The organism is Pandoraea sp. NPDC090278 (assembly GCF_044772185.1).
Classification (GTDB): domain Bacteria; phylum Pseudomonadota; class Gammaproteobacteria; order Burkholderiales; family Burkholderiaceae; genus Pandoraea.
The window spans coordinates 1,498,366-1,556,036 of the sequence record NZ_JBIVYJ010000001.1 but is presented as its reverse complement, the minus strand read 5'-3'; the positions used below and the strand labels follow the sequence as shown (position 1 = coordinate 1,556,036).

Below are 57,671 nucleotides of genomic sequence, written 5' to 3'. Positions count from 1 at the left end.
CGTGCGTAGCGGGCGATGTCTTCACCGTCCAGTGGCACGTTGCGCCGCTCGAAAGCCAACGGTGGCATCGGCTGCGCGCGCGCTGGTTTGCGCGAGGTCATCAGTGCGCGCAAGTACAGATGCAGGGGCGACGGCAGATACGTGACCTGCTTCAGCTGTGTGGCGACGGCAATGTTCGGACTGTCAGATGGATCACGCGGTCGGTCGTTCGGCATCGTCATGCTCCCAGCAGGCTCTGGCCGCACACGCGCACGACTTGTCCCGTCAGCGCGCCCGAGGCGGGATGCGCAAGCCACGCGATGGCTTCGGCCACGTCGACGGGCTGGCCGCCCTGTCCGAGGGAGTTCATGCGGCGTCCGGCTTCGCGAATGGCGAACGGGACCGCAGCGGTCATCTGCGTCTCGATGAAGCCGGGGGCGACGGCATTGATGCTGATATGGCGCCCAGCGAGCAAGGGCGACCACGCCTCAACCATCCCGATGACGGCCGCCTTCGATGCGGCGTAGTTCGTCTGCCCGCGATTGCCCGCAATGCCACTGATGGAAGCGACACCGACGATACGGCTGTTCGCGCGCAGCACACCGGCATCGAGCAACGCGGCATTGAGGCGCTGCGGTGCGCCGACATTGATGTCGAGCACGCTTTGCCACTGCGCATCGGTCATGCGAACAATCGTCTTGTCGCGCGTGATGCCAGCGTTATGTACGAGGATGTCCAGACCGTTCGGTGCATGCGTCGCGAGATGCGCCATCAGTGTGGCGGCGGCCTCCGGCGACGCGATATCGCATGTGAGGGCGCTGCCGCCGAGGCGCGTGGCGACGGTGGTCAGCGCGTCTTGCGCGGAAGGGATGTCGACGCACACGACATGCGCACCGTCGCGCGCCAGGACGGTCGCGATGGACTCGCCGATGCCGCGTGCCGCACCCGTCACCACGGCGACCTGTCCGGCCAGCGGGCGGGTGTCGCGCATGGGCGGCGTTTCGAAGACGGGCGCTTGAAGCGTGATCGCCTGACCGCTCACATACGCGGCGCGAGGTGAGAGGAAGAACCGCAACGTGGAGTGCAACGACTCGCGGGCATCGGGGGCGACGTAGAGCAATTGCGCCGTTGCACCACGCTTGAGCTCCTTGGCCAGCGAGCGCACGAAGCCTTCCAGTGCGCGCTGCGCGATGCTCGCCTGAGGCGTGGCGGCCATCGACGGCGGCAGGCCCAGCACCAGCACGCGAGCGCATCGATCGAGCGTTGCCAGCGTGTCGTGGAAGAACGCGTAAAGCGATTCGAGTCCTGAGGTGTCGGCAATGCCGCTCGCGTCGAACAGCAGCGCTTTGGGACGCACGCCTTCGTTTGCGTTGAACCGTCCGCTCATCGTGCCTGCCTTGTTGGTGTAGGAGATCCAGTCGAGCCGCTGCGCGTGGGCAAGGCTCGGGATGCCGAGCCAATGCAGTTCGCGGGCGAGACCGGGCAACAGTGGCGCGTCGCCCGCGCCGCCGACGACGGCCAGCGGTGGCGCAACGAGACGCGCTTCGGCGACATCGTCGCCATCGTCCGGCATGCGCTCCAGCGGTACCGGGCGAGGCAGGCCCAGCGCGTTGGCCAGGCGGCTGCCCACGGCGGAGTTGGCAAAGGCAAGGTATCGGTCGGACGTCGTCACGGCGCGGAAATCCTCAGAGTGTTCTGGCGAAAAATCGATAACGGTTGGCAGGGCTGGACGACGGACTCACGACGTGAGTGCTTCGTCCGCCGGGGTCTGCTGCCGGGCCTGTTGCATATCGCTGGCACGCCCGAAATCGGCAGGGAAATCGTCGACCGCCACGGCCTTCGCCGCGTAATCGGCGTACTGCGCCAGCAGGCGGCGCTCGTCGTCGCTCACCAGTTGCAGCGTCGCCGCGTGGTCCACCCAGGCCGTGAACTCGGGCAGGCTCTGCGGCATGGCCGCCAGACGCCCCTCCTTGATCGCAGTGCGCAGACGTTGTTCGATCACGGTGACTTGCGGCGTCATCTGGAAGACGATTTCGCCGTAAGCCAGATCGTCGACGTCAGGGCTCGGCGAGTAGCTGCCAGCGATGAGGCGCTCGCGGGCATCGCCCGGTGTCTGCATCACCTCGGCCACGCGCGCAGCCAGCGCATCCGACGGCTTGGCGTACGGCAGGCCGAGCGGCATCAGCTTCCAGTGCATCCACCATGCAACGCCCCGCGACGGATAGTTCGCCAGCACGCCCTCGAAGGCTTCGCGCGCTTGCCAGAGGGCATCCTGCGCAGCCCAATGCACCAGCGGCAGGTCGGCTTCGGGGCGGCCTTCGTCCTCGAAGCGTTTGAGCGTCGCCGTCAGAAGGAAGAGTTGAGAGAGGATGTCGCCGAGACGTCCCGTGATGCTCTCGCGGCGCTTGAGCGAGCCGCCGAGGACCGCCATCGAAATGTCGGCCGCGATGGCGAGCAGTGTCGACATGCGGTTAGCGGCGCGGTAGTAGACGTGCAGTTCGGGCGCGGCCTTCGACGGCACGGCAGAGAAGCGCGCGTGCGTGATGCTTTGCAGCGCGCCGCGCACGATGTTGCTCGTGACGAACGTCAGGTGGCCGAAGAGCGCGTCGTCGAAGGCGCGCACGGCGGCGGTGTGGTCGGCCGTTTGCGCGGCGGCCAGCTCTTTGAGCACGTACGGATGGCAGCGGATTGCGCCCTGACCGAAGATCATCAGGCAGCGCGTCATGATGTTGGCGCCTTCCACGGTGATCGATACGGGAATCTGCTGGTAGGCGCGGGCAAGGAAGTTGTTCGGGCCCATGCAGATGCCCTTGCCAGCGACGACGTCCATGCCGTCGTTCACCACCTTGCGGGCGCGCTCGGTCACGTGGTACTTCGCGATGGCCGAGATCACCGAGGGCTTTTCGCCGAGGTCGACGGCCAATGCCGCCATACGACGCGCAGCGTCCATCGCATAGAGGTTGCCCGCCATGCGTGCGAGCGCTTCCTGAACCCCTTCGAATTTGCCGATCGGCGTGCGGAACTGGCGACGCACGGCCGCATACGCGCCGGTCGCACGCACGGCGATCTTCGAGTAACCGACGTTCGACGACGGCAGCGAAATCGCGCGGCCTGCGGCCAGACATTCCATCAGCATCCGCCAACCCTTGCCGACTTGCGCTTGTCCGCCGATCACCCAGTCGAGCGGGATGAAGACGTCCTTGCCTGAGTTCGGACCGTTCTGGAAGACGGCGTTCAGCGGCCAGTGACGACGGCCGATCACCACGCCCGGATGCTTCGTCGGAATCAATGCGCAGGTAATGCCGGGTTCGGCGTCGTCACCCAGCAGATGGTCGGGGTCGAGGGCGCGGAACGCCAGGCCGAGCACCGTGGCGATGGGACCTAGCGTGATGTAGCGCTTGTTCCAGGTGACGCGAAAGCCGAGCGTTTCGCGGCCCTCATGCATGCCGCGGCAGACGATGCCGATGTCGGGGATGGCGGCGGCGTCCGACCCCGCGTAGGGGCTCGTCAGCGCAAAGCAGGGGATTTCCTCGCCCTTGGCGAGGCGGGGGAGGTAGTAGTCCTTCTGCGCCTCAGTGCCGTAGTGCAACAACAGTTCGGCCGGGCCGAGCGAGTTCGGCACCATCACTGAAACAGCCGCGGCAGAGCAGCGCGACGCCAGCTTCATCACCACTTGCGAGTGCGCGTAGGCGGAGAATTCGAGGCCGCCGTATCGCTTCGGAATGATCATGCCGAGGAAGCCCGCATCCTTTGCGTATTGCCAGGCCTTGGGCGGCAGATCTTGCCAGACCTGCGTGCTTTCCCAGTCGTTCGACAGATCGCAAAGATGCTCGACCTGATTGTCCATGAACGCCTGCTCGTCGGCCGACAGGGCGGGGGCGGGCATGGCGCTGAATTTGTCCCAGTCGGGGCGGCCGGAGAACAGGTCGGCATCCCACCAGACGGTACCGGCTTCAATGGCGTCTTTTTCGGTGTCCGACATTTCCGGCATGATCGAACGGAACTTGGCGAGCATCGGTGCAGTGACCCACGCACGGCGCAGCGGGCCGATGCTGAGAATCAACGCGGGGAGGATCAGCACGACGGCGAGAATCGCGGTCGCGACCGTTCCTGTCAGTCCGAGCGAGATGCCTGCACCCACCCACAGGACGGTGGCGATCAACCATTGCCAGGCGTGCGCACGATAGAAAAGCAGGGCGGTGACGCCCACGACAAACGCGAGAATCCATAAGGCCATCATTTTCTCCTCCCTTCGGGTTCAGCTCCCCGGCCGGTGCCAGATGGCCCGCCTTCGCGCTGACCGTGCGCCCCGAGGGGCGAACGCAGCGTCGGGGCTGTCGTCCACGTGCCGTCTGTCGATCTTCGCTGGCGTTGTGCGCAGTGGGATTCGGTGACGGCGTTGTTGTTGGATCGTTCGGCGACGCAATGGTGCGCCGTGAATTCGAGTAAGGCGTCGAAACCCGAAACCATCACGCGATGGAAAGCCGACGGCCGTCCAGAGCGCGTTACGGGTTACTCAATTGATACGGCAAGCGCGAGGCGCGATGGCCTGCTGGGCCCCTTGTCCGGTCACGCAGTTGCCGAATACGTTCTACGTCAGACGCTCGCAAGCGAACGGTCGCTGGCGTTCGAATCAGGGCCGTCGTCGTGTGTTTGAGATCCCGTGTGTCCTGACGCCTGTCCGGCTTCGCGTGGCGGGGTGACGTCGGCATCTTTCGCCAGTGCGAAAACGGCAGCGAAGCTCGCCAGTTGCTCGTCGCCCGGCATCGGGGCCTTGAGCGCGGCGACCATGAGTGCCGTCAGGCGTGCCACGACTTGCAGGTCGCCCATCGGCTGTCCCTGCGCGAACGTGTCGATCAGACGGGAGGTGTCGCTGCTGGCGAGCACGCCGGAGAGCGCCTGCAACGCGAAGTGCAGACGCCAGCCCAGTTCCTGGCGCGGCAACTCCGGCAACGCGCGCGCGAAGGCTTCGAAGAAACGCTCGAAGACCGGCGCGTAATGCTGTTGCAGATAGTCGCGGATGAAGGGCGAGGGGTCGGCGTAGACGCGTCCGAGCAGCCGCAGGAATGCGGGGCCGCCGATGTCGCGATGATGGGAAATAGCAAGGGCCGGGATGAACATCGCGCCCAACACGTGCTCGCATGTCAGCTTCGGGGCTGGCCATGTGGCCTCGGCGCGCGTAAGCAAGGCGAGGCGTTCGTCGTTTAGCCGGTCCAGCCGGCGCGAAAGCATCGCCTGGAGCAGGGTTTCCTTACTGCCGAAGTGATAGTTGACGGCCGCCAGATTGACTTCGGCACGCGAGGTGATCTGGCGCAGGGACATGGCTTCATAGCCGAATTCGATGAACAGGTCTTCTGCCGCATCGAGAATGCGCAGTTTGGTGTCGCCAGCTTGACGGCCGGCCGAGACGCGTGGACTCACGACGAACCTCCTGTGTGTTCCAGGGACGGACCCAGAGACGGACGGCACAACGTCGCACCATCGTCAGGAACCGATGTTTCATTCAAACGTTCGATTGAATCCTAGGCGGTAAGTGGACGTCCCCCAAGCGCTTTTTGTGGGTGCCGTCCTCTAATCTGGGTTTTGGGCAGAGGGCTGCCGGGGAGGGCGTTTTTCGGGACGGAGAACTTCGGGAAAGGTAGAAAGGTCTGATTTCGGTGCTTTCCAGCCGGAAAGTCTGGAGGCGGGACAATAGTTTGCTAAAATGTTCCGCTTTGTGTGCAAGACCGTTTTGGCGCTAACCCGATTTGTCGGGTGCGGAGGGAAGCCGGCGACGCATCGTCGGTTCCGGCCCAAGGTTGATTAACTGACAGGGTCCGCTTGCGGCATTCCCTCGCCGCAACACAGAACGACCCTCTGGATGGACGAATATCCTCATGACTATCGCTGTTGAAAACCTCGGCAAGCTCGAGCGTCGCTTTACCATCACCCTGCTCAAGCAGGACGTCGAAAAAGAAGTCGCGACGCGCATTCAGCGACTGTCGAAGACGGTTCGCATGCCGGGCTTCCGTCCGGGCAAGGTGCCCCTGAAGATGGTCACCCAGCAGTACGGTGGTCAGGTCGAAGCCGAAGTCGTCAGCGACAAGGTTGGCCAGCAATTCTTCGAAGTCAGCAAGGACCAGGACCTGCGTGTGGCCGGTCAGCCGCGTTTCGCGCCGAAGGCCGACGCCGCTGAGACCGAATACGCTTTCGACGCCACGTTCGAAATCTATCCGGAAGTGAAGATCGGCGATCTGGCCACGGCTGAAGTCAGCCGCACCACGACCGACGTCTCGGAAGCCGAGATCGATCGCACCATCGACATCCTGCGCAAGCAGCGCGTGCACTACCACGTGCGCGGCGAAGCCGGTGCCCACGGCGACGGCGGCTCGGTCGAAGCCAAGGACGGCGACCGCGTGACGGTCGACTTCGTCGGCAAGATCGACGGTGAAGTGTTCGCAGGCGGCAGCGCCGAAGACTTCGTGTTCGTGCTGGGCGAAGGCCGCATGCTCCCGGAATTCGAAAAGGCAACGCTGGGCCTGAAGGTCGGCGAAGCGAAGGAATTCGAACTCAAGTTCCCGGACGAGTACCACGGCAAGGAAGTGGCCGGTAAGACCGCCACGTTCACCGTCACGCTCAAGAAGGTCGAGTGGGCACACCTGCCGGAAGTCGACGGCGAATTCGCCAAGTCGCTCGGCATCGCCGACGGCAGCATCGAAAAGATGCGCGCCGACATCAAGGAAAACCTGTCGCGCGAAGTGAAGCGTCGCACGCAGGCACTCCTCAAGGATCAGGTCATGAACGCCCTGATCTCGGTGTCGGAACTCGACGTGCCGAACGCACTGATCGAACAGGATCAGGAACGCCTCGTGGCGATGGCCCGTCAGGACCTCGCACAGCGTGGCGTGCCGAACGCCGGCAACGTGCCGATCCCGGCTGAAATGTTCAAGGAACAAGCCGAGCGTCGCGTGAAGCTGGGTCTGATCCTGGCTGAGCTGGTCAAGCAAAACGACCTGCAAGCCAAGCCGGACCAGATCAAGGCCGAAGTCGAAGAGTTCGCGAAGAGCTACGAAGACCCGCAAGAAGTCGTCCGCTGGTACTATGGCGATCAGCAGCGCATGGCGGAAATGGAAGGTTTCGTCGTCGAGAACAACGTGGTCGAGTTCGTCCTGGGTAAGGCCAAGGTGACCGACAAGCAAGTTAGCTTCGAAGAGCTGGCTGGCAACACGCAAGCGTAATCGGCGCAACACGACCGACTGAACCGCCGCGGCCGCAAGGCCGTGGCGGTTCTTTTCCAAATGGCCTTCGGGCTTCCTCCTTGCGGCGCGCAAAACCATCTCGATAGAAGGGTCGAACCGATATGATTACCCGTTCCGAATTGCTCGCCCAACTCGCCTCCCAGACGCACAACTCCGCTCTCGACACGCAAGGCCTTGGCCTCGTGCCGATGGTCGTCGAGCAAAGTGGTCGTGGTGAGCGCGCTTACGATATTTATTCGCGACTCCTCAAAGAGCGCATCATTTTCATGGTTGGCGAGGTCAACGACCAGAGCGCCAACCTCGTCGTCGCCCAATTGCTGTTCCTCGAGAGCGAAAATCCGGACAAGGAAATCTCGATGTACATCAACTCGCCGGGCGGTTCCGTCTCGGCAGGTCTGGCGATTTACGACACGATGCAGTTCGTCAAGCCGGCGGTCTCGACGCTGTGCCTCGGCATGGCTGCGAGCATGGGCGCTTTCCTGCTGGCTGCTGGTGAAAAGGGCAAGCGTTTTGCTCTGCCGAACGCACGCATCATGATTCACCAGCCGCTGGGCGGTGCGCGTGGTCAGGCATCGGACATCGAGATTCACGCCAAGGAAATCCTGCTGCTCAAGGACCGGTTGAATCGTCTGCTGGCGGAGAACACCGGGCAGTCGCTCGAAGTGATCGCACGCGACACCGACCGCGACAACTTCAAGTCCGCTGCCGATGCCGTCGAGTACGGTTTGATCGATCGCGTGCTCGAAAAGCGTCCCTGATTCGGACCCGGAGACGGGGCGCCTGACGGCAAAATCGTTGGCGCGACACCGGGTATTTTCGATTCGGGAAGCCGGGTGATCGCGCCAAGTCTTTGTCGTTAAAGGGAATTTATGGCTGTCGCGAGTGGGCCACACGCTCGTACAGCATGGCGTTACAATGGGATTCACGTATGCCGCGTTTGCCGCCCCCGGCGGGGGACGACCGGGGCGCAAATTGCTAGCAGGCTGACACAGATATGGTGGATAAAAAAAGCACTTCCAACGGCGAAAAGCTGCTCTACTGCTCCTTCTGCGGAAAGAGCCAGCACGAGGTCAAGAAGCTCATCGCAGGTCCGTCCGTGTTCATTTGCGACGAGTGCATTGATCTGTGCAACGAGATTATTCGCGACGAGGCCGCAGCGGCCGAAGACGAGAGCGGCAGCGGCGCCAAGTCCGATCTGCCGTCCCCGCAGGAAATTCGCGAGAGTCTCGATCAATACGTGATCGGTCAGGACCGGGCCAAAAAGATTCTGGCCGTTGCGGTCTACAACCATTACAAGCGATTGAAGCACCTCGGCGACAAGCGCGACGAGGTCGAACTTTCCAAGAGCAACATCCTGCTGATCGGGCCGACCGGCTCGGGCAAGACGCTGCTCGCGCAGACGCTCGCGCGTTTGCTCAACGTGCCTTTCGTGATTGCCGACGCCACCACGCTGACCGAAGCCGGTTATGTGGGTGAGGACGTCGAAAACATCATCCAGAAGCTCCTGCAGAACTGTAATTACGAGATCGAGCAGGCGCAGAAGGGCATTGTCTACATCGACGAAATCGACAAGATCAGCCGTAAGTCGGACAACCCGTCGATTACGCGCGACGTGTCGGGCGAAGGCGTGCAGCAGGCGCTGCTCAAGCTGGTCGAAGGCACGATGGCGTCGGTGCCGCCGCAGGGCGGTCGCAAGCACCCGAACCAGGATTTCATCCAGGTCGATACGACGAACATCCTCTTCATTTGCGGCGGCGCGTTCGATGGTCTCGAAAAGATCATCATGAACCGTACCGAAAAGACGGGGATCGGCTTCGGCGCAACGGTCAAGACGGGCGAAGAGCGCGACGCGGGCGAATTGCTGCGCGAGGTCGAGCCCGAGGATCTGATCAAGTTCGGTCTGATCCCGGAATTGATCGGTCGTCTGCCGGTGGTTGCCACGTTGGGTAAGCTTGACGAAGACGCGCTGGTCACGATCCTGATTGAGCCGAAGAACGCGCTGGTCAAGCAGTATCAGCGTCTGTTCTTGATGGAGGGCGTCGAGCTGGAGATTCGCCCGGCCGCCATGCACGCCGTGGCGCGCAAGGCGATCAAGCGCAAGACGGGCGCGCGTGGCCTGCGTTCGATCATCGAACAGGCCTTGCTGGAAGTCATGTACGAGTTGCCGTCGCTTAAGGGCGTGACCAAGGTCATCCTTGATGAAAACGCGATCAGCGGCGACGGAAAACCGCTCTTGATCTATCAGGAGTCGCCCAAGGTTGCCGGCTCCAATTGAACGGTCAACTTAGCGCTACCCCAAGCCGTTCATGGAAACATGGACGGCTTTTTTTCCTTCATACTAGTGCCACGGGCAATGAAACCCCGAGTGGTGCAACTTGTTGGCGAAAGAGCTTTCCCAGCCTCTTGTAATTCTCGCCGGCGGCCTCAATTAGCTGGAACACAACGGTATCGTTAAATATGGGGAACGAGATGTCAGGCACCCAAATCCTCCCGCCCGAAGCGATTCAACTGCCCCTGTTGCCTCTGCGCGACGTGGTCGTGTTTCCGCACATGGTGATTCCCCTTTTCGTGGGGCGTCCGAAATCGATTAAAGCGCTTGAAACCGCGATGGAAGGCGGCAAGCACATCATGCTGGTCGCGCAGAAAGCCGCGGCCAAGGATGAGCCCACGTCCAAGGATCTCTATGAGATCGGCTGCGTGGCGAACATCCTGCAAATGCTCAAACTGCCCGATGGCACCGTCAAGGTGCTCGTCGAGGGTATCCAGCGCGCCCGCACCCTGAGTGTGGACGAAGAAGAAACCCAGTTCACGTCGGAAGTCATGCCGCTTGAGCCGGACGACGGCAATTCGCCGGAATCCGAGGCTCTGCGTCGTGCGATCGTGGCGCAGTTCGATCAGTACGTGAAGCTCAACAAGAAGATTCCGCCGGAGATCCTGACGTCGCTGTCGGGCATCGACGAAGCGGGTCGTCTGGCTGACACCATCGCTGCACACCTGCCGCTCAAGCTGGAGCAGAAGCAGAAGATTCTGGAGATGTTCCCGGTCATCGAGCGCCTTGAGCATTTGCTCGCGCAGCTCGAGAGCGAGATCGACATTCTCCAGGTGGAAAAGCGCATCCGTGGCCGCGTAAAGCGCCAGATGGAAAAGAGCCAGCGCGAGTACTACCTGAACGAACAGGTCAAGGCGATCCAGAAGGAACTGGGCGAAGGCGAAGAGGGTGCGGATCTCGAAGAACTCGAGAAGCGCATCAAGGCCGCGCATCTGCCCAAGGAAGCCAAGAAGAAGGCCGACGCCGAACTCAAGAAGCTCAAGCTGATGTCGCCGATGTCGGCAGAAGCGACCGTCGTGCGTAACTACATCGACACGCTGGTCGGTCTGCCGTGGCGCAAGAAGAGCAAGGTGAACAATGACCTGACGAACGCCGAGAAGGTGCTCGACGAAGACCACTTCGGTCTCGAGAAGGTCAAGGAACGCATCCTTGAGTATCTTGCTGTGCAACAGCGCGTGGACAAGGTCAAGGCGCCGATCCTGTGCCTGGTCGGGCCCCCCGGTGTGGGTAAGACCTCGCTCGGTCAGTCGATCGCGCGTGCCACGAACCGCAAGTTCGTGCGTATGGCGCTGGGCGGCGTGCGCGACGAGGCTGAGATTCGCGGCCACCGTCGCACGTACATCGGTTCGATGCCCGGCAAGATTCTGCAGAGCCTGTCGAAGGTCGCTGTGCGCAACCCGCTGTTCCTGCTCGACGAAGTGGATAAGATGGGCATGGACTTCCGTGGCGACCCGAGCTCGGCGTTGCTCGAAGTGCTCGATCCGGAACAGAACCACACGTTCTCGGACCACTACGTCGAAGTCGACTTCGATCTGTCGGATGTGATGTTCGTGGCGACGTCGAACTCGCTGAACATTCCGGCACCGCTGCTCGACCGTATGGAAGTGATCCGTCTGTCGGGTTATACGGAAGACGAGAAGGTCAACATCGCCCAGCGTTATCTGCTGCCGAAGCAGAAGAAGAACAACGGGTTGAAGGAAGGCGAAATCGATCTGACGGAAGCCGCGATTCGCGACATCATTCGTTACTACACGCGTGAAGCGGGCGTACGTTCGCTTGAGCGTGAAATCTCGAAGATCTGCCGCAAGGTCGTGAAGATGTTGCTGCTCAAGAAGGTCGATGGTTCGTCGATCAAGGTCGACGCTGGCAATCTCGACAACTTCCTCGGCGTGCGCAAGTTCGACTTCGGTCTGGCCATGAAGGAAAACCAGATCGGTCAGGTCACGGGTCTGGCGTGGACGGAAGTCGGTGGCGATCTGCTGACGATCGAAGCCGCACTGATGCCTGGCAAGGGCAACATCATCCGCACGGGTTCGCTCGGCGACGTGATGAAAGAGTCGGTCGAAGCGGCGCGCTCGGTGGTGCGTTCGCGTGCACGTCGTCTCGGCGTGTCCGACGAGCAGTTCGAGAAGAAGGACATCCACATCCACGTGCCCGAAGGCGCGACGCCTAAGGACGGTCCGTCCGCTGGTATCGCGATGACGACGGCGCTCGTGTCGGTGCTCACCGGGATTCCGGTGCGTGCGGATGTGGCGATGACCGGTGAGATCACGCTGCGCGGCGAAGTGTTGCCGATCGGTGGTCTCAAGGAGAAGCTGCTTGCAGCACATCGCGGTGGCATCAAGCTCGTGTTGATTCCGGAAGAGAACGTGAAGGATCTCGCCGAGATTCCCGATACGGTCAAGAACGCGCTGGAGATCGTGCCGGTGCGCTGGATCGACAAGGTACTTGAACTCGCACTGGAGCATGCACCGGTGCCGCTGCCCGAAGAAGAATCCAAGGCAGCGCCTGTGACGCCGAACGCAGACGCAAGCGGCAAGCAGGACGTCATCAAGCACTAAGCGGGTTTCGTTGGGCGACTGATCGCAGTGCGGTCGTCGCTCGATAGAAAAACGTTCAAAAAGCTCGGGGTTTTCCCCGGGCTTTTTTTATTCACACAAAGTGCTCGAAAATAACGTCCGGCAAGCACTGATTCAGGAGTGCTTCCGATGCAGTCAGAACGCCGCAAAACGGCTTGACATCAGGGTTTGCGGCTTGTCTAATGGCAAAGCCAGCGGACCTCTCAGATCAATGTCAAGGCGCGCAAAGAGCGCCTCCGCGGCTCAATCGCCTACTATCCTTGCAAGGGGGTTACAGTGAATAAGACGGAACTGATCGAGCACATCTCTGAACAGGCAGATATTTCGAAAGCTGCCGCAGGTCGATCGCTTGACGCATTGGTGGGTGCAGTAAAGAAAGCGTTGAAGAAGGGTGACGATGTGACGCTGGTCGGCTTTGGCACGTTCCATCTCGCCAAGCGCGCCGCTCGTACGGGACGCAATCCGCGCACGGGAGAACCCATCAAGATCAAGGCGGCGAAGGTTCCGAAATTTCGCCCTGGCAAAGATCTCAAAGATGCAGTAAACTAACCAGCTTTCCTGCTTCGGCAGGAGGCAGAAAGAACAAGACTAAAATCAGGAACGGGTGCTTAGCTCAGTTGGTAGAGCGGCGCCCTTACAAGGCGTAGGTCGGGGGTTCGAGCCCCTCAGCACCCACCAGTTCCAGATCTTGGGGAGCGGTAGTTCAGTTGGTTAGAATACCGGCCTGTCACGCCGGGGGTCGCGGGTTCGAGCCCCGTCCGCTCCGCCAAATTGTGAAAAGGCGAACTTCGGTTCGCCTTTTTTGCCATATAGCGTCATAAAACGCATCCAGACGACTCTTCCGATTTCGTATGTTCGACTTCATTCGCCGTCACCAACGCTTAGTTCTCATCTTCCTGACGGTGCTGATCGTCCCGTCGTTCGTGGTGTTTGGCGTTCATGGCTGGCAGGAATACGCCTCGGATGCCGGTACGATCGCCAAGGTCGGCGATCAGACCGTGACGCGCCAGGAGTACGACAGCGTGCTGCGCGCACAAACGGAGCGCATGCAGCAGATGTTCGGCGGCGCCGTTGACGCGAGCCAGATCAACACCCCGGAAATGCGCAGTGCTGTGCTGGATAATCTGATCCAGCAAAAGCTGCTGCAACAGGAAACCCTCAAGAAGAATCTGTCGGTGCCCGACACGCAAGTGCGCGAGGCGCTGCTCGCCATTCCGGCCATTGCCCAGTTGCGCCGTGCAGACGGTTCGATCGATCAGGCGGCTTACGAGCAACTGCTGTCCGCGCAGAACCTGACGCCGCAGCGTCTCGAAGCGCAGATCCGTTTCGAACTGGCGTCGAATCAGTTGCCGTCGAGCGTGCAAGCGAGCGCCATGCTGCCGAAGACGGTGCTCGAACGTTTCGCACAACTGCGTTCGCAGCAACGCGAAGTGTCGGCGCTGGACTTCCCGCTGACGGACTTCGTTGGCAAGATCGTACCGACGCAGCAACAGATTCAGGCGTACTACGACGCACACAAGGCCGCATTCCAGACGCCGGAGTCGGCAGAGATCCAGTACGTGGTGCTCGATCCGAAGGCCATGCCGACGTCGGCGCAAACCGCGCCGAGCGACGATGTGCTGCGCAAGATGTACAACGACAATCTGAAGCAATACACGACGCAGGAAGAGCGCCGTGCATCGCACATTCTGATTGCCTCGCCTGCAGATGCGTCACCGGCCGACCACGCCAAGGCGAAGGCCAAGGCTGACGCGATCCTCGCGCAGATCAAGAAGAATCCGAACGACTTCGCCAAGCTGGCCAGCGAGAACTCGGAAGACCCGGGTTCGAAGGGCAACGGTGGCGACCTCGGCTTCTTCGCGCGCGACGCGATGGTCAAGCCGTTTGCCGATGCCGCATTCGCACTCAAGAGCGAAGGTGAAGTGAGCGATGTCGTGACGAGCGACTTCGGTTATCACATCATCAAGCTCACGGGCATCAAGCCGGCGCAAACGAAGTCGTTCGACGAAGTGAAGTCGCAACTGGCCGATCAATATCGTCAGCAGGAAGCCGCGAAGGGCTACGCTAAGCTCGCGGACCAGTTCACGAACGCCGTGTACGAGCAGCCGGATAGCCTGCAACCGGTGGCCGACAAGTTGAACCTGAAGGTCCAGACTGCCAAGGTAACGCGTACGCCGGATGCCGCACTCGCCCAGAGCCCGCTCGGCAACGAGAAGCTGCTCAAGGCTGTGTTTGGCGACGAGTCGCTCAAGAACAAGCGTAATACCGAGGCTGTGGACGTGGGGCAAGGCGTGCTGGTGTCGGCTCGCATCGTGACGTATCACCCGGCTGCCACGCCGCCGCTCGATCAGATCGAAGCACAAGTGAAGCAAAAGGCGATTGCCGATCTGGCCGAGCAGGAAGCCAAGAAGGCAGGCGAAGCGAAGCTGGAAGCGCTTAAGAAGGGTGGCGATGCGGCATTCGGCGCTGCGCAAACCGTCTCGCGCGACAATCCGGGCAAGCTGGTGCCGACGGCACTGACCGCCATTTTCGGCGCGGACACGAGCAAGCTGCCCGCTTATGTTGGCGTGTCGCTGGGCGAAGGTCAGGGCTATGCCGTGTATCGCATCAGCAAGGTGTCCCAACCGGGAACGCAAGATCCGCAGCGTCTGGCGGCAGAAGCGCAACAACTCAACCAGTTGGCCGCACAGGCCGAGTGGAATGCGTGGGTGGGCGATCTGCGGGCGCGCTCGAAGGTCAAGGTTGTGAACGACGTGACCAAGGCGGCGAGCAACTGATCGCGTGAGGATCGTGTCGCGCACGATCCGTCAGCCATAACGAAAAACGGCCAACCGAGTTGGCCGTTTTTTTATGCGCCGGACTTTGATGTCCGTGAGTCTGCGGCTTTTGCCGGTGGTTTGGCGGGCGCTGCCGCTGCGGCGGGTTTGAGCAGAGGTTTCACCGTCGGCCAGACGTTTTGCAGAATCTGCGGATGCGCCTTGGCGAGCGGATGAATCTGGTCTTGCTGGAACCAGTCCTGATGTTCGATGACGCCCGCCAGCAGGAACGGCACGTAGCCGGTCTTTTCCTGCTTGGCGATGGTCGAGAACATGGTGAAGAATTGCTCGCTATAGTCGGGCCCGTAGTTTGGCGGGATGCGCATGCCGACCACGATCACACGGCTGCCGACCTTGCGCGACGCGGCGATCATCTCGCGCAGATTGCTGCGGGTGAGATCGAGTGGGATGCCGCGCAGTGCGTCGTTGCCGCCCAGCTCGATGATAGTCACGGCGGGGTGATAGCGTTCGAGTAACGGGGCGAGGCGGGAGCGCCCGCCACTCGTCGTGTCGCCACTGATACTGGCATTCACGACGTTATAATCGTAGCCACTCTGCGTGATCGTCTGCTGCATCAGATTGACCCAGCCGGCACCGCGCGCGATGCCATATTCCGCCGAAAGGCTGTCGCCCACGACGAGAATTGTCGGCGCGCCAGAACTTGCCGCGTTCGCCGCGGTCCCTGTCAGCATGCACCAGCCAACGGCGGCTGATGCGGCCAATTTCAAGAACTCTCTTCTTGCCATGTCGTTTTCCGAAAACGTAATTGAAGTGCGGGGCCTGGGCAAACGGTTGCGTGATGCCACCGGCGAGCTAGTCATTTTGCAGGATATCGACTTCTCCGTCGCGAAAGGCCAAAGCGTGGCCATCGTGGGAGCGTCGGGGTCCGGAAAGTCCACGCTGCTCGGTCTGATGGCAGGGCTCGACACCGCGACCGACGGCAGCATCACGCTGCTGGGCAAGTCGCTCGGTGAGCTTGACGAAGAGGGGCGCGCCGCGTTGCGACGGGGGGCCGTCGGCTTCGTCTTCCAGTCCTTTCAACTGATGCCGCACCTGACAGCACTCGAAAACGTGATGTTGCCGCTCGAGCTGTTGGGTGAGACACGAGAGATTCGCAATCGTGCCGTCAAATTGCTGGAACAGGTAGGCTTGGGGTCGCGCCTGACGCACTATCCTAAGCAACTCTCGGGCGGTGAGCAGCAGCGTGTGGCACTCGCACGCGCGTTTGTGACGGCGCCTGCCGTGCTGTTCGCCGACGAGCCGACAGGCAGTCTCGACACGGCCACGGGCGAGCGAGTCATCGAATTGATGTTCTCGCTCAACAAAGCCAGTGGCGCGACGTTGGTGCTGGTGACGCACGATCTGGCGATTGCGCAGCGTTGCGACGCCACGGTGCAGCTTGCGGGCGGACGCGTCGTGAATGGTGCGGCGATCTGACTCGCGATTCCGGCGCCGGGTTGTGAGGACTGTCCGCTCGCCTGACATCGCCTGAAACGAAAAAAGAGAAGCCGTAATGGCTTCTCTTTTCGTTGGAATCTGACGAATCCACAGGCGCTTGCCGGAAGGTCTCCGGCCCCCTGTTGTCCTGTTACCCCTTCTTCTTCAGCGCGTTCCCCGCAATGCGGATCAGCGATGCCGTCGAGGCGTCGTGGGCGTCCGGTTTGAGCGAGTCCGGATCGAGCAGCTCCGGCTCGATCGCGCGGCACAGTGTCTTGCCCAGTTCCACACCCCACTGATCGAACGGATTGATATTCCAGATGGCGGCCTGCACGAACACCTTGTGTTCGTAGAGCGCGATCAACGCGCCAAGGCGTTCGGGCGTCAGCTTATCGATCACCAGCGTATTGCTCGGACGATTGCCCTCGAAGCAACGCTGCGCACCCAGCGGGCCGCCGGCCTGTTCGGGCGTCGCCATCGAGCCGCCCTGAAGGAATGCCTCGCTCTGAGCGAAGCAGTTCGCCAGCAGCTTGCGATGGTGGTCGAGATAGGCCGGTTGATCGTATTGCGGTTCGAGTACGGCGATGAAATCGACCGGCACGAGCGTCGTGCCCTGATGCAGCATCTGGAAGTAGGCGTGTTGGCCGTTCGTGCCCGGCTCGCCCCAGATGATCGGTGCCGTCTGCCAGGCGACGGGCGAACCGTCGATCTGCACCGACTTGCCGTTGCTTTCCATGTCGAGCTGCTGGAGATACGGCGGCAGCTTTTGAAGCGCGTCGGTGTACGGTGCGATGGAGAGCGTCTGTGCGTCGAAGAAATTGCGATACCAGATGCCGATCAGGCCGAGCAGCACCGGCATGTTGGCTTCGAGCGGCGCGTGACGGAAGTGTTCGTCCATTGCGTGCGCACCGGCGAGCAGCGCTTCGAAATGCTGTGCGCCCAGATACAGCATGACGATCAGGCCGACGGACGACCACAGCGAGTAACGTCCCCCCACCCATTCGCCGAACTGGAACACATTCTCACGAAGAATCCCGAATCCCATCGCCTCGTCCACATTGGTCGAGACCGCGACGAAATGCTTGTCGAGATCGCCCTCGGGGATGCCGCTCTGAATGAGCCACGCGCGAATGGTGCGCGCGTTCGTCATGGTTTCGAGCGTCGTGAACGTCTTCGAGCAAACGACGACGAGCGTGGCTTCAGGGTCGAGCGCTGGCAACGTGCGCGCGAGCTCTGTCGGATCGATGTTGGCGATGAAGTTCGCCGATAGATCTTCACGTCCGTAGACGGCGAGGGCATCGCATACCATGCGCGGGCCGAGATCGGAGCCGCCGATGCCGACGTTGATCAGGTGCTTGATGCGCTTGCCCGTCGCGCCGACCCAGCGGCCGTCGCGCACGCGTTCGCTGAAGTCTCGCATGCGTGCGAGCGTCTCGGCGACGCCACTGCTGACTTCGCCCGAGCTGTCGCGAAACGTCACGCCCTTGGGGGCACGCAGCGCAATATGCAGCGCCGCGCGATTCTCGGTGACGTTAACGTGTTCACCGGCCCACATGGCGTCGCGCTTGGCGGGCACGTGGCATTCACGCGCGAGATGGGTGAGAAGCGTGCGCGTTTTGTCCGTAACGCGGTTCTTCGAGTAATCGAGATACAGCCCGGCCGCGTGCAGTGAAAAGTTGTCGACGCGGGCGTTGGCGCCTGCACCGGCGAACCAGTCGCGCATGTGTTGTGCAGCGATTTCGTCGCGGTGTTCAAGCAGAGCGCGCCAGGCGGGAAGTCGGTCCAGACGAACGGATGTCTTGTACGGCATGTGCGATATGGCCATTTCGATAAAGCGAAGTATAACGGGAGTCACCGTGAAATCACGCTGAAATGCGGCTAAGGACGGTGCTATGCGCGGATGGCGCTTGCCGTCGCCAGTTCGGTGCGGATCGCTGGCAGGAGTTCCGACGCCGTCAGACCCGCTGGCCCTGCACCTTCTCGAACACAACGATCGGCGGCGCGTCCGTGAATCCATACACCCGCCAGAGCGGCTTGCGTCACAGGCATGCCTTGCGCAAGCAGTGCGCCGATGACGCCGGTCAGCACGTCGCCGGTCCCGGCCGTCGCCAGCCCGGCATTGCCGGTCGTATTGATCCAGGTCGTTGCGCCATCGTCTACGACGGTGCCCGATCCTTTGAGCACCACTGTCGCGCCAAAATGCTGTGCCAATGCGCGGGCGGAAGCGAGTCGGTCCGACTGGATGCGGGCGACGTCGCAACCTGCGAGCCGGGCGGCCTCCAACGGATGCGGTGTGAGCACCGTCGGTCCGGCGCGGCGACGCACGCGCTCCGCAAGCGCCGGTTCGGCGGCCAGCAGGTTGAGCGCGTCGGCGTCGATCACCAGCGGCGTATCGTCCAGCGCCAATGCGCGGGAGAGGCAAGCCGCTGATGCGGCCGACGTTCCCAGTCCGGGGCCGACGGATACCGCTTGCATGGTCGCGAGATCGAGATTCTCGGCGTGCCGCAGCATGAGCTCCGGATGCACCGGATCCCACGCGGGGGCGTCGTGCGCGACGAACCCGACATACACGCGACCGGCACCGCTCATCAGGCCCGTGCGCGCAGAGAGCATTGGCGCGCCCACCATGCCATCGAAGCCGCCGAGGACCGCCAGCGAACCGTAGCTGCCCTTGTGCGACGCATGATGACGATGCGGCAAATGCGTGCGAAACGCATCGGGCGAGAGGGTGGCGATGGGAGATCGCGCCGGTACTTCCGCGAATGCGTCGTCGGCACCCAGTGTGGCGACGAGCACATCACCGGCGACATCGCGCCCGATGCCGGTGAAAAGTCCCGGGCAGGCGCCGATCATCGCCATCGTCTCATCGGCGCGGATGACCGGCCCGGCGGCCATGCCGGTGGCGGCAAGCAGTCCGCTGGGAATGTCGATGGCGAGCACCGGCGTGCCCTCTGTGTGTGCGTAGGCAATGTTCTCGACCAGTGTGGCGGCTGCGCCGTCGAGGGGGCGGGAGAGCCCGATGCCAAACAGGCCGTCGACGATCCACGCATAAGGCGTCGGTTGTGGCCAGGTGGTCGGCGCGGGCCGCACCGGCACGCCAGCAGTGAGGGCTTCGCCGAGCGCCCAGCGAGCGTCGTCTGCGGTGGGCGGCGAGAGTTGCCACACGTCGACCAGCACGCCGCGACGGTGCAATTCGCGAGCGGCAACGTAAGCGTCTCCGCCGTTGTTCCCGGGTCCCGCGAGCAGCAATACGGGTTGACGTCCCGCGCTTGCGAGGGCGGGGAGGCGGCCATAGAGCCAGTGCGCAATGGCCGCTCCGGCGCGCGCCATCAGGGTGTGAGGGGGCAGTTTGGCGGCGGCAACGCGCTCTACGTCGCGCAGTGTGGCGGGGAGAGACAGGTCGAGCGACGCGGTGATGGAAGCGGTCGTCGATACGGTGTCGGGAAGGGAGTGCGGTGCGCGCGGGGAATCGGACATGACAGGCGAAGCTCCCGGAAGCTAGGGCAATGGAGGCGGCGTCGCAGCGCACGACGCGCCCCGTTCGATTCCTGTCGGGGGGACAAGAGGCGTCTGGGGACGTCGCCACGCTTGGCGTGCCTATCAGGGAATTATGCCGTCAACGCGCCGCTTCGCCTGTCAGTATGAATCCCGACACTGTGTCGGCAATCTCCGACGCGGCGAACCGAGCGGGAAACGGTGAAAGGGGGCATCCCCCGTCGTTTCCGCTCGGTCAGTGCTCACCGATCGTATCGAGCGAGCGTCAGCCCGTTCAGATCGATATCGGGTGTTTGTCCGGAGATGACGTCGGCGAGCACGCGTCCCGAGCCGCAGGCCATCGCCCAGCCGGTCGAGCCGTGGCCGACGTTGAGGAAAATGCCGGGCAGATGCGTCGCGCCGAGCAGCGGCGGGCCATCCGGCAGCATCGGACGCGCACCGACCCACGCCCGCGCCTCGCGGTATTTGCCTGCGCCAGGGAACCAGTCGGTCGCCACCTTGTAAAGCGTTGCGATGGCGCGCTCACGCAGCACAAGCTGCGTGTCCCCCAGCTCGGCCGTGCCCGCAATGCGCAAGCGGTTGCCCTGCGGGGTGATGGCGGTCTTGTACGACTCGTCCATGACGGCGATTCGCGGGCTGAACAGTTCGGTCTTGACCGGCACTGTGATCGAGTAGCCCTTGATCGGCCACAGCGGCAGGTCGATACCGAGCGGGCGCAGCAGTGTGGTGCTCGCCACACCTGCGGCGATCACGACGGCGTCCGCTTCGAGCGTCGATGTTTGCCCCATCTGGGCGGTACTGGCCGTCTCGACGCTGACGCCGGCACGGCCAACGTTCGGTCGCACGGAGAGGACCGTCGTTTCGTTGGCGAGCGTGACGCCCATGTCGCGTGCGATCTGGGCAAGGCGCTTGGTGAACAGCGGGCAGTTGCCGGTCTCGTCGCGCGGCAGATGCAGGCCGCCAGCGAGTTGCGCATCGGTGGAAATGGCCGGTTCGAGCTTGCGGCACTCCTCGGCGGTCAGCAGCCGGTGCGGCACTTCATTCTCGGCGAGCATGGCGCGCGCCGGCTCGTTCATCTTGATCTCGCGCTCGGTACGGAACAATTGCAGATAGCCCTGCGTATGTTCGTATTCGAAGATGTGAGACTCACGCAGTTCGTGGAGGCAGCGCTGGCTATAGAACGCGAGACGCTGCATGCGTTCGCGATTGGCGCGATAGCGGTCGATCTTGCACTCGCGCAGCCAGCGGGCGGCCCAACGCCACGTGCCGGCCGACAGGCCGGGGCGGAAGATGAGCGGGCTGGCGGCGCTGAACATATAGCCCAGCAGCTTGCGCGGCATGCCGGGCGCGGCCCAGGGCGTGACGTAGCCCGGGGCGATGACGCCTGCGTTGCCGAAGCTGCTCTCTTGCGCAACCGTGCTATTGCGCTCGACGAGCGTGACCGTGTGTCCCGCAGCGGCCAGATAGTAGGCAGTACACGTGCCAATGACCCCGCCGCCGATAACGATGACCTTCATTCCCAACCGTCTGGTGTGTGGCGAACGCCCGTTCGTTCGCTTGTTAGTGTCGTTTTTTGACGTGCCGCATGGCCGGCGAGCTGCATGAACCGGGTTTTGCGGCCCGAGTGGATACGGGGCGCATAGGTTACCAGAGAGACGCCCTCACAGGGCGGGACGCAACGCAGATTGCCTGTCGCGCACTCGGGTATAACCCGGGGTAAGCAGGGTATAATCCCGGTTTGTCGTTCCCCCGCGTTCTGAACGCCTCGCCTTCCGTCCTTCCATGACTCACATTGCCTGCTTCGCCGGCGCCTTGGCGCTCTCCGAATTCCGCCAGCAACGTCTTCTGCAGACCCTGCAAGCCATCGACAGTTCGATCGTGCGCATCGATGCGCGCTACGTCCACCTGGTCGCCAGCGCCGAGCCGCTGTCGGGTGACGATGTCGCCCGTGTCGCCGGTCTGCTCACTTACGGTGAACTGGTGCGCGAAGAGCCGGTGGGCGACCAACTGCTGGTGATTCCGCGTCTGGGTACGATTTCGCCGTGGGCAAGCAAGGCGACGGATATCGCCCGTAACTGCGGCATCGATCACGTGCGCCGCATCGAGCGCGCAGTGGAATACACGATTGGCGTGAAGTCGGGCCTGCTGGGTGGCAAGAAGTCGCTCGCCGCCGACGTGCTCGCCCGTGTGGCTGCCGTCCTGCACGACCGCATGACCGAAACCGTCGTCGCGACGCGTAAGGATGCCGAAGTGCTCTTCGTCGAACTGCCGGCCAAGCCGCTGCAGACGGTCGACGTGATCGGCGTGGGCCGCAGCGCACTCGAAGCCGCGAACCGCGATCTCGGTCTGGCGCTGGCCGAAGACGAAATCGACTATCTTGTCGACGCCTTCACCACCCTGAAGCGCAATCCGACCGACGTCGAACTGATGATGTTCGCGCAGGCCAACAGCGAGCACTGCCGTCACAAGATTTTCAATGCCGACTGGACCATCGACGGCGAGCGTCAGGACCTGACGCTGTTCAAGATGATCAAGAACACGCACCAACTGCACCCGCAGGGCACGGTGGTGGCGTATTCGGACAACGCTTCGGTGATGGAAGGCGCCGAGGTCGAGCGCTGGTATCCGCGCGGTGCCGACGGCAAGTACGGCCGCAGCGTCGAACTGACGCACACGCTGATGAAGGTCGAGACGCACAACCACCCGACGGCGATTTCGCCGTTCCCGGGCGCGTCGACGGGCGCGGGCGGCGAGATTCGTGACGAAGGCGCGACGGGCCGTGGATCCACGCCGAAGTCCGGTCTGACGGGCTTCACCGTGTCGAATCTGGCGCTGCCGGATGCGCGTGAATCGTGGGAAAACGACCGCGACGTGGCCGTGCCGCCGTCGCTGCGCAAGCCTGACGACACCGGCGCTGACTACGGTCGTCCGGACCGCATCGCGTCGCCGCTGCAAATCATGATCGACGGCCCGCTCGGCGGCGCTGCGTTCAACAACGAATTCGGCCGTCCGAACCTGGGCGGTTACTTCCGTACCTACGAACAGAATGTGGGCGGTCGTGTTCGCGGCTATCACAAGCCCATCATGATCGCGGGCGGCATGGGCAACATCGCCGCGCAACACACGCACAAGCACGACCTGCCTGCTGGCACGCTGCTGATCCAGATCGGCGGCCCGGGCATGCGCATCGGCATGGGCGGCGGTGCGGCCAGCTCGATGGCGACGGGCACCAACACGGCCGAACTCGACTTCGACTCGGTGCAGCGTGGCAACCCGGAAATCGAGCGCCGTGCGCAGGAAGTCATCAACTGGTGCTGGCGCCAGGGCGAGGCCAACCCGATCCTGTCGATTCACGACGTCGGCGCAGGCGGCATCTCGAATGCATTCCCCGAACTGGTCGACGGCGCAGGCAAGGGCGCACGTTTCGATCTGCGTCAGGTGCAGTTGGAAGAGTCGGGCATGTCGCCCGCCGAAATCTGGAGTAACGAAGCGCAGGAGCGCTACGTGCTCGCCATCGCACCGGACAGCTTCCCGGCATTCCAGGAAATCTGCCAGCGCGAGCGTTGCCCGGTGGCGGTCGTGGGTGTCGCCACGGACGAGCGTCAACTGAAGCTGGTCGACCCGATGCATCCGGAATCGCCGGACCCGGTCGACATGCCGATGGACGTGCTGCTCGGCAAGCCGCCGCGCATGCACCGTAACGTCACGCGTGTGAAGCAAGAGTTCCCGCCGGTGGATGTCACCGGCCTGTCGCTGGACGAAGTGGCGCGTGCGGTGTTGCGTCACCCGACGGTGGCGAGCAAGTCGTTCCTGATCACCATTGGCGACCGTACCGTGGGCGGCATGACGGCACGCGACCAGATGGTCGGTCCGTGGCAGGTGCCGGTGGCCGACTGCGCCATCTCGCTGATGGACTTCGCGGGTTATCGCGGCGAAGCGATGACGATGGGCGAGCGCACGCCGCTGGCGGTGATCGACGCACCGGCGTCGGGCCGCATGGCCGTCGGTGAAGCCATCACCAACATTGCCGCAGCACCGATTACGTCGCTGGATCAGATCAAGCTGTCGGCCAACTGGATGGCCGCGTGCGGCACCGAAGGCGAAGACGCTGCGCTGTTCGACACGGTGAAGGCCGTCGGCATGGAGCTGTGCCCGGCGCTGGGTCTGTCGATTCCGGTCGGCAAGGATTCGTTGTCGATGCGCACGAAGTGGGACGACGCTGGCCACAACAAGGATGTGGTCGCGCCTGTGTCGCTGATCGTGTCGGCATTCGCACCGGTCGAAGACGTTCGTGGCCATCTCACGCCGCAACTGCGCTCGGTCGCTGACGCGGGTGAGACGGTCCTGATCGCCATCGATCTGGGCCACAACAAGAATCGTCTGGGCGGCAGTATCCTCGCGCAGGTGACGCAGCAGATCGGCGATGTGACGCCCGATCTGGACGACGCGCAGGATCTCAAGCGTTTCTTCGACGCCATCCAGAAGCTCAACAGCGACGGCAAGCTGCTCGCGTACCACGATCGTTCGGACGGTGGTCTGTTCGCCACGGTCGCGGAAATGGCGTTCGCCGGTCACGTCGGCGTGTCGCTCAACGTCGACATGCTCACGCTCGACGAAGGCTTCGAGTCGGATTATGGCGATGCCAAGGATTGGGCGAAGCAGACCGTCGGCCGTCGTGAAGACAAGACGCTGCGCGCGTTGTTCTCGGAAGAACTCGGCGGCGTGATTCAGGTGCGTGCTTCGGAGCGCGACGCCGTGTTGCAGACGCTGCGTGAAGCGGGTCTGTCGTCGTGCACGAACGTGATCGGCAAGCCGAACACGAACGACGTGATCGAAATCTATCGCGATGCCAAGAAGATCTTTGGTGCTTCGCGCGCCGAACTGCAACGCGTTTGGACGGAAGTGAGCTGGCGCATTGCGCGTCTGCGCGACAATCCGGCGGCAGCGGACGCCGAGTACGAAGCGCTGAACGACACGAGCGACCCGGGCCTCTCGCCGAAGGTGACGTTCGATCCGAGCGAAGACATCGCGGCACCGTTCATTGCATCGGGCGCACGTCCGAAAGTGGCTGTGCTGCGTGAACAGGGTGTGAACTCGCACCTGGAAATGGCCTATGTGCTGGACAAGGCCGGTTTCGAAGCTTACGACGTGCACATGAGCGACCTGCTGGCGGGCCGTCATTCGCTCGAAGCGTTCAAGGGCTTCATCGCGTGCGGCGGTTTCTCGTACGGCGATACGCTGGGTGCAGGTGAAGGCTGGGCGAAGACGATTCTGTTCAGCCCGTCGCTGGCCGAGCAATTCGCGGGCTTCTTCAATCGCGCCGACACGTTCGCGCTGGGCGTGTGCAATGGTTGCCAGATGATGAGCAACCTGTCGAACCTGATTCCGGGTGCGGCGGCATGGCCGAAGTTCACGTACAACCAATCGAAGTACGAAGCGCGTCTGACACAGGTGGAAGTGCTCGATTCGCCGTCGCTGTTCTTCAAGGACATGGCCGGTTCGCAATTGCCGATCGTGATCGCACACGGTGAGGGCTTCGCCAACTTCGGTCAGCAGGGCAACATCGACCAGGCGATTGCGGCGATGCGTTTCGTCGACCATCGTGGCCAGCCGACCGAGCAGTATCCGTACAACCCGAACGGTTCGCCGCGCGGTCTGACGGCAGTGACGACGGGTGATGGTCGCTTCACGGTGATGATGCCGCACCCGGAGCGCGTGTTCCGCACCGTGCAGATGAGCTGGGCGCCGGAGCAGTGGGGCGAAGACAGCCCGTGGATGCGCATGTTCCGCAACGCGCGCCGCTGGGTGGCTTAACGTGTTGAGGCGTTGCGCGGTGAGCGCGTGCCTCGCTTGATGCTGCAAGTCTGAAAGACCGTCTTTCCTGACAAGGGGAAGGCGGTTTTTTTGTCCGATGCCCATAAACAAAAATCCCGCCAGTTGGCGGGATTTTCGTTTTGCTTCAGCAGCTAAAACGCTTACTGAATCTTGGCCTTCTTTTCCAGGCCTTCGATGAAGCCTTGCAGCTTCTCTTCCTGCATCTGCTGCACGAGCTGCGGCTTGACGTCTGCCAGCGGCGGGATCTGTGCGTCGCGCACGTCGTCCAGTTCGAGCACGTGATAGCCGAACTGCGTCTTCACCGGCGTTTGCGAGTATTGACCCTTCTGCAGCTTTTGCAGTGCGTCGGCGAACTCAGGCACGTAGGCGTTGGCCGGGGACCAGTCGAGGTCGCCACCGTTCTGTGCCGAACCCGGATCCTTCGAGTACTGCTTGGCGAGGTCGGCGAACTTCGCGCCGCCCTTGAGCTTGGCGATGATGTCCTTAGCCGTGTCTTCGCTCGGCACGAGGATGTGACGTGCGTGATATTCCTTGTCGCCGAATTGCTTCTTCAACTGATCGTAACGCGCTTGCAGGTCAGCGTCCGTGACCGGCGACGTCTTCTGGAAGTCGGTGATGAGCGCGCGGATCAGCACGCCTTGCTCGGCCAGCTTGAGCTGCTGCTTGACGACCGGATCGGTCGCCAGACCCTTGCTGATGGCTGCCTGCGCGAGCACTTCGCGCTTGACCAGTTCTTCGCGCACTTGCTGCTGCAGTTGCGGTGAGTTCGGCTGACCCTGACGGACCATCTCGCGCAACATGGCGTCGGCGCGGGCCACAGGCACCGGCGTGCCGTTCACGACGGCGACGTTCTGGGCGAGGGCGGGGAGGGAGACGGCGGTCAGCGACACGGCTGCGCCGAGCGCCAGTGCCGTGCGGGCGAGTTTCAATGCCATGCTGTTTTTCCTAACGAATGACGAAGGCAAGATTAATCGACGGGGGACGCGTCGCAGGCTAGTTACGCTTCGCCAGGGGCGAGCGCAACGATGGCGAGGGCGTGAATGCCGTTCTGCATCAAATCGGCTAGCGCATCATACACCAGGCGGTGCCGCGCAACGCGGTTACGTCCGGTAAACGCGGCGGATACGATGCGCACGTTGTAATGCCCGCCCGAGGCGGCGCCCGCGTGTCCGGCGTGCCGCGCGCTATCGTTCTCAAGCGCAAATTCAAGTGGGGAGAGCGCAGCGGTGAGCCGCGCTTCGATTTGCTGTTCCATGGTCATGGCGGAGGCTTCCTGACAGACGACGTTACTCGTCCTGTTTGATGTACTTCGCGAGCCACAGGCTCTGCACGACGATGAACACGACCATGAGGCCCATGCCGCCGAAGAGCTTGAAGTCGACCCACGTGTCGGTGGAGAAGTGATAAGCGATGACCAGATTCAGCACGCCCATCGCAAGGAAGAAGAGCGCCCAGCTGAAGTTCACGGCGCGCCACAGATGCTCGGGCAGCGCCATTTGCTTTTCCATCATCGCGCGGATCAGATTCTTGTCGAACATCAGTTCGGCGACGAACAGCGTGATGCCGAAGAGCCAGTAAAGCGCAGTGGGTTTCCACTTGATGAAGGTCTCGTCGTGCAGCAGCATGGTCGCGCCGCCGAACACCACGATAATCGCAAGACTCACCCATTGCATGGGTTCTACCTTGCGGTGGCGCAACCACATCCAGATAACCTGAGCAATCGTCGTGACGATCGCGATGCCGGTCGCAACGTAAATACCGGCGAATTTGAAGGCGACGAAAAACAGGATGACCGGTAACAGGTCGAAGAGAAATTTCATGAAGTCTCGGCTTGGGGGCTTCGGAGGTTTCCGCCCCCGGCGCAAAGGCCGGGGCGCAAACCCGCATTATATTTCAAAGGCCCGTGCCGGGAACGGAGAAGCGTGTCGGTTACTTGACGATTTCGATGCGCTTCACGTCGATATCGTTCGGCTTCATACGATGGGTGTCCACCTCGCCGATGATGCGCACCCGCGTCTCCGGGGTAATCTGCTGACCGGTCGGAAGATATTTGTCGTCGAGTTCGATCTCAATCGATCCGGAAGCGTCCTGGAACGTGTAGTGCTCGTGCTTGATCCGGTTGACGATATGCCCCTCGATGACGGCCTCCATATCCTTCGGGGCCTTGAGCGCCTGCTCGACCGTCACGGCGCGCGGCATGACCGCCGGTACAGACACGCTGCCTCCGGCCGTCGCGCCAGCTTGCGGCACGTTGATTTGCGCGTGCGCCGGAGCGCTAAGGATGACGCCACCTGCAATCAGCGAGGCGGCGACGGCGAGGCTAAGACGGCGTTCGGATTTCTTGGACATGACATGGGCTCCCAGTAAAAAGTCAGGTGGACGCAAGACTAAGGCCAGAAGTTGCCAATTGCGGGAGAACGGCGTGAAATTCACGCCGATTCACCGTGATTCAGCGGCGCGCGGCCGCCTTTTGAAAGCGGACGCCGTGGCGTCCGCTATGCAGAAGATTACCCTCAATCGTCTTTCGGCTTGTCGGACGCTCCCGCCTGATCCTCAAAGTTCAGCGATGCCGAGTTGATGCAGTAGCGCAGGCCCGTCGGCTGCGGGCCGTCTTCAAAAACGTGCCCCAGGTGGGCGTCGCAGTTGTGACAACGCACTTCCACGCGCACCATGCCATGACTGTAGTCGGCGATTTCGTCGATGCCAGCGCCGTCAATCGGTTTGGAATAGCTCGGCCAGCCGCATCCGGCATCGAACTTCTCGGCCGACTCGAATAGCGGCGCGCCGCAGCACACGCATCGGTAAGTGCCGTCCTTCCAGTGATCCCAATAACGGCCGGAAAAGGCATGCTCGGTCGCCGCGTGACGGGTGATCTCGTACTCGACGTCGTCGAGTTGGGCACGCCATTCGGCGTCGGTCTTTTCCACTTTGCTCATAGAAATCTCCTGTGGGGCGCCAGCACGGCGTGGGTCACCGTGCGTCGCATACGTTCAGTCGGGTTCAAAGGGATTCAGCGTGTCAGGAAGCCAATATGGGGACAAATCCTGTCTTTGCAACGCGCAGGTACACCACGTCCGCGGCGCGCCGAACCCCAAAATAATCAAGACGAGCAGCTCACTTCCAGTTGACCGGCCCAGTCCGGCGGCAACTCGGCGTAGCGCTCGAATTCGGGTTGTTCGTCATACGGATGCGAAAGCACCTTGAGCAGCGTATCGACCTCGGAGAAGTCCTTCTCGTTAGCGCGACGAATGGCGACTTCCGCCAGATGGTTGCGCAAGATGTACTTCGGGTTGACGAGCCGCATTGCCACGGCGCGTTTCGCGTCGGTGCTGGCCTCATGACGCAGACGCGCGCGGTAATCGACCGCCCACGCGTCGAATCCCGGACGGTCGATGAACATGTCGCGCAACGGGGCGTCCGCGTCGGGGTTGTCCAGTTGCAACGTCGCCAGCGTGCGGAACAGATGCGTGAAATCGACGCGCCCTTCGTGCATCAGCTTGAACAGCCGGTTGATGAGCGCCTCGTCGTCGGCATGCGACTCGCGCAGGCCCAGCTTGGCGCGCATGCGCAGGTCGATTTCTTCGGCAAAGCGCGTCTTGAAAACGGGTAACACCGATTTCGCTTGTTCGATGGCCGCTTCGCCTTCGCCGAACAGCGGCAGCAACGACTGCGCCAGACAGAACAGGTTCCAGTACGCGACGTTCGGCTGTGCCTGATAGGCGTAACGTCCCTGCGTATCGGAGTGATTGCAGATGTGATGCGCGTCGAAGCCATCGAGAAAGCCGAACGGGCCGTAATCGATCGTCAGACCGAGAATCGACATGTTGTCGGTGTTCATCACACCATGGCAGAAGCCCACGGCCTGCCAGTGCGCCACGAGCTCAGCCGTCGCATCGCATACGGCGCTCAGCAGCGCCAGATAAGGGTTGGCTTCCTCGCGGCAGTGCGGATAGTGGTGGTCGATCGTGAAGTCGGCAAGCTGACGCAAGGCTTCGTACTGATCGCCCGCCCAGAAGTGTTCGAAGTGGCCGAAGCGGATGAAACTCGGCGACAGACGCGTGACGACGGCTGCGGTCTCGATCGTCTCGCGGCGCACCGGCGCGTCCGAACCGATCACGCACAGGGCACGCGTGGTCGGCACGCCGAGGTGAAACATGGCTTCCGAGCCGAGAAACTCGCGGATCGACGAGCGCAGCACGGCGCGTCCGTCGCCCATGCGCGAATACGGCGTGAGACCGGCGCCCTTGAGTTGAATCTCCCAGCGCCCGCCAGGGCCGTCCGATTCACCGAGCAATAGCGCACGGCCGTCGCCCAACTGACCGGCCCACACACCGAACTGATGCCCGGAGTAGACGCTGGCGAGTGGATCGCCGCCGATCAGCGGGGTATTGCCCCCGAAAGTGGCAAGGAATTCCGGATCGCGCGCGGCGTCCGGCGACCAGCCGAGCAGACGCGCGGCATCGGCGGAGAAACCGACGAGGTAGGGCGCGGGGAGGGGCTGGGGCGGCAGACGGGTAAAGAACTCGGGGCCGAGCGTCGCGAAACGGTTCGCCAACGGTAGCGGTCCGAACGGTTTGAGCGAGGCGGAAACAGTGGCGGAGCGGTCGGTAGCCGGCATTGGGGACGTTCCTGATGGTGAACAAACATTCTACTTGAGGTGTCCGTTGCTTGCTGCCAGCTTGCGTACACTGGCGGGGCGTTGCCCGTGTTGCGCCGCACAAGCGATGAGCGTTGACCGGGCGAGCGTGCACGTCAAGAATGATTTCCGAACACGGCTTTCGGATCGCCTTTTTTGGCGCTCGCTGTTCAGTCTTTCAAATGTTGTTCCCCGACGTATCCCCGTAATTCCGGTTTTTCCGACTTTTCTGGAGATTCGACGTATGGCAACACCGCTCCTCGGTCAGATGATGGCCGCGCCGCTCCTGATTTCCTCGCTGCTCACGCATGCTGCCCGCCACCACGGCGACACCGAGATCGTGTCGCGCCGTGTCGAGGGCGATATCCATCGCTATACCTGGCGCGACGCCGAGCAGCGCGCGCGTCAACTGGCTCAGGCCCTGCGCCGTCTGGGCGTGAGCGACGGCGAGCGCGTGGGTACGCTGGCATGGAACGGTTACCGGCACCTTGAGCTGTACTACGCCGTCTCCGGCATGGGCAGCGTGGTGCACACCGTCAATCCCCGACTGTTCCCAGAGCAGATCGCCTACATCGTGGGGCATGCCGAAGACCGCTACGTTGCGTTCGACATCAACTTCCTGCCGCTGGTCGAAGCGATCGCGCCGCTGTGCCCGGGCGTGCAGGGCTGGATCGCGATGACCGATGCGGCACACATGCCTGCGTCGAATTTGCCGTTGCTTTGTTATGAAGACCTGATTGCCGCCGAGGACGGTGACTTCGCGTGGCCGTCGATGGACGAGAACACGGCATCCGGGCTTTGCTACACGTCGGGCACCACGGGCAATCCGAAAGGCGTGCTGTACAGCCATCGCTCGACGGTGCTGCATGCGTTCGGGGCGTCGCTGCCCGATGCCATGAGCATGTCTGCGCGCGACGCCGTGCTGCCCGTCGTCCCGATGTTCCATGTGAACGCGTGGGGACTGCCATACTCCAGCGCGCTCACCGGCGCGAAGCTCGTGTTCCCCGGCAAGGATCTCGATGGCAAATCGCTCTACGAACTTTTCGAAGCCGAGGGCGTGACGTTCTCGGCGGGGGTGCCAACCGTCTGGCTCGGGTTGCTGACGTACGTGAAATCGATTGGGGCCCGTTTTTCCACGCTGGAACGAACGGTTATCGGCGGTTCGGCTTGCCCGCCCGCCATGCTGCAATCGTTCGAAAAGGATTACGGCGTTCGCGTCATTCATGCGTGGGGCATGAGCGAAATGTCGCCGCTCGGTACGTTGTGCCACCTTCGCAAGCATCATCGCGACCTGCCTGAGCCGGAACAGCAGCACATTCTGGAGAAGCAGGGGACGGCTATATATGGTGTCGATCTGAAGATCGTGGGGCCCGACGGCGACGAGTTGCCGTGGGACGGCAAGGCGTTTGGTGATCTCCACGCGCGTGGGCCCTGGGTGCTTGATCGCTATTTCCGCGCCGACACTTCGCCACTGATCGACGGCTGGTTCCCGACCGGCGACGTGGCTACCATCGACCCGGAAGGCTACGTGCAGATCACGGACCGCAGCAAGGACGTCATCAAGTCCGGCGGCGAGTGGATCAGTTCCATCGACGTCGAAAACGTCGCCATGGCGCATCCGGAGATTCACGAAGCCGCGTGCATCGCGATTCGTCACCCCAAATGGGAGGAGCGACCGTTGCTGGTGGTCGTGCGCAAGCCCGGCTCGACGCTCAGCCGTGAGGACGTGCTGGCGTTCTATCAGGGGCGCGTCGTGAAATGGTGGATTCCGGACGACGTGGTCTTCGTCGACGAGATTCCGCATACGGCGACAGGCAAGATGCTCAAGCTCAAGTTGCGGGAGAAATTCCGCGATTACGAGGCGGCGACGTGACATTTCCGGAGTGAGGGCGGCGTGCCCCGCAGACCGGATCGGAATCTTCCGACTCAGCGGTGCTCGTCGTCCGAAATCCAGCATTGACGCCGTTTTTCGGGCGATCCAGGGCCATTTCGACTGCACGTCCCCTCTATAATGTCACCCTGAATTTCCCCCGATGCGGAGCTTGCGCCGCGTCTTTCATTGGCTTCCCGAAGGAGACGCAGTGCATCTGCTGAGTGACACCACCGGCCTCGTACTGGTGAACGGTGTGAGCTACGGCTTGCTGCTGTTCATGCTGTCCAGCGGACTCACGCTGATTTTCAGCATGCTCGGCGTGCTGAACTTCGCGCATGCCAGCTTCTATATGCTCGGCGCGTACTTTGCTTATGCGTTATCGGGCGTGGTCGGTTTCTGGGCGGTGCTGATCGTCGCGCCGCTGGTAGTCGGCGTCGCGGGCGCCGTGTTCGAGCGCGTCGTCCTGCGACGTCTGCGTGTGCGCGGTGCTTTGGCGGAATTGCTCGCCACATTCGGGCTGGCCTATATCGTGGTTGAGCTGGTGCAGCTTGCATGGGGGCGAGGGCCGGTCGACTACGGCGTGCCAGCAGCCTTCGAAGGCGTTCTCGTTCACGTGGGCGGGATTGCCGTGCCCGCCTATCGCCTGTTTTTGATGGGCCTTGCCTGCGCGATTGCGCTGCTCGTCTGGGTGGCTTTTCGTGCGACACGCGCCGGACTGATCCTGCAGGCGGCGCTCTCGCAGCCAGCGATGACACAGGCGCTTGGATACGACGTGCCGTCTCTCTATACAGGGGTGTTCGCGTGCGGTGCGGCGCTGGCCGCCCTTGCCGGTGCGGCAGGCGGCAATGTGCTGGTGACGGAGCCGGGCATGGCCGCGACGGTCGGCAGTGTGGTGTTCGTCGTCGTGGTCGTCGGTGGGCTCGGTTCGTTGGGTGGCGCGTTCGTCGCGTCGTTGCTGATCGGGTTGCTGCAAACCTGGGCGGTGACGAGCGACGCGACACTCGATCAATGGTGGTCGCACGGCGGTGCCGGTGACGCTGTCTCACCCCTGTCGTTCCTTTCGCCCTTATCGCATCTGAGCGTTGCGCAACTGGCACCGGCCGTCCCCTATCTGCTCATGGTTGCGGTGCTGTTGTGGCGGCCGCGCGGGCTATTCGGCGTGAGGGAGGGGTGATGGACGAGGTGATCGTGAACACGCCGCATGCGCCGCACGCGAGTCCTGCGTCGTGGCGTTGCCGGGTGGCCGTGTGGGGTGCCTTTGCCGCCATCCTGTGTGTGGCCCCGTGGTGTTTCCCGTCCGACGCGGCGCTGACCCTGATGACGCAAATGGGGACGGCCGCGATTCTTGCACTCTCATTCAATCTGCTGCTTGGCTCGACGGGCCTGCTCAGCTTTTGTCATGCGACTTACGCGGGCATCGGCGCGTATGCCGGTGTGTGGTGCATGAATCGCATCGGCATTCAGGGGTTGCCGGTGTCGATGGCGCTCGTGCCGTTCGCGGGGGCGCTGGCCGGGGGCGTAGCGGGCGCCACGCTCGGGTATGTCACGACGCGTCGCGCCGGGATGACATTCGCCATGATCACGCTCGGTGTCGCTGAGCTTGTCTGGGTGATGGCCGCGATGCTGCCGGAGTGGTTCGGCGGCGAGCGCGGCATTCCCACCGACCGCACGCTGGGTGCTGCATGGTTCGGGGTGACGTTCGCGACGCAACGCGAAGTCTATGGGCTGGTCGCTTTCTGGTTGTTCATCTCTGCGGGCTTGATGTTTGGCGTGACGCGCACGCCGCTGGGATTTCTGGCGCGTGCCGTGCGCGACAACCCGGTGCGCGTGGCATTCCTTGGCCAGTCGCCCGCCGCTGTGCGATACCGCATGCAGATCCTTGCAGCAGCGTTCGCAGGCGTGGCCGGTGCATTGGGTGCGATGAATTTCGAACTGGTGAGCGCCGATACATTCAGTCTGGAACGCTCGGGCGTTGTGCTCGTCTTCACGGTGCTGGGCGGGGTGTCGTATTTCGCCGGGCCAATGTTGGGGGCTGTCGTTGGTGTGTTTGCGACGGTCGTGCTCGCCACGATGACCCGAGCGTGGCAACTCTATCTGGGCCTGGGATTTCTGGTCGTCGTGGTGTTCGCGCCGGGTGGCATTGCGGGCCTGCTGGCGGCGCATTGGCAGGCATGGCGTGACGGTGCGCTTCGCAAGCTTTGGAAGCCCTACGCAGCCGTGTGTGTGGGTGTCGTGCTGACACTGTCCGCTGGCGTCACGATCATCGAGATGATCTATGACGCGCGCCTTGCCGTCGATGGGGTGTCGACCAGCGACCTGAGCCATCGATTAGGCGTGGGCGCGTGGATGCTCGTGGTCGTTGCGGGTCTTGCAGGCGGGTTCATCCTGATGTTTGCAGGGCGTCGCTTGCGCCGCAAGGTCGGCGACGTCGCGGTGACAGCGGAGATCCTGAGATGAGCCCATTCGTCACGCGCGCGGATCCGGCGACGACCCAGGCACAGGCGCTGAGCATTCGGGGGATCGGTAAAGCGTTCGGCCGAACACAGGTGCTGAGTGGTGTCGATCTGACGCTCTCGCCCGGTGAGCGACTTGCCATCATCGGCCCGAATGGCGCAGGAAAAAGCACGCTGTTCGATGTCATCACGGGGAGAACGCGTCCCGATAGTGGGCGAGTGCTGATGCACGATCGCGATGTGACGGGCCGCCCGCCGCATGTCATCAGCAGGCTCGGGTTATCGCGCAGCTTTCAGACGTCGCAATTGTTTGGCCAGATGAGCGTGATCGACCATTTGCGGTGTGCCGGTCTTTGGTCGAGCGGCCATCGTTATACATTCTGGCGGCGCATGCGCGGTCTGGGCGATGTGACTCGTCGCAGCGAAGCATGGCTCGAACGTCTTGGACTGGAAGCCCGGCGCGATGTGCCTGCGGGGGCGTTGAGCTACGCGGAGCAGCGCGTGCTGGAGGTCGGGTTGTGCGCGGCATCGGCGGGCGGCGTGATGTTGCTCGACGAGCCGACCGCCGGTATGAGTCAGTCGGAGTCCGTGCGCATGGTGTCTCTGATCGCCGAGCTGAGCCGGGGGCGCTCGCTGCTTATGATCGAACACGACATGCATGTCGTGTTCTCACTTGCCGACCGAATCGCGGTGCTGGCGCGTGGTGCGGTGATCGCGTGCGATACGCCGGACCGGATTCGTACGCATCCCGATGTGCGGATGGCGTATCTCGGCGAATTCGCGGACAGATTCGACGTCGAGGCAACGAGCGAGGGCCGCGATGCTTGAGTTAATCGACGTCAGAGCCGGTTATGGAGGCAGCCGCGTGTTGCACGGCGTGACGATGCGGGTCGCCCCGGGCGAGATCGTCGCGGTGCTTGGGCGCAACGGGGCGGGGCGCTCCACGCTCGCTCGCGCCATCATGGGGCAGGTGGCCCGCGAGGGAGAAATCCGCTGGCACGGGCAATCGCTGACCGCATCGGCGTCACATCAGATCGCCAGACTGGGCATCGGTTACGTGCCGGAGACGCGCGATGTCTTTGGGCCGCTGACCGTGCTCCAGAATTTGCAGCTTGGCCAGCGTGCCGTGAAGCAACGGACTGGTGCGGGTGCCTCCGACCGGACAATGACCGTTGCGCAGGCCTTTGAGCGATTTGAAGAGCTGGCGCCGCGTCGCGACGCACCGGCGGCTTCGCTATCGGGCGGCGAGCAGCAATTGCTTTCCCTGTGCCGGGCCATGATGGCCGGGCCGGATTTGATGATCGTCGACGAACCGACCGAGGGACTCGCGCCGCGCGTGGTAGCGCGCATTGGCCGGATTCTCACGGATCTGCGAGCGACGGGCGTCGCCATTTTGTTGATCGAACAGAAGCTCTCGCTCGCGCTGAGTTGTGCGCAGCGCGTTGCCGTCATGGGGCGCGGAGCGCTGGTCTTCGAGGGCACGCCGGAGGCGCTTGCCGCCGCGCACGAGATCCGTCGCGAATGGCTTGAGGTGTAGCGCTGCGCTAGAATCGAACGATCGTCTTGCCGCAGCTTGCGGGATCGCGGCACCCCCAAACGACACTAACAATATTAGGAAAGAGACAAGGATGAGCACGGCTTATGAGGTTCGTGACGGCGTGGCCGTCATCACGCTGGAGAATCCCCCGGTCAACGGTCTGGGTCATGCAACGCGTGCTGGCATTGCGCAAGGACTGACGCAAGCCCAGTCGGACGCACAGGTACGTGCCATTGTGCTGATCGGCGGTGGCAAAGCGTTCTCCGGCGGAGCCGATATCCGTGAGTTCAATACGCCGAAAGCCACGCAGAGTCCGCTGCTCATCGACGTGATCAATGCGCTCGATGCGTGCACCAAACCGGTCGTCGCGGCGGTGCATGCGGTCGCTATGGGCGGCGGTCTGGAACTGGCGCTCGCCTGCCACTACCGCGTGGCATTGCCGGGCGCGCAAATTGCCTTGCCGGAAGTGAAGCTGGGCTTGCTCCCGGGGGCAGGCGGCACACAACGCCTGCCGCGTGCCATCGGCGTCGCACGTGCGCTCGACATGGTCGTGACGGGGCGCGTCGTGAAGTCCGAAACGCTCGTCGGTACGCTTTTTGCCGATGTTTTCGAGGGCAATCACGACGATTTGCTCGCTGGCGCCATCGCGTTCGCGAGTGATATCGCCGACGCCGGGAACGCACTGCCGCGATTGCGCGACGTCGCCATCGAAGACGCAGACGGCTCGGCGCAATCGGCCATCGACGCCGCGCGAGACAAGGTGCAGCGCGAGCAGCCGCATTTCCCGGCACCGCATAAGTGTGTGGCGGCAGTCGAAGCGGCGTTGCTGCGTCCGTTCGACGAGGGCGTCAAATTCGAGCGCGAGTGTTTTGTCGCACTGGTGAGTTCGCCGGAATCGAAGGCGCTGCGTCATGCGTTTCTCGGTGAGCGCGCGGCTGCCAAGATTGCGGACGTGCCCGACGATACGCCGGTGCGCAGCATTGAACGCGTGGCTGTCATCGGCGCGGGAACGATGGGCGGTGGCATCGCGATGACGTTTGCCAACGCGGGGATTCCCGTCGCGTTGGTGGATACGACCGAAGCCTCGTTGGCGCGCGGCATCGAGGCCATGCGCAGCAACTACGCTCGGGCCGTCACGCGCGGCAAGCTGTCGGCCGACGAGGCGGAAAAGCGGCTGGCACGCATTCACGGCAGTACTGATTTCGCATCGGTGGGCGACGCCGATCTGATCGTCGAAGCGGTTTTCGAAGACATGGCGATCAAGCAGGTCGTTTTCCGCGAGTTGGACAAAGTCGCCAAGTCCGGCGCGATCCTGGCATCGAACACCTCGACGCTGAATCTCGATGCGCTGGCGGAAACCACTTCGCGTGCGGCGGATGTCATCGGCATGCATTTCTTTAGCCCGGCGAACGTCATGCGTCTGCTCGAAGTCGTGCGCGGCGCGCATACGGGCAAGGATGTGCTGGCTACGGTCATGAAGCTCGCGAGGCGCATCGGCAAGCTGGCTGTGGTGGCGCGCGTGTGCGACGGCTTCATCGGCAACCGCATGCTCGAACCGTATTTCAAGCAATCGCAGTGGATGGTGGAGCAAGGCGCGACGCCTGCACAGGTGGACGCCGCCATCGAACGTTTCGGCTTCGCGATGGGGCCGTTCCGGACGAGCGATCTGGCGGGTAACGATGTCAGTTGGGCGATTCGCAAACGCCGTCACGCTGAGCAACCGGGGATCGTGTATCCGAAGATTGCCGACGTACTTTGCGAAGCCGGGCGTTATGGGCAGAAGACACATGCTGGCTGGTATGACTATGCCGAGGGCGACCGTACGCCGCGCGAGTCGGCCAAAGTTGCACAAATGCTCGACGACTATCGCAAGACGAACGGCATTACGCCGCGCGTCTTTTCGGACGACGAGATTGTCGATCGCCTCGTGTACGCGCTGGTGAACGAAGGCGCCAGAGTGCTGGCCGACGGAACGGCAGCACGCGCGTCGGACATCGACATGGTGTATCTGAACGGTTACGGCTTCCCGCTGTGGCGCGGCGGCCCGATGCTCTATGCCGATACGGTCGGACTCGACAAGGTGCTCGCGCGTGTGAAGACTTTCGAAAGTGGCGAGCACGGTGAGGACTGGGTACCCGCCGCGCGATTGGTCGAACTGGCCGAAGCCGGGAAGCGTTTCAACGGCTAAGGGGAGGGACGTGACATGAAGCCAATGGACGAAGTGCTGCTCGTGATCGACGTGCAGAACGATTTCATGCCGGGCGGCGCGCTGGCGGTTCCCCATGGGGACGAGGTGGTCCCGGCGATCAACGCGCTGGCGAGTCAGTTCTCTCATGTGGTGATCACGCAGGACTGGCATCCGGCGGCACACGTGTCGTTTGCCGACAATCATCCCGGACGTCAACCGTTCGAGACGATCACGTTGCCGTACGGCGAGCAGGTGTTGTGGCCCGCGCATTGTGTTCAGAACACGCAGGGCGCTGCGCTACATTCGGATTTGCATATTCCGCATGCGCAGGCGGTGGTGCGCAAGGGCTATCAGACGAGCGTCGACAGCTACTCGGCGTTTTTGGAAGCCGACCGCAAGACGCCGACGGGCCTCGCGGGCTATTTGCGCGAGAAAGGCGTCAGGCGCGTGCATTGCGTGGGACTCGCGACGGATTTCTGCGTCGCTTGGAGCGCGCTCGACGCTAAAGCAGCAGGTTTCGATGCGTGTGTGATCGAACACGCGTGCCGCGCCATCGACCTGAACGGTTCGTTGGCCGCGGCATGGGCGGCATTGGCAGCCGCAGGCGTGTCACGTGAGTAGACGTGAGTGGGCGCGAGTAGACGCGGGTGGACGCGGGTGGACGCGCTTCGGCGCGGTCGTAGGATTACCGATGAAAATCAGACGTCGCGCCGCATGGGCGACGTCGTTAGTTGAAGACAGGACGATGGACAAGTTTTACCGTGAAGGCCAATGCAGCTGGAGTTCCCGATGAGTGGGCTGACGATTCGTTCGGGATTTATCGACCATCTGGGCGTCGAGTTGTTGCGCGCCGAGAACGGCGAGTCGGAGTTGCGTCTGGACTTGTCGGCCAAGCATCTCAATAGCTGGGAGGTGATGCACGGCGGCGTCACGATGGCGCTGCTCGATGTCGCGCTGAGTACCGCAAGCCGTAGCGTCGCACCGGAAGGTACCGGTGTTGTGACGATCGAAATGAAGACGAGCTTCATGCAGCCCGGTTCGGGGGAAATGCGTGCGTTCGGCCGATTGCTGCATCGCTCGACGACCATGGCTTATTGCGAAGGTGAGGTGCGCGATGCTAACGGCAAGCTCGTCGCTAAGGCGATGGGCACGTTCAAGTATCTGCGTCGTTTGGCCGTCGGACGTGAAGTACACGAGCAACGTCGGCCGGGCGAGCCGAGTGGTGATTGATGTTCGGCGACGCAACCCAATCGCGCGGTCAGGTCACTCGCTCACGTAATGCAGTTACGTAATTCATGCATGTCACACATGCGGAGGAAGTCTCATGACGATCAATCGCCAGATTTTGCTGGTCTCCCGCCCGACGGGAGAAGCCACGCTCGATAACTTCCACCTTGCCGCCCCCGAGCTACCAGAGCTGGGCGACGGGCAGGTGCTAGTGCGCAATTTCTACCTTTCCCTCGATCCTTACATGCGTGGCCGGATGAGCGACGCCAAGTCGTATGCACCGCCGCAGCCGCTCGATACGGTGATGATCGGTGCGACCGTGGGCGAGGTGATCGAGTCGCGAAATCCGGACTGGCAACCGGGGGATGCCGTGACGGCTATGTTCGGCTGGCAAGAGTACGGCATTTCGGACGGCAGCAATCTGCGACGTCTTCACGACGCGAGTGTGCCGATGAGCTCCTATCTGGGTGCCGCCGGTATGCCGGGGGTGACGGCCTGGTACGGTCTGAACCGGATCATTGCGCCGAAGGCGGGCGAGACGGTCGTGGTGAGTGCGGCGTCCGGTGCGGTGGGTAGCGTTGTGGGGCAGTTGGCCAAGCGCGCAGGATGCCGTGTGATCGGCATCGCCGGTGGCGAGCAGAAGTGTGCGTACGTCGTGGAGACGCTCGGCTTCGACGCATGCGTCGATTACAAGGCGGGCAACGTCTACGAAGCATTGCGTGGCGCGGCACCCGACGGCATCGACGGATACTTCGAGAACGTGGGTGGCGAGGTGTTCGACGCCGTGATGCGCAACCTCAACGCGCATTCGCGCATCGCACTGTGCGGCATGATCGCGGGGTACAACGGCGAGCCGATTCCGATGAAGTATCCGTCGCTGTTGCTCACGCAACGTGTGAAGCTCGAAGGCTTCATCATCATGGAACACCTGGACATCTGGCCGCAGGCGCTCAAGGAACTGACCGAAGCGATCTCCGCCGGTGAGCTGCGTTACCGCGAGTCGATGACGCAGGGCATTGAGAGCGCACCCGCCGCATTCCTCGGATTACTCAAGGGCGAGAACTTCGGAAAGCAGATCGTGCGACTGGTGTAAGTCTCTGGCGGAGTGGCCGGATGGCCAATGCTGTTGACCCGGTGACTCCGTCGGGTCACCTTCGATCAGGCGTGGTTGACGTCGAACCGGTAGTGCTGCAGATCGCGCAATTCGCTCGCAGGTTGCGACGGCGAGACGGTCGACTCGGTCACTTCGATGACGCCATCGCGGCGATAACGCAGCAACGTCGTGCAACGCGTTCCGTAGGCGGGCGAAGCGATGAACGCCGCGGAGAGTTTTTTCTCCCAGTCCCGTGTTACGCCGGTTTCCGGCAGTGATTCGTCGGCGGCTTCGGCGGCATCTCGCATGACTTCCATGAGAGCGATGTCGTCGGCGCCGCTTTCCAGCGCGACGCGCAGCGCATTACTTCGACTCACCAGCTTGGGCCACGGCGTGTCCAGTAACGCGTTCGATAGCCCGTGAAAGCCAGGTGCGATCGCGTGGGCTACCGGAAGTGACGCTTGGCCTCCCGCGCGCGTCTCCCGATTCCCCAACCAATACAACTTACCCGCTGGCAAATCGCCCGCGAGAAGATTGAAGCCTGCGTATTCGTGGGCATGCCTCTCGACGCGCGCCAGATCGTCGTCGAATGCGGTCGCGTCGAGCATGGCGGACACGAGCAGCCCGCGCGACGGTGAGTCCTTCGGCGTCATCGGTGCCCGGCCATCGCGGAAGTTGGTCAGGGCGGCGAAACGTCCTGCACGATTGACACCCATCCACGTTCCGCCGCCGCGCAGATCGCGCCCGGCAAGCACATCGGGACGATCGGACCACCAATGCAGCGGCTCGGCGGCGCGTTCGAAGAACTCGTCACGGTTGGCAAGAACGACCAGCGGCGTGGCGGCATCGGGCTGCCAGGAGAAGACGATCAGGCACATGGGGGGACGGGCGTCGGGATATCGACGAAACATTCGATGTGGCGTTCGCCTTCGAGCAACGACGCCAGACCGGACTCGACGGCCAACTGCGGTAGCGCCTCGACGAAGGCGGCATCGACGTCGTCGTATCGCTCCATCCAGGTCGTGCCGCCCTTGGCGACGTCATTGGCTGAGACGTCGGCACGCCATTGAATGCAGCCGGAAACGCCGAAGCGCCCGGCCGTCAGTGCAAAGAGCCGGGCGACCGCCTCGCGGGCAGCGTCGGTCTGCGTTGTCGAGACGCGGTAGTAGACGTAACAGTCCATCGGCGCTGGTCGTGCGCCAACTCAGGATGCAGCGGCCGACGACGCCGATGATGCAGGCGCTTCCGTCGGATCGAAGATCTCGTAGGGCAGCTCACCGAACGCCAGCGCCGGGCCGTCGACCGTACCAAGGCGGACATCGTCGGCTTCGCGCGCGGTGAGTTTCAGCTCGACAAGGACGTCATAACCGCCATTCGGTGCCGGTGCAGCTTGCACGACCATGCCGCAGGGCTGCTCGGGATCGCTCGTCTCGACCAGTTCCTGTCCCGGTGCTGGCAGCACGCCGTCAACATGGGCCAGATGGAGGCGACGCTTGATCGTGCCGCGATACTGGCTGCGCGCGACGACTTCCTGCCCCGGGTAGCACCCCTTGCGGAAGTTCACGCCGCCAACGACTTCCCAGTTGATCATCTGCGGCACGAACTGCTCTTGCGTAGCCGTAGTGACACGGGCCACGCCGCTTTGCACGTCGAGCCAGGTCGCAAGCGTCGGGTCGACGGCGACGACGCCGTCCGCGCCGACAAGCGAGTTCCAGGTTTCGGCGGCGTGCGCGACCGGGACGCTCCAAAGGAAGCGCGAAAGCGAGCGGGCCGTACCGGCGTCCGGCAGGCGTATCAGGCTGGTGCCGTTGCCGGGGGCGTCGCCCATCGTGGCGTGTACGGCTGCCAGCGCGGCGGCGGGCAGTGACGCAAACGTCCGCGACAGCACGGCCTCAACGGCCGGGCCACCGACTTGCAGCAGGACATGCGTGGCGGTGCCGTCGGTCAGTTTTGCCTTCGCGCGCAGCACGAACATCGACAGACGTTTCTGGACGGCGGCCTGCACGGTGGCGTCGCTGGCGAGATAGATCGTGGCGTCGGACGACGTGTCGCGCCACATCAGGAAGGTCGCAAGCAGGCGTCCCTTGGCTGAGCAATAGCCCGCCAGACGTGCCTGCACGGGCGAGAGACGTTCGACGTCGCTGGTCAACTGACCGTGCAGGAACGCGGCCGCGTCGGCACCGTTCACGGCGATGAGGCCGGTGTCGCTCGCCAGGGCGACGAAGCTGCCCGAGCGCAACGCATCGAACTGTGCGGCGCGTGCATCGGACGAAATATCGGAAAGAGAAGCGGCTGCCGCTTGCGGCAGAAGATCACGCCATGTGGAGGTCATAAACGAAAGTGCCTGTCAATCTGTGAGGGTTCGGCAAGTCAAAGTATTATATTGGGTCTTCCGCCAGGACGTGCGAGCCCGGTTCGACGCGCAAAATGCGCGACCCGACACCGTTGCCGCCACGCGCGCCCGGCAGACGAGTCCCCCGAACCCGCTGTCGTCATCGCGCGACTTATCCTGCAATTCATGTACTTCATCAAACGTCTGTTTGTCCTGTTGATTGTCGCGGCACTGGCGGCCGGCGGCGCTTTCTATTATTGGGCACAAGCGCCGCTGCAATTGGGCAAGCCGACGCTGGACGTCACGATCAAGCCTTACAGCTCGGTTCGCAGCGTCGCCACGCAGTTGCGCACGGGCGGCGTGCCGGTACATCCGCTGCTATTCAATCTGCTCGCCCGCGTGATGGACGTGGGCACCAAGCTCAAGTCGGGCAACTACGAGTTCGCGACCGGTATTACGCCCATGGAGGTCATGGACAAGCTCGCGCGCGGCGACGTCAACCAATACGTGGTGACGATCATCGAGGGCTGGACCTTCAAGAAGATGCGTTCCGAGATCGATGCCAACCCGGCGTTGCGTCACGACACGGCCGGGCTGCCCGACGCCGACCTGATGCAACTCGTGGGCGCAGATCGCGCGGAGGCCGAGGGCATGTTCTTCCCCGACACGTACCTTTTTCCGAAAGGCACCAGCGATGTCGATATTTACAAGCGCGCTTATCGCCTGATGCAGAAGCGTCTGGACGAGGCCTGGGCGTCTCGCGCACCGGGCTTGCCTTACGCCACGCCGTATGAGGCGCTTATCATGGCCTCTCTCGTCGAGAAGGAGACGGGGCAGGCCGTGGAGCGCGGGCAAGTGGCAGCGGTGTTCGTCAACCGGCTGCGCAAGCGCATGCTGCTACAGACCGACCCGACGGTGATCTACGGCATGGGCGATCTGTACACGGGACGTCTGCGCAAGCGCGACCTGCAAACGGATACGCCGTACAACACATACACGCGCGCCGGCCTGCCGCCGACGCCGATTGCGCTGCCGGGCGTGGCATCGCTAGCGGCGTCGCTCAACCCTGCGCCGACCGACGCCCTGTATTTCGTGGCGCGCGGCGACGGTACGAGCCACTTCTCGACCAATCTTCAAGAGCACAATCGCGCCGTGGACAAATATCAACGAGGTGAGCAATGACGCATTCCCCGGACGCACCGGCCGTGGTGCCGGGCAAGTTCGTGACTTTCGAGGGCATTGACGGTGCGGGCAAGAGTACGCACGTGAACGCCTTTGTCGACGCCCTGCGTCAGGGCCTCGCCACCGTTGGCCGTGACGTGGTGGCGACGCGCGAGCCGGGGGGGACGCCGCTGGGCGAAGCGCTGCGCAAGCTCGTGCTCGACGAGCCGATGGATATCGAAACCGAAGCGCTCCTGATGTTTGCGGGCCGCCGCGAACATTTGGTGAAGGTGATCGAGCCCGCGCTCGCACGCGGTGACTGGGTCGTCTCAGATCGTTTTACCGATGCGACGTTTGCGTATCAGGGCGGCGGGCGTGGCCTGTCGCGCGACAAGCTGTCGATTCTTGAGCGCTGGGTGCAGGGCACGCGCCAGCCCGATCTGACGATTTTGTTTGATCTCGATCCGGCGATTGCTGCCGCGCGACTCGCCGGTGCCCGCGCGCCCGATAAGTTCGAACGCGAGTCGGCCGCATTTTTCACCCGGGTGCGCGAAGAGTATCTGCGTCGTGCCGAGGAGTCGGGCGGGCGTATCGTGCTGATCGACGCAGCGCAGAGCATCGACGCCATTGCCGGACAACTCGCCGACGTATTCGCACGGCTGGGATTGCCGGGGCACTAAGGCGCCTGCGGGAAGGGACGGACTTCATCCGGTTTTCCCCGGTGCGCGCATAATTCGGATATCCACGTCGACGGCTGACGTTGGGCACGTCACGATTTCCCGCGATCTCCCATCGATACGGGAGATTCGGTCGATGCGCCCATGCAGCATTCGCAACATCTGCAACATCTGCAACATCCGGCCAAGGAGCCCACATGCTGTATCCGTGGCAGTCAGGGGACTGGACACGCCTTAACGACCTGCGCACTCAGATGCCGCACGCCCTGCTGTTGCAGGCGGTGCCGGGCATTGGCGAAGTGGCGCTTGCGCGAACGTTCGCGCAGGGCCTGCTGTGTGAATCGCCGCGTGCCGATCATCTTCCGTGCGGTACTTGCGGCGCATGCCAGTGGTTTGCGAGCGGCAATCATCCGGACTTCCGCGTGATTTGCCCCGAAGCGCTGGCAGAGACGCTGCCCGGCGCAGACGCGCGGGCAGAGGCCGACGGCGAGAAGAAGACGAAAACGCCGAGTAAGGAAATCAAGATCGAGCAGGTGCGCGAGGTCATCGACTTTGCGAGCCTGGGTTCGCATCGTCAGGGGCGCCGTGTCGTGTTGCTGTATCCGGCCGAGTCGCTCAACGTGCACGCGGCGAACGCCTTGCTCAAGACGCTGGAAGAGCCGCCTGAAGGCGTCGTCTTCCTGCTGGTGACGACGCAACCCGACCGCCTGCTGCCGACGATTCTGTCGCGCTGCCGTCGACTGGTGCTCACGCGTCCCGACGACGCGCAGGCCACGCAATGGCTGATGGGCGAGGCTGGCCTTAATGCAACCACCGCCGCGGCCGTGCTTGCGGAAGCTGGCGGTGCCCCGCTAGCCGCGCGCGCACTGGCCGAGCCCGACGAGCGTGGCTGGCGCGACTGGCTGCTGGGACAGCTCGCGCAAGGCGGCGCTATCGACGCTTTCGCCTGCGCGGAACAACTGCACAAGGGCAGCTTGCCGGGCATTCTGGAGACGTTGCAACGCTGGTGTTTCGACGTACTCGCCGAGCGCATGGCCGGTGCCGTCCGTTTCTTCCCGGCGCAGGCACAGGCGTTGCGCCGCTGCGGCGATGCGACCGACGACGTCCGTCTGCTTGGCTTCCTGCGCGAACTGGCGCAACAGCGTCAGGTGCAGAATCACCCGCTCAACACGCGTGTGCTGCTCGAGGCGCTTTTCCTGCAATACAAACAGTTGTTCGGTGGACCCGCATCGCTTTGATGCAATTCACCGGCAACCGATCGCACATCATGTTCATCGATTCGCACTGTCATATCAATTTCCCGGAGCTGGCCGAGCAGATGCCCGACCTGCTCGCCCGTATGCGCGAGAACAAGGTCAGTCATGCGCTGTGTGTCTCCGTCGATCTACCGACGTTGCCGCAGGTGCTGGAGATCGCGGCGCAGCACGAGAATGTCTACGCCTCCGTGGGCGTACATCCCGACTATGAGGACACCCCCGAGCCGAGCGTCGACGATCTCGTACGCCTCGCGGCCACGCCGAAGGTCGTCGCCATCGGGGAAACCGGCCTCGACTACTACCGGCTCGAAGGTCGCAGCATCGAAGACATGGAATGGCAGCGCGAGCGGTTTCGTACGCACATCCGTGCCGCACGCGCGACCGGCAAGCCGCTGATCATTCACACCCGCTCGGCCGCAGACGACACGTTGCGCCTCATGCGGGAAGAAGAGGCAGGCGAGCCTGCAGGCGTGATGCATTGCTTCACCGAGAGCTGGGATGTCGCGAAGGGTGCGCTCGATCAGAACTTCTACATCTCGTTCTCGGGCATCGTCACGTTCAAGAGCGCGCGCGATTTGCAGGACGTTGCGCGTCGCGTGCCACTCGATCGCATGCTAATCGAAACGGATTCGCCCTATCTCGCGCCGGTGCCATATCGCGGCAAGCTCAATCAGCCGGGCTATGTGCGCCATGTGGCGGAATTCATCGCGGATTTGCGCGGCGAGCCGTTGCAGAAGATTGCCGAGGCGACAAGCGAGAACTTCTTCCGCCTCTTCGCTACGGCGAAGCATTGAACTCGCATCACGCGTAGCTTTCGAACCGACGTTTTAGCCGACGCTTTCAGCCGACGCCTTTAATCGAACTTCCCGGACGACCGACAGGAGCCCCCGATGCGTAAATTTTCAGTGATCCACGTCTTCACGCTGTTGAGCGTGTTGTGGCTGACGGCGTGTGCTACGGCCGCGACCTCCAATACGTCGCTGGTCAAGGCTGTCGTGTTCGACGACACCAAGGCCGTGCAACAGGCGCTTAAGGCCGGTGTCGATCCGAATACGCGCGACGAGAAGGGCGATCCGCTGCTGGTGATCGCGATGCGCGAGAAGTCCGTTGGCGTGGCCAAATTGCTCATCGAAGACAAGCGTACCGATCTGGATGCCACGAATCGTGCGGGCGAGAACGCCATGATGATCGCGTCGCTGCAGGGTCTCACGCCGATGGTGAAGCTCCTGATCGACAAGGACGCTGAAGTCAACAAGAAGGGCTGGGCACCGTTGCACTACGCGGCGACGAACGGTCATGACGACATCGTGCAAATGCTGCTCGACGCGTCGGCTTATGTCGATGCGGAATCGCCGAACGGCACGACGCCGCTCATGATGGCGGCGCGCGGCGGCCACATCAGCACGTGCAAGGTGTTGCTCGACGGTGGGGCAGACGTGCGCATCGCGAACCAGTTGAAGATGACGGCCATCGACTTTGCGAAGCAGGCCAATCAGAAGGAAATTGCAGACGGCCTGAGCAAGCGTCTGGCGCAACTGCCGCCGCTGCCTGCACCGGCCCGATAAGGCTCGAAGCGTCCCGTTGCTTTACTTCTGACGCCGGGGTTACAGGGCCATAAGGGGCAGGTGTTAAGGCGTCTCGCGTGGCGCACCATGCCTGCCAGCCCCGGCCAGAAAAGCACGGGCACCCGCGACGCCTTCTGAGAACACGACCTCGTGTCCGGCAGCCCCCTCCTGACGCAGGGCTGCGTCCAGCGGCAGATCCCACTGCGCGTAGGCCGCCCGGCGGTCGGCGCGCAGTGCGCCTTGCGGTAATTCGGCGAGCTGATGCGCCAACGCAAGCGCACCCTGACACGCCATGCCCTCCGGCACCAGCCGGTTCACCAGCCCGATCTCGAATGCCTCCTGCGCGCCCACTGCGCGGCCGGTCAGGATCATGTCGAGTGCCCGGCTCATGCCGATCAGACGCGGCAGGCGGACCGTTCCCCCATCGATCAGCGGCACCCCGAAGCGTCGGCAGAAGACGCCGAACGTAGCGGAGTCGTCCGCGACGCGCAGGTCGCACCATAACGCCAGCTCCAGTCCACCCGCCACGGCATGACCGGTGACGGCCGCAATGACGGGCTTGTCCAGATGACGACGAGTGAGGCCCATCGGGCCGTCGCCACTACCGTCAGGCGTGACGTCGTTGCGAAGTTCGGGGTCGTCGAAGGCGGATAGATCCGCACCGGCACAGAATGACGCCCCTTTGCCGCAAAGCACCGCGACGCGCGCGCTCTCGTCCTGTTCGAAGGCGAGGAGCGCATCGCGCAACGCTGCCGCCATGTGGCGGTCGACGGCGTTGCGACGGGTCGGACGGGCAAGTGTGATGAGCGTTACCGGCCCGTCCGTCTCGACTTCGACGCACGGGGTGTCGGCAGGGTCAGAGGTGTGGCTCCGTTGGCGCATGGCATGCCTCCTGAGGGCGTCGTCCACGGCTGTCCTGCGTTGTCGTCGGATCGTCGGATCGTCGGACCGAAGGTGTCGGTCCGGCGCAGGACCGGCAGTCAGGCCGCAGCGGGTTGGGCGCAGCGCAACAAGGCGGGTGTCGCGGCCACCGGCGCGCGCAGATCGTTGATGAAACGGTCGCGCCACGTCGACAGGTTGTGCTCGCGCAAGGTACTCATCATGCTCTCGTGACGCGACTGGCGCTCGGACAGCGACATGTTCAGCGCCGAGCGCAGGGCTTCGGCCATGCCGTCGATGTCGTAGGGATTCACGATCAGTGCGCCGTCGAGCTCCTGCGCCGCCCCTGCAAAACACGACAGCACCAGCACGCCGGGGTCTGCCGGATCCTGCGAGGCGACGTATTCCTTGGCGACGAGGTTCATGCCGTCACGCAATGGCGTGACGTAGCCCACCTGCGACGCGCGGAAGAACGACATCAGCACTTCGTGATCGTAGCGCTTGTTGATGTAGCGCAGCGGCGTCCACGCCAGGTCCGAGAATCGGCCGTTGATATGACCGGCCTGCGTTTCCAACTGACGCCGGATTTCGCCATAACCGGCCACGTCCGAGCGGCTTGGCGGTGCGACCTGGACGAAGCTCACCGTCCCTTGCTGGTTCGGCCATAGCTCCAGCAGTCGTTCGAACGCGCGAAAGCGTTCCAGCATCCCCTTCGAATAATCCAGACGATCCACGCTCATGATGAGCTTGCGTTCTTGCAACCCTTGCTTCAGATCGAGGATGTGCTTGACGGTCGCGCGTGCGGTCGCCTGTTTCTGGATCTCGTCCGGATACACGCCGATCGGATAGACGCCCGTGCGCAAGGTTCGACCGTAAGCGGTGATCGTGCCGTCGCTGTTCAGCGTGGCTCCGGCGAGCCGGACCAGATAGTCGGTGAACGCGGTGCGGTCCGTCTCGGTCTGGAAGCCGACCAGATCGTATTCGCATATCGCGCGCACCAGCGCTTCGTGCGGCGGCACCGTCATCAGGACTTGCGGCGACGGGAACGGAATGTGAAGAAAGAAGCCCAGCCGTTGCCGCAGTCCGATCTGGCGGCACGCCTGCGCGAAGGGCAGTAGGTGATAGTCGTGCACCCAGATGAGATCGTCGTCCTTGAGCAGCGGCGCGAGCAGCGCGGCGAAGCGCGCATTGACGTGGCGATAGCCGTTGTAGTCGTCGCGTTGATAACGCGTGAGGTCGTCGCGGTAGTGAAACGTCGGCCACAGGGTCGCATTGGAGAAGCCGCGGTAGTACGTGTTGTAGTCGCGGCGGGTGAGCGGCACGGTGGCGAAGGTGACGTTGTTGCGATGCGCGATCTCGGGGGCGGTGGCGGGCGCCGCGTCGATCTCGCCGTTCCAGCCGAACCACATGCCCCCGGTGTCCTTGAGCGCATCGAACACGCCGATGGCCAGGCCACCCGCAGTGGGTTTGCCCTCGGTCATGGGCGCGACCCGGTTCGATACGATGACTAAGCGACTCATACGTCTGTCTCCTGTGAGGGTTGAGGCGGGGCCGGGGAGGTGTCGCCGTGCAGCGTGAGCAGCCAGGCAGTGAGCGCCTCAGGCGAAGGCAGCCGGTGGTGCGCGCAAGTCTCTCCGTCCCCGATCTTGATCGTGATGCCACCCAGTGCATTCACGTCCGCAAAACCGGCCTCGTCGGTGAGGTCGTCACCGGCAAAGAGCGGCGTTCGACCCGCAAACGGGGCCTCGTTCAGAAGTGTCGAAATGGCGCGGCCCTTGCTGACGTTGCGCGGGCGCAGTTCGAATACCAGCTTGCCCGGCTGTAGCGAGAACCTGTCGGCGTGCAGATCGGCCAGCGCACGCATGGTGTCGCGCGCCACACCGGCCAGTTCGGGGGCGCCGCGATAGTGCAACGCGAGCGCACAACCCTTGTTCTCGAGCAACAGCCCCGGATGCTGCGCGACCAGCGCTTGCAGCGGGGCCGCCATTGCGGCGACGCGTTCGGTGTCGGCGGCGTGGCCTTCGGCGCGCACCAGCTTGCCGTCTGCATGACGAATCTCGGCACCATGCAGTCCGGCGGCGGGCACACGCAGTGGGGCGAGCAGGCCGTCGATGTCGTCGATGGCACGCCCCGACACGACGGCGACTGCACCTTTTGTGCGCTCAAACAGGCGAGCGAGTACACGGGCGGTGTCGCGCGGCAGTTTGACCGCGTCCGGACGCGCCGCCAGCGGTGCCAGCGTGCCATCCAGATCGAAGAAGAATGCCACCGTGGCAATGTTGACGGCGTGCTGATCGGGCGGATGGGCGGCGAATGCAGTCGCAGATGTTGCTGACGACGGGACTGTCGGCGTCACGCTCGTGACGGGCGGGGAAGGCGTTGTGGGTTGCATGGCTCTCCGTCGCTGTCGTGCCGCAGGTCGACAGGTCGTTCCAGGGCCAGCAGGAGGGCTAGGGATTGGGCAGACGAGACGTGACGTGCGGCGGTATTGAAGGGCGGGAGCGCGGATATCCGCGCGGGATGTATTCATCCTAACCGCTCAAAAAGCGACAAGGCGTCGTCCGATGTATGAAATTCCTGTCAGATGACGCCTACAAAAGGCGGTGCAGACGTTTGGCGACATCCTCAAGACGAAGAAAGGTAAGTAGGTATTGAATATGAGAATCGTTTGCAATAACATTCGGTAATTGCCGCATAGTGCTCCATCCGGGGATTGCGGCACGGCACACCTGCCACGCACGCGCCACCACCGGCGCACGGACGTGCGTCGGACGACAACAATGATGAAAAGACTGTGGTTTCAACTGCACTGGTTCTTCGGCATTACCGCCGGTCTGGTGCTGGCGGTGGTTGGCCTGACCGGCGCACTGCTTTCCTATGACGACGAACTCACCCGCGCCTTCAGCCCGGGTGTCATGACCGTGGCCGCGCGAGACACGGCCCCGCTACCCGTTTCCGAACTGGTTGCTCGGGTGCATGAGGCCGTGCCGGATCGGCGCATTTTGCTGATGACGGTGACGCGCAATCCCGAGGACGCCGTCGGTGTACGGCTCTCTATTGGTGACGGCACGCGCGGCGAGACCTATTTCGTCGACCCGTACACCGGACAGATGCTCGGCCGCTCGCAAGCCGACGTCGTCTTCCGCTTCATCATGGACATCCACCGTTTCCTGACGGTGGACGGCATTGGTAAGCAGATCACGGGCGCAGCCACGCTGTTGTTGTTCCTGCTCGCGCTCAGCGGTCTGTATCTGCGCTGGCCGCGCCGGATCGGCAACTGGCGCGCATGGTTCCATATCGATTTCAAGAAGCAGGGACGTCCGTTCCTGTGGAATCTTCACGCGGTCATCGGCACCGTCGTGCTGGTGCCGTATCTCTTGTCGGCGACGACGGGGCTGTACTGGTCGTACGACTGGTGGCGCGGCATGCTGTTCTCGATGGCGGGCGTCCAGCAGCCTGTGCGCAACAAGCAGCCCGAGAAGCCGAAGATGGCGAAGCAGGGCGACGCGAATGCCAAGGGCGAGCGCAAGAAGGCGCTGCCCGATCTGGCGTCGACCTCCGCAGACGACATGAGCCCCGTGTGGGACAGCTTCGTCGCGCGCGTGCCCGGTTACACGAAGGTCTATCTGCGCCCGTCGCAGAAGCCGGGCGGTCCGCTGCAAATGACGTGGCTCGACAAGTCCGTGCCGCATGAGCGTGCGTTCAGTCGCATGGACGTCGAACCGGCGTCCGGCACGATTCGCAACGAGGAGCGTTACGCGCAGAAGACGACCGGCGGCCAGTTGATGACGAGCATCTACGCGCTGCACCGAGGCAGTTTCTTCGGGCCTGTGGGCATCGTCGTCATGATGCTGTCGAGCCTGATGATGCCGGTGTTCTTCGTCACGGGGTGGATGCTCTATCTCGACCGGCGCAAGAAGAAGCGTGCACTGGCGGCATCGCGCCCAGCGCAGGGTGCCGATGGCGTCAATGGCGCGAAGGGTGTGAATGGCGTGACGGCACCGTCGAGCGGCGGTTCGTTCGCCGACGAAGGCGTGCTGATCGGATACGCAAGCCAGAGCGGTGTGGCCGAAGGTCTTGCCTGGCAGACGGCCGGTATGTTGCAGGGGGCGGGCGTGCCCGCACAGATTCAGCCGCTGGCGCGCATCGGACAGGCGCAGCTCGGCGCGGCCAAACGCGCGTTGTTCATCGTCAGCACGTTCGGCGACGGCGAGCCGCCCGACAGCGCGCGTCGTTTCTCACAGCAACTGATGAATCAGGCGATGGCGCTGCCCAAGCTGCGCTTTGCCATGCTCTCGCTGGGCGATAGTCATTACGACACCTTCTGCGGTTTCGGCCGCAAGCTTGACGGCTGGCTGCGGGAGCAGGGCGGTGTGGCGGCGTTCGAGCCGATTGAAGTCGACCGTGGCGATCCGGGCGCCTGGGCAAGCTGGCAGGAACGTCTGGGCGAATGGCTCGGTCGTCCGCTGGTTGCCACGAAGGCTGAGGATGGTCCGCGCTTCGCGTCCTGGACGCTTGCTGAGCGCGAAGTGCTCAATCCGGGCAGCACCGGCTTGCCTGCCTACCATCTCGCGTTCACGCCGCCGCAGGGCGCGCAGTGGGTCGCGGGCGATCTGGTCGAGGTGCTGCCGCGCCATACGGCCGCGCGTATCGACGCGTTCCTCGCGGGCAGCGTGTGGGCGTCGGATGTCCGCGTGAGCGTAGCCGGGCGCGAGGCGTTGCTGGGTGAGGCGTTGCGCGAGCGTGTGCTGCCCGACGCCGCACCCCCGGCTGGCATCGACTTACAAGATTGGCTTGAACGTCTGGCACCGTTGCCCGAGCGTGAGTATTCGATTGCATCGACGCAGGACGAGGGCAAGCTGATGCTGCTCGTGCGCCAGACGCGCAATCCCGACGGCTCGCTGGGGCTGGGCTCGGGCTGGCTGACGGACGGCATGGCGCTAGGCGAAAGTGTGACGATGCGCGTGCGTCCGAATCCGGGCTTCCACGGTCCGGCTGACGCGCAAGGCATGATTCTGATTGGCAACGGCACCGGGCTGGCCGGGCTGCGCGCCCATCTCTCGGCGCGCATCGCGAAGGGACAGGTTCGCAACTGGCTGATCTTTGGCGAGCGCCAGGCGAGTCACGATGCTTTCCACGACGCGACGTTGCGCGAGTGGCAGGCGCAAGGCGGTATTGCTCGTCTGGACCGCGTCTATTCGCGCGATCAGGCGGAGCGGATCTACGTGCAGGATCACGTCCGCCAGTCGGCGCAAGAGATTGCCAAATGGGTGGCCGACGGCGCTTCGATCTACGTCTGCGGCAGCCTCGCGGGCATGGCCCCTGCGGTCGATGCTGCACTGGCCGAGGCCGTCGGCGCAGATGCACTGCTGGACCTCTCGGCACAGGGACGCTATCGCCGCGACATCTATTAGACGTCTACCGATGGTGTGCTAACGTAGTGACAGGGCTCGATAGTTATCGGGCCCTTTTTCCATCGAACGCACCGGCGACGGCAGGAGGCGCAATGACGACAACGTGGCAAATCGTGGTGCACGGGCTGGTGCAGGGCGTGGGGTACCGCGCAGCGTGCGTGGACGAGGCGCGCAGGCTCGGTCTGACGGGATGGGTGCGAAATCGTCGCGACGGTACGGTGGAAGCCATCGCGCAAGGCGAGGCTGCGCAGTTGCTGGCGCTGTGTGAGTGGATGCGTGAGGGACCGCGAGGGGCGCAGGTGTCGTCGTGTGACGTCGACAAGGCGTGGGTGGCAGAGTCGCCGCTCAAAGGCTTCGAGCAGCGCGCCAGTATCTGAGGTCTCAGCGCGCTTGTCGCTGTCGCATTTGCATCCCCCGCCGCAAGCCCGCCGAAGCGACGGCGGGCAGGGCGGGGTGGTACAAGAGAGGGATCAGGCGGCGAGCGCCAGCGCGCCCGGTGTACCGACCGTAGCCGTGCCGCCCATGCTGTGCGTCTGCGCGTGACTGGCTTCGTGCGACGACAGACGGAACAGCGCCACCGACTCGCGCAAGCGAGCGGCCTGCGTTTCGAGCGCGGCCGCTGCGGCCGAGGCTTCTTCGACGAGCGCCGCGTTCTGCTGCGTCATCTCGTCCATCTGCGTGACGGCCATGTTGACCTGCTCGATACCGCTCGACTGCTCCACGCTGGCGGCGGAGATCTCACCCATGATGTCGGTCACACGTTTGACGGACTGCACGACCTCCGCCATCGTCGAACCGGCACGCTCGACCAGACGCGTCCCGACCTCCACCCGATTGCCCGACGCTTCGATCAGTCCCTTGATCTCCTTGGCGGCCGACGCGCTGCGCTGCGCCAGCGTGCGCACTTCGCCTGCGACCACGGCAAAGCCGCGGCCCTGTTCGCCCGCACGTGCCGCTTCGACGGCTGCGTTCAGCGCCAGGATGTTCGTCTGAAAGGCGATACCGTCGATGACGGTGAGAATGTCTGAGACCTTTTGCGACGCTTCGGCGATATCGCGCATGGTCGTTACGACTTCCTGAACGACGTCGCCACCGCGCGAAGCGGTTTCCGAGGCCGTCACGGCCAACTGGCTGGCGGCGCGAGCGTTCTCGGCGTTCTGCTTCACGACGGCGGTCAGTTCTTCCATGCTCGCGGCCGTTTGCTCCAGCGACGATGCCTGCGATTCCGTACGACGCGACAGATCGGCGTTGCCGTCGGCAATCTCACGGGCGCTGCCGTGAATGGCTTCGGTACTCTCGCGCACCGTGCCCACCGTGCTGGCCAATCCGTCGCGCATGCGGCCGAGTGCGCCGAAAAGCTGACCCATCTCGTTGCGCGTACGTTGCTCGATGCGCTGGCTCAGGTCCCCTGCGGCCATCCGCTCGAAGTACGCAATGACCTCGCGAATCGGACGCAGGACGGCGCGCGCCAGCATGGCGCGGCCCCACAGGGCAAGCAGCAGTGCGATGACGAGCGTGGCGCCCATGGCGATGCGCATCACGTTGTAGCGCTGCTGAGCGGCGTCGTAGCGCGCTTTCTGACGCGCCACCTGAATGTCCTGAAGCTCGCGCATGAGCGTATCGACACCGTTGTATGCGGCGGGGGCGACGCGTGCCTGAATCTGATGGAAGCCAGCGACATCGCCTTGCTTGAGCGCGTTGAGCGCGGGCGTGATCACCTTATCGAAAAAGGCCTTGCGCTTTTCGTCGGCCGCCTTGGCCAACTCCGCTTCGTGCGCATCTTCTTTGGGACGTTTCAGATAATCGTTCCAGAGGGCGTCGGAAGTGGCGATGTACTGAGTGCCTCGTTTGAGGACTTTGTCCGATTCTTCGGGATTGGCCCCGAGGCTGACGTACGACGCATAGGTCGCCATCGACAGACGGGTCCGGAGGATTTGCTCGCCGGTTCCCTTGAGTTCGGCCAGGGCGGGGGTATCTTCCGTGGCCATCTTGCTCAGGGAGTCGTTGCTGGAGCCGAGCGCCCAGAGGCCCAGCACACTGGCGAGGACGAGAAGTGCACCAAGCAAACCTAGGACCAGTGTCAGGCTGGCCCGAATCGTAATGTTCTTATACATATTGATCGATGGATTGAATGCCCAGGCCGCGCCAGGAGATTGCGGGCCTCCCCGTCCATCGGTGAGTGCAAGACGGGGCATAGGGATTATCGGCATATGAGAAGCAGAACTTGAGCCATTCGGGCTCGGGGGATTCCGAAAGTGCGCCCGCGCGGGAAAAAGTTCGGAATTTGCGCAGTCGCAAGCGTCACGCAAACGGCCAGACTTAAAGGCTGTTTCACTTTCTTCAGTACGCCGAAGCGCGTGAATCGTGATGCGGCGTCAATGACGCGATGAATCCCGACAAATTCAAGTTCCGAAACAGAAGTGATGAGAGTCATGCCAACCCCGCTAACCCCGATCCGGGGGCGTATGCATCGGAGGGCGACAGCCTGCCGGAAGATTTCGTAAGGAATGCTGCCGAACGCGGCCCGGCAGACCCCGGCACGTTTCGCATGGCGCTGGTGCACGAGTTGCGTGCACCGCTCCAGGTGTTGCAGGGGCATCTCGACGCGCTGTGGGACGACGCCGGGGAGGTCGCCGGGGCGATAGACGCATCCGCGCCGCGTGCACGGCTGGGCAATATGCGAAGCATGCTCGATGTGCTCGCCGGGGCCGTCGACGATGTCCTACACCTCGGGCAGGACGACGTTGCGCAACTACCGCTGCGAGAGGCGGTGTTCGAGGTGCGCCAGAGTCTCGATGCCGAAGTCGATGCCTTTGCCGAATTGGCACGTCGCAAAGGGCTCGATCTGACGTGCGAGATCGCGGACGCGGTGCCCGTCTTTTTGTGGGGCGACGGCGCGCGTCTGCGGCAGATCGTGCGCACGCTGATCGATAACGCGTTGAAGTACACGGCGTTCGGTGGCGTCGCGGTGCGGGTCTCGTGGGTGTGCGAGGCGGCGGATTTGAGTGCCGCTGACGCTGCCGATTTGCCAGGCGACGATGACACCGCCCGCGCCCCGCATCTGACCATTCGCGTCACGGACACGGGGCCGGGTATTCCGGCCGGGATGGAAAACGCGGTGTTTGCCGCGTTCTCCCGCGCGCAAACGTCGGTGAAGGGCACAGGGCTTGGGCTTTGGGTCGCGCGACAGTGGACGTGGCGTCTGCAGGGCACGCTTTGTGTCGAGCCTTGTGCTTCGGGTGCACGATTTCGACTGTCGGTGCCATTCGCTCTACGGGGAGGCGGTGCGACGGCAAAGGCCAGGGATGACGTGCCTGCGGAGGGAGGTGCAACGTTACCTGGGGTGCCGGGGCATCGGCCCGAGAGAGAGGTCGTCGAAGTGGCTGTGCGCCCCGGATTACAGGCACTTGTCGTGGACGACCATGTGATGAATCGCAGGATTCTGGCCGATCAACTGGTGTCGCTCGGGTGCCACGTCGCCAGTGCGGAGGACCTGACAGACGCGCTTGTGCAATGGATTGCGCTCGACGTCGATGTCGTGCTGACCGACATCCACCTCGACGGCGTGAGCGGTCTGGCGCTCGCGAAAACGCTGCATGCGCTCGCCCCGATGCTGGGCCGCCGGGAGCCGGTCGTGTACGCGGTGACAGGCTCGGTGGTGGAAGCACGCGC

General features: G+C 63.2%; 46 protein-coding genes and 2 tRNA genes (2 of these 48 only partly in view). 27 read left to right on the top strand and 21 right to left on the bottom strand.

From position 1 onward, the window contains the following. From ACIQWO_RS06665 to ACIQWO_RS06650, 4 genes are all read right to left on the bottom strand, one after another. Positions 1-215, bottom strand: partial view of a MaoC family dehydratase gene (locus ACIQWO_RS06665; protein WP_402820850.1) — the start only. The gene continues 805 nt to the left of window position 1, outside the view; 215 of the gene's 1,020 nt are visible here — the first part of the coding sequence; it begins with the start codon at positions 213-215; its stop codon lies beyond the left edge, outside the window. Between the two features lie 2 nt (positions 216-217). Further along, the gene (locus ACIQWO_RS06660) at positions 218-1,651 is read right to left on the bottom strand and encodes a 3-oxoacyl-ACP reductase (RefSeq protein WP_402820847.1); all 1,434 of its coding nucleotides are present in this window, start codon (positions 1,649-1,651) and stop codon (positions 218-220) included. Positions 1,652-1,717: 66 nt separating this feature from the next. Next, positions 1,718-4,216, bottom strand: coding sequence for an acyl-CoA dehydrogenase (locus ACIQWO_RS06655; protein WP_402821877.1), 2,499 nt, complete (start codon positions 4,214-4,216; stop codon positions 1,718-1,720). A gap of 359 nt (positions 4,217-4,575) precedes the next feature. Further along, positions 4,576-5,400, bottom strand: coding sequence for a TetR/AcrR family transcriptional regulator (locus ACIQWO_RS06650; RefSeq protein ID WP_402820844.1), 825 nt, complete (start codon positions 5,398-5,400; stop codon positions 4,576-4,578). Between the two features lie 455 nt (positions 5,401-5,855). On the opposite strand from ACIQWO_RS06650, the gene tig reads away from it, so the two are divergent. From tig to ACIQWO_RS06610, 8 genes are all read left to right on the top strand, one after another. Next, complete coding sequence (gene tig / locus ACIQWO_RS06645) at positions 5,856-7,196, top strand: trigger factor (RefSeq protein ID WP_402820841.1); 1,341 nt, start codon at positions 5,856-5,858, stop codon at positions 7,194-7,196. A gap of 125 nt (positions 7,197-7,321) precedes the next feature. After that, positions 7,322-7,975 (top strand): ATP-dependent Clp endopeptidase proteolytic subunit ClpP, encoded by a 654-nt coding sequence (clpP, locus tag ACIQWO_RS06640; protein ID WP_046293800.1) that lies wholly within the window; start codon positions 7,322-7,324, stop codon positions 7,973-7,975. A gap of 236 nt (positions 7,976-8,211) precedes the next feature. Then, positions 8,212-9,492: an ATP-dependent Clp protease ATP-binding subunit ClpX gene (clpX, locus tag ACIQWO_RS06635; RefSeq protein ID WP_402820838.1), complete on the top strand. Its 1,281-nt coding sequence runs from the start codon at positions 8,212-8,214 to the stop codon at positions 9,490-9,492. 194 nt (positions 9,493-9,686) lie between these two features. Next, positions 9,687-12,107 (top strand): endopeptidase La, encoded by a 2,421-nt coding sequence (gene lon / locus ACIQWO_RS06630; RefSeq protein ID WP_402820835.1) that lies wholly within the window; start codon positions 9,687-9,689, stop codon positions 12,105-12,107. Positions 12,108-12,401: 294 nt separating this feature from the next. Further along, positions 12,402-12,674 carry an HU family DNA-binding protein gene (locus ACIQWO_RS06625; RefSeq protein WP_039397973.1) on the top strand — a complete coding sequence of 91 codons (273 nt, stop codon included), beginning with the start codon at positions 12,402-12,404 and terminating at the stop codon, positions 12,672-12,674. 53 nt (positions 12,675-12,727) lie between these two features. Continuing rightward, positions 12,728-12,803, top strand: a tRNA-Val gene (locus ACIQWO_RS06620). A 14-nt stretch (positions 12,804-12,817) separates the two neighbouring features. Further along, positions 12,818-12,894 (top strand) — tRNA-Asp (locus tag ACIQWO_RS06615). Positions 12,895-12,976: 82 nt separating this feature from the next. Further along, positions 12,977-14,902 (top strand): SurA N-terminal domain-containing protein, encoded by a 1,926-nt coding sequence (locus tag ACIQWO_RS06610; RefSeq protein WP_402820832.1) that lies wholly within the window; start codon positions 12,977-12,979, stop codon positions 14,900-14,902. A gap of 71 nt (positions 14,903-14,973) precedes the next feature. Here the strand turns inward: ACIQWO_RS06610 and ACIQWO_RS06605 are convergent, their stop codons facing one another. Next, positions 14,974-15,633 carry an arylesterase gene (locus tag ACIQWO_RS06605; RefSeq protein WP_402820829.1) on the bottom strand — a complete coding sequence of 220 codons (660 nt, stop codon included), beginning with the start codon at positions 15,631-15,633 and terminating at the stop codon, positions 14,974-14,976. 52 nt (positions 15,634-15,685) lie between these two features. Between ACIQWO_RS06605 and ACIQWO_RS06600 the strand changes: the two genes are divergently transcribed. After that, on the top strand, positions 15,686-16,378 hold the full coding sequence (locus tag ACIQWO_RS06600; RefSeq protein ID WP_402820826.1) for an ABC transporter ATP-binding protein: 693 nt from the start codon (positions 15,686-15,688) through the stop codon (positions 16,376-16,378). A 151-nt stretch (positions 16,379-16,529) separates the two neighbouring features. Here the strand turns inward: ACIQWO_RS06600 and pgi are convergent, their stop codons facing one another. The 3 genes from pgi to ACIQWO_RS06585 form a co-directional block, all read right to left on the bottom strand. Next, positions 16,530-18,188, bottom strand: coding sequence for a glucose-6-phosphate isomerase (pgi, locus tag ACIQWO_RS06595; RefSeq protein ID WP_402820823.1), 1,659 nt, complete (start codon positions 18,186-18,188; stop codon positions 16,530-16,532). An 80-nt stretch (positions 18,189-18,268) separates the two neighbouring features. Continuing rightward, positions 18,269-19,855 (bottom strand): NAD(P)H-hydrate dehydratase, encoded by a 1,587-nt coding sequence (locus ACIQWO_RS06590; RefSeq protein WP_402820820.1) that lies wholly within the window; start codon positions 19,853-19,855, stop codon positions 18,269-18,271. Between the two features lie 260 nt (positions 19,856-20,115). Next, positions 20,116-21,390, bottom strand: a complete 1,275-nt coding sequence (locus ACIQWO_RS06585; RefSeq protein WP_402820817.1) for a D-amino acid dehydrogenase — start codon at positions 21,388-21,390, stop codon at positions 20,116-20,118. A gap of 265 nt (positions 21,391-21,655) precedes the next feature. Between ACIQWO_RS06585 and purL the strand changes: the two genes are divergently transcribed. Next, complete coding sequence (gene purL / locus ACIQWO_RS06580) at positions 21,656-25,687, top strand: phosphoribosylformylglycinamidine synthase (protein WP_402820814.1); 4,032 nt, start codon at positions 21,656-21,658, stop codon at positions 25,685-25,687. Between the two features lie 161 nt (positions 25,688-25,848). Here the strand turns inward: purL and ACIQWO_RS06575 are convergent, their stop codons facing one another. From ACIQWO_RS06575 to ACIQWO_RS06550, 6 genes are all read right to left on the bottom strand, one after another. Further along, positions 25,849-26,643 carry a peptidylprolyl isomerase gene (locus ACIQWO_RS06575; RefSeq protein WP_402820812.1) on the bottom strand — a complete coding sequence of 265 codons (795 nt, stop codon included), beginning with the start codon at positions 26,641-26,643 and terminating at the stop codon, positions 25,849-25,851. Between the two features lie 62 nt (positions 26,644-26,705). Next, positions 26,706-26,969, bottom strand: a complete 264-nt coding sequence (locus ACIQWO_RS06570; RefSeq protein WP_039397988.1) for a BolA family transcriptional regulator — start codon at positions 26,967-26,969, stop codon at positions 26,706-26,708. A gap of 25 nt (positions 26,970-26,994) precedes the next feature. Further along, positions 26,995-27,528, bottom strand: a complete 534-nt coding sequence (locus ACIQWO_RS06565) for a septation protein A (RefSeq protein ID WP_150737101.1) — start codon at positions 27,526-27,528, stop codon at positions 26,995-26,997. Between the two features lie 109 nt (positions 27,529-27,637). Beyond that, a complete protein-coding gene (locus ACIQWO_RS06560; protein WP_402820805.1) occupies positions 27,638-28,141 on the bottom strand; it encodes a NirD/YgiW/YdeI family stress tolerance protein in 504 nt (167 codons plus the stop codon). An 80-nt stretch (positions 28,142-28,221) separates the two neighbouring features. Next, a complete protein-coding gene (gene msrB, locus ACIQWO_RS06555) occupies positions 28,222-28,644 on the bottom strand; it encodes a peptide-methionine (R)-S-oxide reductase MsrB (RefSeq protein WP_402820802.1) in 423 nt (140 codons plus the stop codon). Between the two features lie 164 nt (positions 28,645-28,808). Continuing rightward, positions 28,809-30,326, bottom strand: a complete 1,518-nt coding sequence (locus ACIQWO_RS06550) for a YdiU family protein (RefSeq protein ID WP_402820799.1) — start codon at positions 30,324-30,326, stop codon at positions 28,809-28,811. 262 nt (positions 30,327-30,588) lie between these two features. Between ACIQWO_RS06550 and ACIQWO_RS06545 the strand changes: the two genes are divergently transcribed. From ACIQWO_RS06545 to ACIQWO_RS06505, 9 genes are all read left to right on the top strand, one after another. Next, a complete protein-coding gene (locus tag ACIQWO_RS06545; RefSeq protein ID WP_402820796.1) occupies positions 30,589-32,217 on the top strand; it encodes a 3-(methylthio)propionyl-CoA ligase in 1,629 nt (542 codons plus the stop codon). 277 nt (positions 32,218-32,494) lie between these two features. Next, positions 32,495-33,391: a branched-chain amino acid ABC transporter permease gene (locus ACIQWO_RS06540; protein ID WP_402821874.1), complete on the top strand. Its 897-nt coding sequence runs from the start codon at positions 32,495-32,497 to the stop codon at positions 33,389-33,391. After that, positions 33,391-34,674, top strand: a complete 1,284-nt coding sequence (locus ACIQWO_RS06535) for a branched-chain amino acid ABC transporter permease (RefSeq protein ID WP_402820793.1) — start codon at positions 33,391-33,393, stop codon at positions 34,672-34,674. The genes ACIQWO_RS06540 and ACIQWO_RS06535 overlap by 1 nt, the downstream gene beginning before the upstream one ends. Further along, positions 34,671-35,498 carry an ABC transporter ATP-binding protein gene (locus tag ACIQWO_RS06530; protein WP_402820790.1) on the top strand — a complete coding sequence of 276 codons (828 nt, stop codon included), beginning with the start codon at positions 34,671-34,673 and terminating at the stop codon, positions 35,496-35,498. Before ACIQWO_RS06535 ends, ACIQWO_RS06530 begins: the two co-directional genes overlap by 4 nt. After that, positions 35,491-36,207 carry an ABC transporter ATP-binding protein gene (locus ACIQWO_RS06525; RefSeq protein WP_402820787.1) on the top strand — a complete coding sequence of 239 codons (717 nt, stop codon included), beginning with the start codon at positions 35,491-35,493 and terminating at the stop codon, positions 36,205-36,207. Before ACIQWO_RS06530 ends, ACIQWO_RS06525 begins: the two co-directional genes overlap by 8 nt. Positions 36,208-36,298: 91 nt before the next feature. Beyond that, complete coding sequence (locus tag ACIQWO_RS06520) at positions 36,299-38,395, top strand: 3-hydroxyacyl-CoA dehydrogenase NAD-binding domain-containing protein (protein ID WP_402820784.1); 2,097 nt, start codon at positions 36,299-36,301, stop codon at positions 38,393-38,395. A gap of 15 nt (positions 38,396-38,410) precedes the next feature. Next, on the top strand, positions 38,411-39,016 hold the full coding sequence (gene pncA / locus ACIQWO_RS06515) for a bifunctional nicotinamidase/pyrazinamidase (RefSeq protein WP_402820781.1): 606 nt from the start codon (positions 38,411-38,413) through the stop codon (positions 39,014-39,016). Between the two features lie 168 nt (positions 39,017-39,184). Then, positions 39,185-39,625 carry a PaaI family thioesterase gene (locus tag ACIQWO_RS06510; RefSeq protein WP_402820779.1) on the top strand — a complete coding sequence of 147 codons (441 nt, stop codon included), beginning with the start codon at positions 39,185-39,187 and terminating at the stop codon, positions 39,623-39,625. 94 nt (positions 39,626-39,719) lie between these two features. Beyond that, positions 39,720-40,715 carry an NADP-dependent oxidoreductase gene (locus tag ACIQWO_RS06505; protein ID WP_402820776.1) on the top strand — a complete coding sequence of 332 codons (996 nt, stop codon included), beginning with the start codon at positions 39,720-39,722 and terminating at the stop codon, positions 40,713-40,715. A 65-nt stretch (positions 40,716-40,780) separates the two neighbouring features. Here ACIQWO_RS06505 and ACIQWO_RS06500 read toward each other — a convergent pair whose 3' ends face one another. From ACIQWO_RS06500 to ACIQWO_RS06490, 3 genes are read right to left on the bottom strand one after another with little or no spacing between them, the layout of a single operon-like run. Continuing rightward, on the bottom strand, positions 40,781-41,593 hold the full coding sequence (locus tag ACIQWO_RS06500; protein WP_402820773.1) for an NRDE family protein: 813 nt from the start codon (positions 41,591-41,593) through the stop codon (positions 40,781-40,783). Further along, complete coding sequence (locus tag ACIQWO_RS06495; protein WP_402820771.1) at positions 41,584-41,898, bottom strand: DUF4936 family protein; 315 nt, start codon at positions 41,896-41,898, stop codon at positions 41,584-41,586. Before ACIQWO_RS06495 ends, ACIQWO_RS06500 begins: the two co-directional genes overlap by 10 nt. Positions 41,899-41,919: 21 nt before the next feature. Next, positions 41,920-43,047, bottom strand: coding sequence for a YgfZ/GcvT domain-containing protein (locus tag ACIQWO_RS06490; protein WP_402820768.1), 1,128 nt, complete (start codon positions 43,045-43,047; stop codon positions 41,920-41,922). A gap of 186 nt (positions 43,048-43,233) precedes the next feature. Between ACIQWO_RS06490 and mltG the strand changes: the two genes are divergently transcribed. From mltG to ACIQWO_RS06465, 5 genes are all read left to right on the top strand, one after another. Then, complete coding sequence (gene mltG, locus ACIQWO_RS06485; RefSeq protein ID WP_150574370.1) at positions 43,234-44,229, top strand: endolytic transglycosylase MltG; 996 nt, start codon at positions 43,234-43,236, stop codon at positions 44,227-44,229. A 23-nt stretch (positions 44,230-44,252) separates the two neighbouring features. After that, on the top strand, positions 44,253-44,888 hold the full coding sequence (tmk, locus tag ACIQWO_RS06480; protein ID WP_402821871.1) for a dTMP kinase: 636 nt from the start codon (positions 44,253-44,255) through the stop codon (positions 44,886-44,888). A 194-nt stretch (positions 44,889-45,082) separates the two neighbouring features. Beyond that, the gene (gene holB / locus ACIQWO_RS06475; RefSeq protein ID WP_402820765.1) at positions 45,083-46,123 is read left to right on the top strand and encodes a DNA polymerase III subunit delta'; all 1,041 of its coding nucleotides are present in this window, start codon (positions 45,083-45,085) and stop codon (positions 46,121-46,123) included. Between the two features lie 29 nt (positions 46,124-46,152). Continuing rightward, the gene (locus tag ACIQWO_RS06470; RefSeq protein WP_402820762.1) at positions 46,153-46,935 is read left to right on the top strand and encodes a TatD family hydrolase; all 783 of its coding nucleotides are present in this window, start codon (positions 46,153-46,155) and stop codon (positions 46,933-46,935) included. A gap of 96 nt (positions 46,936-47,031) precedes the next feature. Beyond that, positions 47,032-47,706, top strand: a complete 675-nt coding sequence (locus ACIQWO_RS06465) for an ankyrin repeat domain-containing protein (RefSeq protein WP_402820759.1) — start codon at positions 47,032-47,034, stop codon at positions 47,704-47,706. A gap of 63 nt (positions 47,707-47,769) precedes the next feature. Here ACIQWO_RS06465 and ACIQWO_RS06460 read toward each other — a convergent pair whose 3' ends face one another. The 3 genes from ACIQWO_RS06460 to otsB all read right to left on the bottom strand — a co-directional run bounded on the left by ACIQWO_RS06460 (position 47,770) and on the right by otsB (position 50,977). Beyond that, entirely contained in the window at positions 47,770-48,588 is an 819-nt protein-coding gene (locus ACIQWO_RS06460; protein ID WP_402820756.1) for a crotonase/enoyl-CoA hydratase family protein, read from the bottom strand. A 98-nt stretch (positions 48,589-48,686) separates the two neighbouring features. Further along, a complete protein-coding gene (otsA, locus tag ACIQWO_RS06455; protein ID WP_402820753.1) occupies positions 48,687-50,105 on the bottom strand; it encodes an alpha,alpha-trehalose-phosphate synthase (UDP-forming) in 1,419 nt (472 codons plus the stop codon). Continuing rightward, entirely contained in the window at positions 50,102-50,977 is an 876-nt protein-coding gene (gene otsB, locus ACIQWO_RS06450; RefSeq protein WP_402820750.1) for a trehalose-phosphatase, read from the bottom strand. The genes otsA and otsB overlap by 4 nt, the downstream gene beginning before the upstream one ends. 388 nt (positions 50,978-51,365) lie before the next feature. On the opposite strand from otsB, the gene ACIQWO_RS06445 reads away from it, so the two are divergent. Then, positions 51,366-53,999, top strand: coding sequence for a PepSY domain-containing protein (locus ACIQWO_RS06445; RefSeq protein WP_402820747.1), 2,634 nt, complete (start codon positions 51,366-51,368; stop codon positions 53,997-53,999). A gap of 92 nt (positions 54,000-54,091) precedes the next feature. Further along, entirely contained in the window at positions 54,092-54,376 is a 285-nt protein-coding gene (locus ACIQWO_RS06440) for an acylphosphatase (protein WP_402820744.1), read from the top strand. A 93-nt stretch (positions 54,377-54,469) separates the two neighbouring features. Here ACIQWO_RS06440 and ACIQWO_RS06435 read toward each other — a convergent pair whose 3' ends face one another. Continuing rightward, a complete protein-coding gene (locus ACIQWO_RS06435) occupies positions 54,470-56,113 on the bottom strand; it encodes a methyl-accepting chemotaxis protein (protein ID WP_402820741.1) in 1,644 nt (547 codons plus the stop codon). A gap of 272 nt (positions 56,114-56,385) precedes the next feature. Here ACIQWO_RS06435 and ACIQWO_RS06430 point away from each other — a divergent pair, with 272 nt between their 5' ends. Further along, on the top strand, positions 56,386-57,671 hold the 5' portion of the coding sequence (locus ACIQWO_RS06430; RefSeq protein WP_402820739.1) for a hybrid sensor histidine kinase/response regulator. The gene runs 454 nt beyond the window's last position; 1,286 of the gene's 1,740 nt are visible here — the first part of the coding sequence; its start codon is at positions 56,386-56,388; the stop codon falls past the right edge of the window.

Coding starts and splice junctions, on each gene's coding strand:
- ACIQWO_RS06520 (WP_402820784.1), top strand. CDS start 36,299: ATGAGCACGGCTTATGAGGTTCGTGACGGCGTGGCCGTCATCACGCTG.
- ACIQWO_RS06540 (WP_402821874.1), top strand. CDS start 32,495: ATGCTGTCCAGCGGACTCACGCTGATTTTCAGCATGCTCGGCGTGCTG.
- pncA (WP_402820781.1), top strand. CDS start 38,411: ATGAAGCCAATGGACGAAGTGCTGCTCGTGATCGACGTGCAGAACGAT.
- mltG (WP_150574370.1), top strand. CDS start 43,234: ATGTACTTCATCAAACGTCTGTTTGTCCTGTTGATTGTCGCGGCACTG.
- lon (WP_402820835.1), top strand. CDS start 9,687: ATGTCAGGCACCCAAATCCTCCCGCCCGAAGCGATTCAACTGCCCCTG.
- ACIQWO_RS06585 (WP_402820817.1), bottom strand. CDS start 21,390: ATGAAGGTCATCGTTATCGGCGGCGGGGTCATTGGCACGTGTACTGCC.
- ACIQWO_RS06445 (WP_402820747.1), top strand. CDS start 51,366: ATGATGAAAAGACTGTGGTTTCAACTGCACTGGTTCTTCGGCATTACC.
- clpX (WP_402820838.1), top strand. CDS start 8,212: ATGGTGGATAAAAAAAGCACTTCCAACGGCGAAAAGCTGCTCTACTGC.
- ACIQWO_RS06590 (WP_402820820.1), bottom strand. CDS start 19,855: ATGTCCGATTCCCCGCGCGCACCGCACTCCCTTCCCGACACCGTATCG.
- ACIQWO_RS06535 (WP_402820793.1), top strand. CDS start 33,391: ATGGACGAGGTGATCGTGAACACGCCGCATGCGCCGCACGCGAGTCCT.
- ACIQWO_RS06525 (WP_402820787.1), top strand. CDS start 35,491: ATGCTTGAGTTAATCGACGTCAGAGCCGGTTATGGAGGCAGCCGCGTG.
- ACIQWO_RS06505 (WP_402820776.1), top strand. CDS start 39,720: ATGACGATCAATCGCCAGATTTTGCTGGTCTCCCGCCCGACGGGAGAA.
- ACIQWO_RS06495 (WP_402820771.1), bottom strand. CDS start 41,898: ATGGACTGTTACGTCTACTACCGCGTCTCGACAACGCAGACCGACGCT.
- ACIQWO_RS06655 (WP_402821877.1), bottom strand. CDS start 4,216: ATGGCCTTATGGATTCTCGCGTTTGTCGTGGGCGTCACCGCCCTGCTT.
- ACIQWO_RS06575 (WP_402820812.1), bottom strand. CDS start 26,643: ATGGCATTGAAACTCGCCCGCACGGCACTGGCGCTCGGCGCAGCCGTG.
- ACIQWO_RS06530 (WP_402820790.1), top strand. CDS start 34,671: ATGAGCCCATTCGTCACGCGCGCGGATCCGGCGACGACCCAGGCACAG.
- otsA (WP_402820753.1), bottom strand. CDS start 50,105: ATGAGTCGCTTAGTCATCGTATCGAACCGGGTCGCGCCCATGACCGAG.
- ACIQWO_RS06600 (WP_402820826.1), top strand. CDS start 15,686: ATGTCGTTTTCCGAAAACGTAATTGAAGTGCGGGGCCTGGGCAAACGG.
- ACIQWO_RS06465 (WP_402820759.1), top strand. CDS start 47,032: ATGCGTAAATTTTCAGTGATCCACGTCTTCACGCTGTTGAGCGTGTTG.
- msrB (WP_402820802.1), bottom strand. CDS start 28,644: ATGAGCAAAGTGGAAAAGACCGACGCCGAATGGCGTGCCCAACTCGAC.
- ACIQWO_RS06565 (WP_150737101.1), bottom strand. CDS start 27,528: ATGAAATTTCTCTTCGACCTGTTACCGGTCATCCTGTTTTTCGTCGCC.
- ACIQWO_RS06490 (WP_402820768.1), bottom strand. CDS start 43,047: ATGACCTCCACATGGCGTGATCTTCTGCCGCAAGCGGCAGCCGCTTCT.
- ACIQWO_RS06570 (WP_039397988.1), bottom strand. CDS start 26,969: ATGACCATGGAACAGCAAATCGAAGCGCGGCTCACCGCTGCGCTCTCC.
- ACIQWO_RS06605 (WP_402820829.1), bottom strand. CDS start 15,633: ATGCTGACAGGGACCGCGGCGAACGCGGCAAGTTCTGGCGCGCCGACA.
- ACIQWO_RS06460 (WP_402820756.1), bottom strand. CDS start 48,588: ATGCGCCAACGGAGCCACACCTCTGACCCTGCCGACACCCCGTGCGTC.
- ACIQWO_RS06440 (WP_402820744.1), top strand. CDS start 54,092: ATGACGACAACGTGGCAAATCGTGGTGCACGGGCTGGTGCAGGGCGTG.
- ACIQWO_RS06500 (WP_402820773.1), bottom strand. CDS start 41,593: ATGTGCCTGATCGTCTTCTCCTGGCAGCCCGATGCCGCCACGCCGCTG.
- ACIQWO_RS06545 (WP_402820796.1), top strand. CDS start 30,589: ATGGCAACACCGCTCCTCGGTCAGATGATGGCCGCGCCGCTCCTGATT.
- purL (WP_402820814.1), top strand. CDS start 21,656: ATGACTCACATTGCCTGCTTCGCCGGCGCCTTGGCGCTCTCCGAATTC.
- ACIQWO_RS06610 (WP_402820832.1), top strand. CDS start 12,977: ATGTTCGACTTCATTCGCCGTCACCAACGCTTAGTTCTCATCTTCCTG.
- otsB (WP_402820750.1), bottom strand. CDS start 50,977: ATGCAACCCACAACGCCTTCCCCGCCCGTCACGAGCGTGACGCCGACA.
- pgi (WP_402820823.1), bottom strand. CDS start 18,188: ATGCCGTACAAGACATCCGTTCGTCTGGACCGACTTCCCGCCTGGCGC.
- ACIQWO_RS06550 (WP_402820799.1), bottom strand. CDS start 30,326: ATGCCGGCTACCGACCGCTCCGCCACTGTTTCCGCCTCGCTCAAACCG.
- tig (WP_402820841.1), top strand. CDS start 5,856: ATGACTATCGCTGTTGAAAACCTCGGCAAGCTCGAGCGTCGCTTTACC.
- holB (WP_402820765.1), top strand. CDS start 45,083: ATGCTGTATCCGTGGCAGTCAGGGGACTGGACACGCCTTAACGACCTG.
- ACIQWO_RS06435 (WP_402820741.1), bottom strand. CDS start 56,113: ATGTATAAGAACATTACGATTCGGGCCAGCCTGACACTGGTCCTAGGT.
- ACIQWO_RS06470 (WP_402820762.1), top strand. CDS start 46,153: ATGTTCATCGATTCGCACTGTCATATCAATTTCCCGGAGCTGGCCGAG.
- ACIQWO_RS06510 (WP_402820779.1), top strand. CDS start 39,185: ATGAGTGGGCTGACGATTCGTTCGGGATTTATCGACCATCTGGGCGTC.